The sequence below is a fragment of the Bifidobacterium amazonense genome, assembly GCF_018555435.2.
GTDB classification, from domain to species: Bacteria; Actinomycetota; Actinomycetes; order Actinomycetales; family Bifidobacteriaceae; genus Bifidobacterium; species Bifidobacterium amazonense.
In genome coordinates, this window is record NZ_JAFEJT020000013.1 from 1 (window position 1) to 57671 (window position 57671).

Consider the following 57671-nt stretch of genomic DNA (forward strand, 5'->3'; position numbering starts at 1 on the left):
CGCCGTGCGCGGCGTACTCGTTGTACTTGGCGCGCCCCTCCTCGGCGATCGTCTCGGCCACGCGCTTGAGCTCGGCATCGTCGAACATGGCGGCCATGCCGATCGCCTGCGGGAACACGGTGGCCACCCCCGCACGCGCCACGCCGTGCAGCGCCTCGTTCCAATAGTTGTATTCGGGGATGCCGAGCCGCTCGATGGCGGGGGCCGCGTAGTTGAGCTGGCCGATCTTCTCGTCCAACGTCATCTGCGCGACGATGCGCCTGGCCTGTTCGAGCGCTTCGGCATGGGTCATCTGGGGCATGATGTCGGCTCCTTCTTGGGACTCTCTGTAGACTCTTGTGATTTGTCGGCGGGTTCCGCGGCGGGGGGGGCGGATCGCGCGGGTAGGTTGTCGCGGCTCAGCGGTGGATCACGCGTCCGTGAGCGTCGTCGACGCCGCTCATCCGGTGGAAGTACGTGTTGATCTGGTCCCTCCACGCGATCGCGTTCTCTCGCTGCCGCTGCAATCGTTCGCGCACGTTCTCGTACGCGGTGTCGTCGATGCGTCCGGCGAGCGTCTCCCATTGCGCGATGTAGTCGTCGACCGCGGCGGCTCCGGCGAAATGCGTGTCGTAGATGTGCTGGATCACGCTCGTGCCGTCGTGCAGCACGTGCGAGTACGGCACGTGGTGGAAGAACAGCAGCAGCTCGTCGGGGCAGGTCGCGAGGTTCTCGTACGTCGCGGCGACGCGCGGCGAGTACTGGCCGGTGTAGCCGGTACCGGTCGCGACCGTGCGGTCCACGCCGACGCCGTCGCGGTCGGCGTAGTGGTAGGTGCCCCAGCGGTCGTACTCGTAGTCGTTGACGCCCGGTCCGTAGTGGCCGTTGCGGTTGACCATGAATCCGACGCCGAGCGGCGCGGTGTAGCGTTCGTACGTCGCGTTCGACGTGCCGAGGATGCGCTCGATCGTCGCGCGGGCGTCGCCGTCGGCCTCCGGGAACGTCAGCCGTGTCCATTCGCGTGCGATCTCTCCGGCGCTCAGCGACCCGTCCCAGCACATGCGTCCGTAGCCGTACAGGTTGGACTGCGCGAGCTTGTGCCCGGTCCAGTTGTCGTCCATGCCGACGTTGCCGACGGCCGCGTAGCCGACGCGCGACGGGTCGACCGCGACGTCTCGCAGATAGTCGGCCGTCTCCAGCGGGCGTCCGTCCGCGTCGTCGCGGCCGGTGTCCGCGTGGATCATCGACAGCCACTGCGGCACCGCGTAGTTCACGTCGATCTGATGGCCGAGATACTCGGCGGTGATCTCGAACTCGACGATCAGGTTCGTGCGCGACATGCCGCCGATGAGCGGGCTCAGCGGTTCGCGCGTCTGGAAGTCGATCGGGCCGAACTTGACCTGCAGCACGGCGTTCTTGGCGAAGCGGCCGTCGAGCTCGCGGAAGTGGTCGTAGGCGGCGCGTGCGCGGTCGAGCGTGCGGTCGCGCCAGTCCTGCCGACAGTTGTAGACGAACGCGCGCCAGATCACGGTGCCGCCGTGCGGGGCTAGCGCCTCGGCGAACATGTTCGCGCCGTCCGCGTGGGTGCGTCCGTAGGCGAACGGCCCGGGCTCGCCTTCGGAGTCGGCCTTGACGACGAACCCGCCGAAGTCGGGGATCCGCTCGTAGATGCGGTCCGCCACGCCGGCCCACCATGCGCGCACGGCCGGGTCGAGCGGGTCGGAGGTGCCGAGGCCGCCGATGCGCATGGGCGCCGCGAAGTTGACCGACAGGAACGTGGAGACGCCGAACGACGAGAACACGCGGGCTATGCCGGCCACGCGCCCGAGCCACGGGTCCGCGATCAGGTTCGTCGCGAGCCCCCTCACGTTCACGTTGTTCAGGCACACCGCGTTGATGCCGACGGAGGCGAGGAAGCGCGCGTACGCCTCGACGCGGTCCATGTCGCCGCGGAACGCGTCGGTCTCGTCGCGCTGCGGGAAGCCGGTGAACTCGGCGTGCACGTTGCTGCCGGGGCGGCCGAAGAAGATCGACTCGCCGGCGTAGCCGCGTTCGACGGAACCGTCGATCTGGTCCCAGTGGTCGATCATGCGGATCGGCTGGTCAGGGGCGCTCACGATGCGTCCATCGGTCGGCGTCCCACCGAGCGTGCGGCGACGCAGCCAGCCGTACAGGCCGTACATCAGCGCGGCCGTCGTGTTGCCGGCGATCACGGTGACGCCGTCGTGCGATTCGATCGAGAACGCCTCGTCCGAATCGAACGACGTGACGCCCGCGACCAGCCGCACGTTCGCGCGGCCCGCTTCCGAGACGATCGGACGGCCCAGCCGGCGCACGATCTCGTCGCGCAGCCGCAGCGACCGCGCGTCCTCGCCGACGCGGTCCACGTCGACCGAGAACGTGCAGCCGCTCGCCGCGCGTCGCGCGACGCTCTCGGACAGCCACATTGCGTCTGCCATGATGCTCCTTTGCCTGTGAACGCTGTGAAAGGGTGCGCGGGGCCTCCCGTTCCCCCGGAAGGAAGGAAATTGTCAGGAGAACGGGGGAACGGGAGGTCCCGCAGGTATTCCAGTCAGCCCTTGACCGCTCCGATCATCACGCCCTTGTTGAAGTACTTCTGGAGGAAGGGGTAGATGATGAGCAGCGGGAGGGTTGAGACGATGATCACGCCGTACTTGATCTGGTCGGCGGCCTGGTTGATCTCGCTCGTGGTGCCGATGTTCGACGTGTTCGTCTTGTTCGACTGGTTGGCGAGCAGGATCTCCTGGAGCACGACCTGCAGCGGTTTCTTGTCTGCGGTGCGGATGTAGACGAGGCCGGTGAAGTAGTCGTTCCAGTGGCCCACGAAGTAGTACAGGGCGATGACCGCGATGATCGCGCCGCTCAGCGGCAGGACGATCTTCATGAAGTAGCCGAGGTAGTTCACGCCGTCGATCTGGGCCGCGTCGTGCAGGTCCTCCGGGATGCTCGTCTCGAAGAACGAACGGGCGATGATCACGTTCCACACCGAGACCGCGCCCGGAATGATGAACACGAGCATCGAGTTGAGCAGGCCGAGGTCCTTGTACAGCAGGTAGGTCGGGATCAGGCCGCCGGAGAAGAACATCGTCACGGTGAACATGAACATGATGAACCGGCGTGCGCGGAACTCGCGGCGGGACAGCGCGAAGGCGAGCGGCATGGTGACGATCATGTTGAGCGCGGTGCCGAACACCGAGTAGATGATCGTGTTGCGGTAGCCGGTCCAGATGCGCGAGTCGGTGAACACCTGCTTGTAGCCGGCGAACGTGACGTCCTTGGGCAGGAACGTGATCTCGCCGTTGGCCACGGCCGACGGGTTGGAGAACGAGGCGATGATGATGAACCACAGCGGGTAGACGACCGCGGCCACCACCAGCACCAGCAGGGCGGCGATGCCGATGTCGACGGCCCAGTCGGCGGGGGTCTTCTTCTGGCGGACCTTCGGGTTGAGCGGGATGGCGGCGCTTTCCTCACGGGCTTTCACAGCCGTGGCGTCGTGCATGTCGTAGGTCATGGAGGCGTTGCTCATGATGTCATGCTCCTTAGAAGATGCTCGTGTCGGAGGCTTTGCGGGCCACCTGGTTGGCGATCATCAGGAAGACGAAGTTGATGACCGTGTTGAACAGGCCGATGGCGGTCGAGTAGCTGAACTGGTTGCCGACGATGCCGATCTTGTAGGTGAACGTCGAGATGACCTCGGAGGCGGGCTGGTTGAGCGTGTTCTGCATCAGCCAGATCTTCTCGAAGCCGACGTTGAGCACGTTGCCCATGTTCAGGATGAGCAGGATGCCGCAGGTGGGCAGGATGGTCGGGATGTCGACGTAGCGGATGAGCTGGAGCCGGCCGGCGCCGTCGATCTTGGCGGCCTCGTACAGGGCCGTGTCCACGCTGGAGAGGGCCGCGAGGTAGATGATGCAGTTCCATCCGCAGTGCTGCCAGACCTCGGTGATCCAGTAGATCGGGGTGAAGGCGTTCGGCTGGCCCATCAGGTTCGCGTTGCCGAACAGCTTGGAGACCATGCCGGTGTCGGGCGAGAGGAAGATGTTGATCATCGTCACGATGACGACGGTGGAGATGAAGTGCGGCATGTAGGTGATGGTCTGCACGAAGCCCTTCACCCGGGTCGAGCCGATCTGGTTGATGAGCAGCGCGAGGATGATCGGGAAGATGAAGCCCATGACCAGCGTCCACAGCGAGATGCGGAACGTGTTGATGAGCAGGTTGGAGAACTGCGGGGCGTTGAAGAACTGCCTGAAGTACATGAAGCCGACCCACCGGCCGCCGGTCAGACCCTTGGTCGGGTCGTACTGGCGGAAGGCCAGCTGGATGCCGTACATCGGCACGTAGGAGAACAGTGCCACGAAGCACACGCCGGGCAGGGCCATCAGCCACAGCTGCCAGTAGCGTTTGCAGTAGTCGGCGATTCGCACCGGGAGGGGGCGCTGCCGAAGCAGCGTGCGGTTGTCCGGGACCAGCGCCGATGCCGTGCCGGCTTCGGTGCCGGCCGCGTTCGCATTGCGGTTTGTCGCGCGCATGATATGCATTTCCTTTCTTCGGGGGTGGCCGGGCGGGCGGGAGTCGGGTTCCCGCTCGCCCGGCGGTCCACGTCATTGACGGGTCCGGGCGCCGTCACTCGGTGCGGTTCTTGACCTGCTTGTCGTAGATGTCCTGCCAGATCTCGATGATGCGCGGCAGGCCGGCATTGTTGACCTTCTTGACGTAGTCGTCCCATTCCTTGTCGATGCCGCCGTTCTGGATCCAGTTGCCGGTGGTCTGCATCACGTAGGTCATCACGTTGGTGTACAGGCTGCCGAGCTCGGTGTCCTGGGAGCCGGAGGCGTTGGCGTAGTACGGCATGTAGCTCTTGTCGTTCACGTTGGCGCGTGCCGCCTTGAACGCCTCGGACGCCTCCTCGGTGCGTTCCTTCTCGACGTCGCCGTTGATGACGGTGTCCTCGGGGATGTAGGTGGACATGTTCAGCGTGTACGTGTTCTTGTCCTCCTTGCTCGAGTCGTACTTGGACGGGTCGATGGTGTAGCTGCCGTCGGAGTTCTTGGTGACGAACTTGGAGCCGTACTTGATCTGGACCGCGAAGTCGGTGGAGTACATGGTGTCGATGATCTTCCAGATCGTCGCCTTGTTCGGGGCGTCCTTGGCGACCTGCACCGCGCCGGAGCCGTAGCGCGACGACGAGGTGTCCCACACCGGGTGGTCGACGGTGTCGTCGAAGGCGAACGGGGTCAGCGAGGTGTACTGGTCGGCCAGCTTGTCGGTGTACCAGTAGCGGGTGCCCTCGAAGGAGACGCCCACGGTGGCGGCGCCGGTCTTCTGGTCGCCCTCGCGCTCGGTGGAGTAGGTGCTGTCGTCATGGGTGAGCGCGTCCTTGGGCAGCAGGCCCTCCTGCATGGCGGTGTTGTAGAACTTGACGACCTTCTTGAACTCGTCGGAGACGACCCAGTCCTTGACGGTGCCGTTGTCCACGTAGATGCCCTGCGGGCCCGGCCAGCCCTGCAGACGGGTGGGGATGCCGGTCATGTTCATCATCAGGAACATGTCCCACCAGGCGAAGTTGTCGGTGGCGAGCTTGCGCACGTCCATCGGGATCTCGTCGGCCTTGCCGTTGCCGTTCGGGTCCTGCGTCTTGAAGGCGCGCAGCACGTCGAGCAGCTCCTCGGCGGAGGTCGGCATCTTCAGGCCGAGCTTGTCGAGCCACTGCTTGTTGATGAACATGCGCTGCGAGGAGTTGTCGTTCCATTCGCCGCTGTCCTGCGGCAGCGAATAGATGCCGCCGTCCTCGTTGTTCTGGACCATGAGCTTCGCGTCGGGCTCGTTCTCGAGGAACTTCTTGACGTTCGGCATGTCGTCGAGGTGCTTGGAGAAGTCCTCGAAGATCGGGTAGGAGTTCTCCTGGCCGGCGTAGAACAGGCCGGCGAGCGAGATGTCGGCGATGTCGTTGGAGGCCAGCGTCGTGTTCTTCTGCTGGTTCCACGAGGTGGAGGTCACCTCCTGCCATTCGATGTGGCAGTCGCACGCCTTCTCCAGTTCGGTGGTCCAGACCATGTCCTTGGCGGGGATGTCGGTATCCTGCTTGAGCGCCATGATCTTGACCAGCGGCTTGCCGTCGCTGGAAAGCCGCGTATCGCTGCTCTTCGAGTCGCCGCCGCAACCGGCCAGCGTGGTCGCCATCGCACACACCGCCGCGATGCCGGCGATCACCTTCTTCTTGCCTCGCCCGTTGTTCTGCTTCATCGCACTCTCCTTGTACGAAACTTTTAACTCAAGTCCTCGAAACTTTGAGAACAATTCATGTTATACACCAGCATCTAATCCTTGTCAAAACGGTTTCGAAACTCTTGTTATCGCTAACTATCGATCATCGGAGAGCCTTTAACGACGTGGAAATGCTGATTTTTCAACAATTTTCTCGATGTGCCCCGCGACCGTGTCGGCGAAATCCGCGACACGCCGTTTCGAAAGTTATATACTTAATTTCATCGAATACTTTCGGAAACGTTGACGAAAGGACAGCAACCATGAGCTCATCCAACGCAACGCAAGTCACGTCGACGAGGCCGGCGCAACGCGACGCCGGCACGGCCCGCCGCGTCCGGCTCTCCGACATCGCGCGCGACCTCGGCGTATCCACGGCGACCATATCCAAGGTCGTCAACGACCGCACGGACGTCGCCGAAGACACGCGCCGCCGCGTCAAGGACGCGCTCGCGGCGGCCGGCTACCGCAAGCCGAACGCCGGGCAGACGACCGATTCCGCACCGCTGATCGACGTGATCTTCGAACGGCTGGACAACGTCTGGGGGCTCGAGGTCATGATCGGCGTGGAGCAGGAGGTGCGCGAACGCCGGCTCGGCGTGGTCATCACGGAGAGCGGCGATCGCGGCGGCTCCCCCGCCGCCTGGCTGGACGCCGTCATCGCGCGCAACCCGCTGGGCGCGATCATCGTGACCTCCGACCTGTCCGAAGCGGACACCGAACGGCTGGCCGCGCACGGCATCCCCATCGTGCTGCTCGACCCATCCGGCGACCCGAACCCGTCCGCGGCGTCCATCCGCGCCGACAACTGGAGCGGCGGACTGACCGCCACGCGCCACCTGATCACTCTCGGCCACCGCAAGATCGGCATCATCACCGGCCCGATGGACATGATGTGCTCGCGCGCCCGGCTCGACGGCTACCGCGCGGCGATCGAGGAGGCGAACATCCCGTTCGACCCCTCGCTGTGCATCGAAGGCGAGTTCAAAATGGCCTCCGGGCTCGAATGCGCCAAGCAGCTGCTTGATCGGCCCGACCAGCCGACCGCGATCTTCGCCTGCAACGACCTGATGGCGATGGGCGTCTACGAGGCCGCGCGCGTGCTGCGGCTGCGCATCCCCGAAGACCTGTCCGTGGTCGGGTTCGACGACGTGCAGACCGCCGCGCTGATGGGCCCGCCGCTGACCACCGTGCACCAGCCGATCCGCGAGATGTCGGTGGAGGCGGTGCGCATGCTGCTGGCCATGCGCGAAGGCCGCCATCGGCCCGGCGGCACGATCATACCCACCTCGTTCATCGTGCGCGGCAGCACCGCCGCTCCGGGCGCGGAGTGAGCGCGGGTGAGTCAGCCCACGATCCGACGGACTCCCCCGCATCCTCCGGCACATCCTCCGATCCCGTCCATGCACCCCATCGCACACGCCGTGGTCGCCCTCTTCGGCGCGATGCGATAGACTGTTTCGAGAAATTTCGAAACTTGTCGAAAACGCCGCGCCACGACGCACGGCGTGCACGACCCACAGGCAACGGGAGCGATCATGGCGCGTACGGCGAAGAAGGTATCGGCCAGCGACATCGCAAAGCAGGACGGCGTCTCGCTGGCCACCGTATCCAAGGTGATCAACGGCCGACCGGACGTGGCCGACGACACGCGCCGCCGCATCGAGGAGATCATCCGGCAGACCGGATACACGAAACGCGGCTACGCACCCGCGCAGTCGCGCATCGTCGAGGTTGTGCTGCCGCCGAACCTGCCGTCCGGCGCGGACTCGCTGATCAACGAGGCGGCCGCGCGCTCCAACGACGTCGACCTGGTCTTCTCCATCCGGCAGATCGCCAAAACCGACGAAAGCCGCGAGCATCTGCTCAAACGCATCGCCGAGGACGACCCGGCCGGCATCATCCTCATCCTCGACGACACGAAACCGAACGAACTCGACGCGTTCTCGTCGTGGAACATCCCGCTCGTGCTCATCGACCTGCCCGGCGTGGTCGCGCAAAGCCGGCTGTCGGCGGGCGTCGACAACTGGACCGGCGGTCTGATGGCCGGCCGGTATCTCGTCGAACGCGGCCACACGCGCGTCGCCACCATCCAGGGCCGCGCCACGTCGCTGGCGTCCAGCGCGCGACTGTCGGGCTTCGTCGGCGCGCTCACCGAAGCGGGGCTCGCGCTGCCCGACCAATACAATCTGCGCGGCGACTTCCTCCCCGAAAGCGGCCGCAAGGCCACGCTCGAGCTGTTCGAGCTGGACGAGCCGCCCACCGCGATCTTCGCGTTCAACGACCTGATGGCGATGGGCGTCTATCAGGCCGCCTCCCAGCTGGGCCTGCGCATTCCGGACGACCTGTCCGTGCTCGGCTTCGACAACGTGTTCCCCTCGATGTACCTGCATCCGGCATTGAGCACGATCGCGCAGCCGTTCCGCGATCTCATGGACGCTGCGATCGACATGATCGAGGACAATCTCGACGGCCGTCTCGGCGAGGGCGTACATCGCGTCGTCCTGCCCCCGCGCCTTGTCGAACGCGGCTCCGTCGCCGCTCCCCGCGCGCGCTGAACGGACGACCTGCAGGGCACGCTCAAGACCGCCCCGGCCTCCCGCTGAACGGCGGTGTGATGGTTGCGCTGGCGGGCATTTCCCGTTCCCGGCATCTGTTTTATTGTCATACTTTGCCCGGGAACAGGTGGCTGGCTGAAGTGTGCCCTGATTTGCTGTCACGCCTCCATGCGAACAGGGATTTTTCGCGAAGCGTGACATGGGGTACACCGGCGCCGTCGGGACGGATACCGGCCAATCGCTGGTATTACTTGGACTCTGCGGGACATCGCCTGTCACACTTGCCCGATATCGCCGACCGGCTGCAGAGTATGACACGGACTCTGTCACACCTTGCCGATATGGGTACTTTCCGTGATTGCGTGACAGCCGATCACACCACAGACCACGCAAAACGACCTGAATCGACCGGGTGTGACACCGGGGGTGACAAGCCACCATGGAAACCGACATGGGAATCGGCGGGAATCGTCCGAATGTGGGGAAACCGGAACGTTTGCATGCGCCCGTATCCGAAAGTGGGGAAGAAGCGACGCGACACGCCGATTATTGATCCCGTTCATACTGTCGATTTCCCCACATTCGGAACGTCACGCCGAATGTGGGGAAACCGACATCACGAACACCCGTCGTGAGCGGTGCCGGTACTGCTTGTTTCCCCACTTTCGAAAACGGTCGATGCCGACCGTCCTATCGGAGTCCGTTCATGCTGTCGATTTCACCACATTCACCACCGCCAGACACCTCGCCGGCGTTCCTGCGGGCCGGCCGAAGGGGAAAGTGGGGAAATGGAGACGATAACGCCGACCGAAGCCGCGTCCGAAGCCATGGGCATCGTTTGTCTAGTCCGAGCGGATGGTTGACATCTGTCTTGGGGCATGGTTGACGGGGCATCCCGTTCCCCATCCGTTCATCCATTACACGAACGGCCACCCGGTCACGTGGGTGTGTGGTTCAGGTGGATGCCGCTGCGCGCGTCGAACGCACGGCCGCCCGGTCACGTGGGTGCGTGACCGGGCGGCCGTTGGGAACACGCCAGCTGCACGACTGCGATGTGCGTGCAGACGGCGTGCGACGATGGTTTGCGGAATGCCTACATCCAGCCGTTGCGGCGCAGACGGTCGCGCAGGGCGATGCCGACGAGGGAGAGGACGAAGGCGGTGAGGGCTGCGATGGTCATGTCGATCGGTCCTTTCGTGCGAAGTGATGGACAACCCGACGGTTACGGATTGTAGACGGGCGATGTTGCGGGCGATGGCGAGGGCATGTTGCGTGCGCCTGCCGCGCGGGCGGGCATCGTAGAAGGGTATCGTAATGGGTCCGGACGCCGTTGTCCGGAAGCGGTAGGAAGAATATCGGCAAATGTAGGGAATGTCACAAACGGCATTGCCCCGGGCACGGCCGAGTCCGCGTCGCACCCCGAACAGGATACGCACCGCGGGCTCGGCCGGCGGGAAGGGGAAAGGAAACAGGAACAGAGGAAACGGAACCCGCCGGCATGGCCGCCGGCAGATTTCCGGCGATCCGTCCGGCCGTCGCATCAGCCGAAGCCGTAATACAGCGGCCAGTCGGATTATCGGTCGGCGCACGCCTCGTCCCGCAACCGCGGAGTGCTGCGTGCGCCCGGCATTCGCTCGGTATCGGCTATCGCCTCAACCTCGCCTGAAGCTACTCCGAAAGCCCATCGGGCTTTCGACTCACGCCTCAGCCAGCGCGTCGACGATGTAGTTGTTGATCGTCGCCTTGACGGACTCGAGGTGATCGGACTTGGTCGCGGCGATGAGCTCGGACTGCGGCTTGTCGATCGCGTACTCCTCGAGGGAGGCCAGCGTGGCGGTGCCGTTCTCGATGGTCGCGCCGATGCCGGAATCGTAGGAGCTGTAGCGCTCGGCCATGAGGTCCTGGATGAAGCCGTCGCGGTTCATCTTGTCGGCGACCAGCAGGCCGGCGGCGTAGGAGTCCATGCCGGCGACGTGCGAACGGAACAGGTCCTCGGCGTAGAAGGAGGTGCGGCGCGGCTTGGCGTCGAAGTTCAGGCCACCGTGGGGGCCGATGGAGCCAGCCTGCAGGACCTCCCACATGACGGCGACGGTCTCGTACAGATCGGTCGGGAACTCGTCCATGTCCCAGCCGATGAGCTTGTCGCCCTGGTTGGCGTCGAGGGAGCCGAGGAAGCCGTTTTCGCGGGCCACGCGGATCTCGTGCTGGTAGGTGTGGCCGGCCAGGTTGGCGTGGTTGCCTTCGAGGTTGAGCTTGAAGACGTCGGTCAGGTCGTGGCTGCGCAGGAACTCGATGGCGGTGGCCGCATCGAAGTCGTACTGGTGCAGCGTCGGCTCCTTCGGCTTCGGCTCGATGAGGAACTGGGCGTCGAAGCCGATCTCCTTGGCATAGTCGGCGCACATGTGGAAGAACTTGGCGATGTGGTCGGTCTCGCGCTTCATCTCGGTGTTCCACAGGTTCTCGTAGCCTTCACGGCCGCCCCAGAACACGTAGTTCTCGGCGCCGAGGCGCTTGCCGATCTCGAGGCTCTTCTTGAGCTGGCCGGCGGCGTAGGCGTAGATGTCGGCGAACGGCGAGGTGGCGGCGCCGGACACGAAGCGCGGGTTGGTGAACAGGGAGGAGGTGTTCCACAGCAGCTTGACGCCGGTGGCCTTCATGTTCTCCTCGATCTTGTCGACGACCTTGTCGAGGTTGGCGTTGGTCTCGCGCAGGGTGTCGCCCTCCGGGGCGATGTCGCGGTCGTGGAAGCAGAAGTACTCGACGCCGAGCTTGGTGAACAGCTCGAAGGCGTAGTCGACCTTGGCGAGCGCCTGGTCCATCGGATCGCTGTACTTGTAGTACGGGCGGTGCGCGGTGCCGGTGCCGAACGGATCGACGAGCTCCTGGTTGAAGGTGTGCCACCAGGCGACGCCGAAGCGCAGCCAGTCCTTCATCTTCTTGCCGGCGACGACGCGGTCGGCGTCGTAGTAGTGGAACGCGAGGCCCTCCTGCGGTCCCTTGGTGCGGCCGACGTACTCGATCTTGTCAACATCCCACAGACCCATCATGGTCTCCTTTTCGGTGCGGTTGGTGTATGTACTTCTTCGTTCCGGCTTCGCGGTCTTTGCGTTCCGCCGGCTGACATGAATAAATATAAAACCATTTAACTATCTTTGTCAAATCAATGAACTTAATCGGGCGCGATACGGCGAGTCGCCAATAATATCAACGGTTTATGGCAGCCGCACAGCCGGCGCAACGATCGGCACAGCCGACACGACGCCCGGCTCAGTCGACCGACATGAATCCCATCGGGTTGTCGAACAGCCGGCGCAGGCCCATCACGGCCGCGCCGTGCATCGCCGGATGCTCGGTGACCGGCGGGAACATGAGCCGCACCCGCGCCGCGTCGCGCGCGAGGATCTGCGCCTGCACGCGCCGCTCCAGATCGGCGCGCAGCCCGTCGCCGAACCCGCTCCACAGGCCGCCGAGCACGATGTTCTCCATATCGATCATGTTCACCGTGGACGCGAGCGCCGCGGCCAGCGCGGACAGGGCGTTCTCCACGGCGAGCGCGGCCTTCGTGTCGCCGCCGCGCCACGCCGCGTACAGGTCGGGCAGCAGTTCGGTGCGCACCGCCGCGTCGCCGTCGCCCAGTCCGGCGGCCACTGCCAGCGCGCGGCGTCCGGCGATCGTCTCGAGGCAGCCGTGCCGGCCGCAGCGGCACAGCGTTCCGCGCAGGTCGACGCAGATGTGTCCGATCTCGCCGGCGAAGCCATGGTCGCCGCGTACGATCTGCCCTTCGCGCACGTACGCGCCGCCGATGCCGATGTCGGTGGACACGTAGACGAACGAGTCGAGCGGTCCGAGCGGCCAGTCGCGGTCGGCTCGCTGCGACGCGTAGCCGGGGATCTGCGCGATCGCGGCCAGCGTGGCCTCGTTGTCGGCGGTGGCGGAAAGCCGGGAGAAGACCGGATAGCGGTTCAGGTCGATGTCGTGCCAGCCGAAGTTGCGTGCGACGAGCAGGCGGTCGCCGTTCGTCACCAGGCCGGGCAGCGCGAGGCTTGACCCGGCGACGCGATAGCCGCGTTCCGCCAGCTCGCGTTCGACCGGACGCATCATGTCGTCGAGTTCGGCGAACGCCGTGGCCGGGTTGACGTTGACCATCGTGCGTTCGTGCCAGTCGCTGAGCACGACCCCGCCGCTGATGTCGAGCGCCAGATAGCCGACGCCGTCGGTGTTGATCTGCATGCCGATGCCGGCCCAGCGGCCCGATTCGAACGCCAGCGGCGTGGCCGGTCGGCCGTACGAGGATTCGGAGACGGGCGCGAGTTCCCGCAGCACGCCGTTTTTGAGGAGAATGTCGGTCAGCAGCGACATGGTCGCCTTCGTCAGGCCGATGCTTTTGGCGAGCGCCGCGCGGCTCATCGGCGTGCGCGAGCGCGCGACGGTCGACAGCACCACCGACATGTTGTGGTTGCGCAGGTCGTCCTGTCCGATTCGTCTCGCCGCCGGCATCGCCGTTTCCCTTCCGCTTCGCGCGCACCGTCGCCGCCGCCGGAACCGCCGTCATCGGCGGTGTCCGTGCCGGCCCGGGCCCCGCCGGACCCGACTTAGGACAACGGTTTACCTAATATCCTTCCTGTCACTATAGCGGCCTGACGCCCGCGCCGGGCCGGGCCGCCACGCCGGGGCGCGGGACGGACGGCGAGAGGATAAGCTGTTGTCGGCTTTCGTTCCGGCCGAAAGGATGAACGGTCGGACGAACGGACAACGTTCACGAGAAGGAGCTCAAGGGCAATGCCGCGCAAGTTCACGCTCTCCCCCACCGTCGGCAAGGTCATGCTGCTGGCATGCGCGATGCTGTGGGGAGGCAGCTATCCGACCGCGAAGGTCGCGATGAGCGTCGTCACGCCGCAGTATCTGATGGCGATCCGACTGCTCGCCGCGTCGGCGATCATGCTCGTGCTGTTCCGCAGGCAGATCGTGCCGTATCTCAACCGTCGGATCATCGTGCCTGGCCTGCTCGTCGGCGCGACGTACTGGGGCACGATGGTCAGCCAGATGACCGGCCTGACGATGATCGAGCCGGGACGCAGCGCGTTTCTGACGGCCGCGTACTGCGTGATCGTGCCGTTCACGTCGTGGCTGCTCATGCACCAGCGGCCGACCGCACGCAATCTGGTCGCGGCCGCGCTGTGCCTGACCGGCGTCGGCTTCGTCTCGCTCAGCTCCGGGCTCGGGGGGTTCTCGATCGGGCTCGGCGACCTGCTCACGCTGCTGTGCGCGTGCGTGTTCTCGTTCAATCTGGTCTGGCTGGGCAAGTTCGGCCAGACGATCCACCCGGTCGCGCTCACGTTCGCGCAGTTCGTGGTCGCCGGCGTCGCGTGCCTGATCGGAGGGATCCTGACCGAGCCGGCGCCGAGCGCGGCTTGGCTCGAGCCGAACGTGCTCGCGTGCCTCGTCTATCTGTTCTTCGGCGCGACGATGTGCGCGCAGATCATGCAGAACGTCGGTCTCAAGGTCACGCCGCCCTCGCAGGCGTCGCTCATCATGTGCCTGGAGACGGTGTTCAGCCTGCTGTTTTCGGTGCTGTTCTACGGCGAGCGCGTCCAGCCGGCGGCCGGCGTGGGCTTCGTGCTGATCTTCTCGGCTATCCTGTGCTCGCAGATCCACCTGAACGGGCGGATGCTGGAGCGGCTGAGGAAGTAGCCCCGGATGCGACCCGGCATCCCGACATACCGACGTCCAAGACATGTTCCGCCGCATGGCTCCAAGCGATCAACGTGATCTGTCGCACGTTTCGCCGCCAACCATCCCGTGAACCGAGCCGTCCCATGCCCTCGGCGAAACCGAGCGTCTAGGATGGGAACCATGAGTGAAACCACAACCTCCGCTTGGGTCAATCCCCTGCGCGACCCGCGCGATCTGCGCCTGCCGCGCATCGCCGGCCCGTGCAGCATCGTGATCTTCGGCGTGACGGGCGACCTGTCGCGCAAAAAGCTGCTGCCCGCCATCTACGACCTCGCCAACCGTGGCCTGCTGCCGCCGAGCTTCGGCCTGACCGGCTTCGCGCGCCGCGACTGGACCGAGGACCAGTTCAAGGATTTCGTGCGCGAGAACGTGATCGCGCACTGCCGCACCCCGTTCAAGGAGTCCACCTGGAAGCAGCTGGCCTCCGGCATCCGCTTCGTGCAGGGCACGTTCGAGGACAAGAAGGCGTTCGAGCGCCTGTCGGACACAGTCGCCGAGCTTGACCGCGACCGCGGCACGCGCGGCAACCACGCGTTCTACATGTCCGTGCCGCCGCGCGACTTCCCGATCGTCGCCCGCCAGCTGGCCGACTGCGGCCTGTCGCGCTCCACCGAGGGCGCGTGGAGGCGCGTGATCATCGAGAAGCCGTTCGGCCACGATCTGGCGAGCGCGAACGATCTCAACCGCGTCGTCTCCGAGGTCTTCGACCCGTCGAGCGTGTTCCGCATCGACCACTACCTCGGCAAGGAGACCGTGCAGAACATCCTCGCACTGCGCTTCGCGAACGCGATGTACGAGCCGATCTGGAACGCGAACTACGTCGACCACGTGCAGATCACGATGGCCGAGGACATCGGCGTGGCCGGTCGCGCCGGCTACTACGACGGCATCGGCGCGGCACGCGACGTGATCCAGAACCATCTGCTGCAGCTGCTCGCGCTGACCGCGATGGAGGAGCCGGTCTCGTTCTCCGCGGCCGATCTGATCGCCGAGAAGACGAAGATCCTGTCCGCCGTGCGCATTCCGCGCGATCTGGCGGCGCATACGGCCCGCGGCCAGTACGCGGCCGGCTGGCAGGGTTCGCACGAGGTCGTCGGCTATCTGGACGAGAAGGGCATCGACCCGCAGTCCACGACCGAGACGTACGCGGCGATCCGGCTCGATCTGGATACGCGCCGCTGGGCCGGCGTGCCGTTCTATCTGCGCACCGGCAAGCGTCTGGGCAAGCGCGTCACCGAGATCGCGGTCGTCTTCAAGCGCGCCCCGCACCTGCCGTTCGAGTCGACGGCGACGCGTGAGCTCGGCAAGAACGCGATCGTGATTCGCGTGCAGCCCGACGAGGGCGTGACGATGCGGTTCGGCGCGAAGGTGCCGGGCGGCTCGTCGATGGAGGTGCGCGATGTGTCGATGGACTTCAGCTACGGCCGTTCGTTTACCGAAAGCTCGCCGGAAGCCTATGAACGCCTGATTCTGGACGTGCTGCTCGGCGAGCCGCCGCTGTTCCCGACCACGCGCGAGGTGGAGCTGAGCTGGGAGATCCTCGATCCGATCGAGGAGTTCTGGTCGACGCTCGGCCAGCCGCAGCCGTACCGTTCCGGCACGTGGGGGCCGGAGGAGGCCGATGAGATGCTCGCCCGCGACGGACGCCATTGGAGGATGCCATGATCATTGATATGCCGAATACCCGGACCCGCGAGATCTCGAGCAAGATCGACGAACTGCACGAGGAGCGCGGCGAGTCCGCGACCGGCCGCGTGCTCACGCTGCTGATCTCGACGAACGAGGACGAACTGGAGCATGCGCTGGAGCTCGCGAACGCGGCCAGCCGCGAGCATCCGTGCCGCGTGATCGCGATCAGCCCGAAGCGTGGCGCGGCAGCCGCGCAGACGAAGGCCGAGCCGGAGGATGATGCGGCCGCCGACGACGAGACGTCGAATCTGGACGCCCAGGTGCGTTTCGGCGCGGACGCGGGCGCGGGCGAGATCATCGTGCTGCATCCGCGCGGCGGACTGGTGCATCATCAGGACACGTTGGTGATCCCGCTGCTCGTGCCGGACGCGCCGGTCGTGGCCTGGTGGCCGACCGAGGCGCCGGCGAACCCGTCGAAGGACCTGCTCGGCGCGATGGCCCGCAGCCGCATCACCGACGCGATGCGCTCGTCGAACCCGTACCGCACGATCAGCGACCTGCGCCGCAACTGGTCGCCGAAGAACGTGGACATGTCGTGGACGCGTCTGACGGTCTGGCGTGCGATGCTGGCGACGATGCTCGACCAGCCGCCGCACCTGCCGATCAGCACCGTGCGCGTGACCGGACCGAAGGGCTTCCTGCCGATGGACCTGCTCGCCGCCTGGCTGCGCCTGCGGCTCAACGTGCCGGTCGTGGTCGAGGACGTGCCGGGCGCGACCGCCGTGACCGGCGTGTACCTGACCCGTGCCGACGGCGTGCTCAGCCTTGAGCGCCCGGACGCGGAGGAGGGCGTGGCCGTGATCAGCATGCCCGGCCAGTCGCCGCAGACCATCAGCGTACCCGCGCGCACGCTCGAGGAGTGCCTGAGCGAGGAGCTGCGCCGCATGTACCCCGACGAGATCTACGCCGAGGTCATCACCCGCGGCTGGGACCTCATCCACACCACCGACTGATATCGGTATTGCGCCATGCGCAATGCCATATTCCCGACTCGCTCCGCCAATATCCGCGTAACACCGCCGATGCTGGCGGAGCCTCGGCTCCCTCGGCTGAGGGAGCTGTCAGCCGTAGGCTGACTGAGGGAGCGTCGCGAGCGTAGCGAGCCAACAATATCGCATCGGCCGTAGGCCGATTCCAGGCAAAGGAACGTCATGACCAATCGCAAGACCATCATCTATCCGAATCCGACCGTGCTGGCGCAGGCCGTGGCCGCGCGCACGCTGCTGACCATCGGCGACCTGCTCGCCGAGCCGGGCCGCACGCGCGTCGACATCGCCGTGACCGGCGGCACCGACGGCAACCGCGTCTTCCACGAGCTGCTCGCCAGCCCGCTCGCCGAGGCGACCGACTGGTCGCGCGTGCACATCTGGTGGGGCGACGAACGGTTCGTCGCCGCGGACGACGACGATCGTAACGCCAAGCAGGCGCGCGGCGAATTCCTGACCCGCATGATCGACGGCGGCCTGCTGCCGGAGTCGAACATCCACGAGATGCCGGCCGACGTGCGTCCGGCCGACGAGATCGCGTCCGCTTCCGCCGAGGAGACCGACGCTGTGCTGGCCCGGGCCGCCGCCGACTATCAGCGCGAGCTCGAGTCCGAGCTGGGCGACGATCCCGCGCTCGACATCGCGATGTTCGGCGTCGGGCCGGACGCGCATTTCGCGTCGCTGTTCCCCGGACTGCCGCAGGTGCGTCTCGACGATCCGCATGTGCTCGTCGCCGGCGTGCGCGACTCGCCGAAGCCGCCGCCGCTGCGCCTGACGCTCACCGTGCCGATGATCGCGCGCTCGCGTCACACGTGGGTGTTCACGTCCGAGGCGCGCAAGGCCGACGCGGTGGCGAAGGCGTTCGCCGCGCCGCGCAACCCGATGGCCCCCAGCTCGTACGCCGACGGGCAGGAGCTGCTGTGGATGATCGACGAGGGCGCGGCCTCGAAGCTGTGACGTACGGATGTCTGATTGCGCCGGCCGATTACGCTGTCCGGCTGTGATATTCGATTGCGCCGGGTCGCCGATCTTACCGATCGGCGGCCCGGCGCTTTGTTGTGTCGTTCGTTACGCGGAGCTGCGGCATGCAGGACCGTCGGCGCGCGGCACGATCAGTACACGGAGTAGCCGCCGTCGACCTGCAGGTTCGTGCCGGTGACGTAGCTGGACGCGTCGCTGGCCAGGAACAGCACCGCCGAGGCGATCTCCTCGTTGGTGCCGAACCGGCGCATCGGCACGGGCGCGGTCATCAGATCATGGCCGTCGGGCGTGATGCGCCCCTCGAAGATACCCGACCACACGTAGCCGGGCGAGATCGCGTTCGACCGGATGCCGTACGGAGCGAGCGCGGCCGCCAGATACCGGGCGTACTCGTAGATGCCGGCCTTGGTCGCGCCGTACGCGGCCACCGGAGAGGGACCACCGGCGATGAAGTTCGCGTTGTGCGCGGACAACGACGACGTAAAGATCAGCGAACCGCCGTGCTTGTGCTCGCGCATGATGTGCTGCGCGGCCTGCGCGGTCAGATACGCGCCCGTCAGATTGATGTCGAGCGTCCTCTGCCAGACCTCGTACGGCTCGTCGGCATCGTCGCCGGGCACGTTCACGCCCGCGTTGATGAACGCGACGTCGACCGTGCCGAGTTCGTCGACCAGCGACGACTTGAGCGCGGCGACCTGCCCGCGATCCGACACGTCGCAGTACAGCGGCACGACATGCGTGCCGTACCGTTCGGACATCTCCTTCGCCAGCGGTTCGAGCGTCTCCCTCGTGCGCGGCAGATCGACGATCGCCACGTCGGCGCCGGCCTCCGCCCACGCTGCCGCGGCGTTGCGACCCAGGCCGCCCGCTCCGCCGGTCACGAATCCCTTCTTGCCGGCGAGCGAGAACCGGTCCATGATCCGGTGACCGGGATCCTTCCAACTGTCGAGCGGGTACTGATCGAATATCGCGTCGTCCACCATGACGGCCTCCGTTTCCATGCGTTGCACGCGTCTGCGGCCTCTTCACCGCGGCCGCTATGCCGAGCCTAGCACGGCGGCCGTCGGGCGGCCATCGACACGCGCGGCGGGTGTGGACGTTGAGCGTTGAGAGTGGCTTGTATCACGCTGTTAAAGAAAAACGGGGGCTGTCCGTTGGGAACGACCCCCGTGGTTACGGACCTTGGGGACGGTCCGACGGACTGTCCCCTCGTTCTGGAATCACAGAGTGATTTCAGAACAACCCGGCTCGCCTCCGGCCCCTGCAATTATGGACTCGCGCTACGCGCGAGACTCAATGCTGCCTCGCGGCTGTCGCCGCTCGGCTGAGGACTGGGGACAGTCCACCGGACTGTCCCCTCGTCCTCGCCTCCGGCCCCTGCAATTAAGGACCTCGCTACGCTCGGGCTCAATACTGCCTTCGCTCGCCTATCGGCTCGCTCAGGCCGAGCCTAAGCACAGCCCACTGGGCTGTGCTTGCCGTAAGGAAATCACAAAGTGATTTCCTTACGGCCCGGCTCGGCCCACAAAGTATGGAACGTGCCCGGCTCGTCGACGCGCTGGTAGGTGTGGGCGCCGAAGAAGTCGCGCTGGCCCTGGATGAGGGCGGCGGGCAGGCGCTTGGAACGCAGGCCGTCGAAGTAGGCCAGCGAGGAGGAGAACACCGGCACCGGGATGCCGAAGGTGACCGCGCGGGCCACGACGCGGCGCCACGAACGCTCGGCCGTTTCGATCGCGTCCTTGAAGTACGGGGCGAACAGCAGGGAGACGTTCGCGTCGCCGGCCTCGAACGCGTCGGAGATGCGGTTGAGGAACTTCGCGCGGATGATGCAGCCGCCGCGCCAGATGCGGGCCACCGCGGCCAGATCGATGTTCCAGTCGTATTCCTTCGCGGCGGCGGTGATCTCGTTGAAGCCCTGCGCGTAGGCGACGATCTTGGACGCGTACAGCGCCTCGCGGATGTCGTTGACGAACGCCTGACGCTCCTCGAGCGGCATCTCGACCGAGCCGGTCGGGCCTTCGAAGTTCTGGCGCTGGGCCTCCTCGCGCAGCTCGCCCTGCGAGGACAGGCCACGGGCAAACACGGCCTCGCCGATGCCGGTGACCGGCACGGCCAGCTCGAGCGCCGTCTGCACGGTCCACGTGCCGGTGCCCTTCATGCCCGCATGATCCACGATCACGTCCACGAGCGGCTTGCCGGTCTTCTTGTCGACCTCGTGCAGCACCTCGGAGGTGATCTCGATCAGGTAGGAGTCCAGCTCGGTCTTGTTCCACTCCTCGAACACGTCGCCGATCTCGCCCGGCTCCATGCCCAGGCCGCGACGCATCAGATCGTAGCTTTCGGCGATCAGCTGCATATCGGAGTATTCGATGCCGTTGTGCACCATCTTGACGAAGTGGCCGGCGCCATCCGAACCGATGTGCGTCACGCACGGCTCACCCTCCGCCTTCGCGGAGATGGACTCGAGGATCGGCTTCAGGGTCTTCCACGACTCCTCGGTGCCGCCGGGCATCATGGACGGACCGAGCAGCGCGCCCTCCTCGCCGCCGGAGACGCCGCAGCCGACGAAGTGCAGGCCGCGGGCGCGGATCGCCTTCTCGCGCTTGATCGTGTCCTTGAAGTAGGAGTTGCCGGCGTCGACGATGATATCGCCCGGCTCCATGAGATCGGCGAGATCGTTGATCATCTCGTCGGTCGGCGCGCCGGCCTTGACCATGATGATCGCGGTGCGCGGCTTGCTCAGCGAGTCGACGAACTCCTTGAGCGTCTTGGCCGGGAAGAACTGGCCCTCGTCGCCGTGCTCGGCGATGAGCTTCTCGGTACGCGAGTAATGACGGTTGAACACGGCGACCTTGTTGCCGTGACGGGCGAGATTGCGCGACAGGCTGGCGCCCATGGCAGCAAGACCGACGACTCCGACGTTCGCTTCAGCGGACATAATAATCCTTCCGATAATGGCATACATATCCGCACCTCAGTCTATAACCCCACCCTCCCGTACGCCACGGTCATTTCCCTCCGCGGAATCGACGACCGCCCGACAGCTATTCAACAGCCAACCGACAGCCAACCGACAGCTGATCGACGGCAACGTTTCCGAACATCATCCGCATCGTTAACGGTCACAACGTGAGACGACATCTCCGTATCCGGACACCGGTCCCTAGCATGTCGGGTAATCCGCAAAACGGAACGCAACCGTCCGGCCGGGGCCACGCCTGTGCCGGGCGCACAACTCAGGTATTACGCAAGGTTATAGAGAGAAGTCTTTCTCGTGGAAAACGTGAAGAAATTCGCCGATTGGCTGACCAAGTGGTTCACGCTGATCGTGATCGTATGGGCCGTGTTCAACTATTTCGTGCCGCAGACCTCGCTGTGGGGCAAGAGCTACACCGGCTATCTGCTGGGCATCGTGCTGTTCGGCATGGGCCTGACGCTGACGCTTGACGACTTCAAGCGCATCCTCACCCAGCCGCTCATGGTCATCGTCGGCACCGTCGCGCACTTCGTGATCATGCCGCTCATCGCCGTGCTGCTGTGCACGATCTTCCACCTGTCCGGCCCGCTGGCCGTGGGCGTGATCCTCGTCGGCTGCTGCCCGTCCGGCACGTCGTCGAACGTGATGAGCTACCTGTCGCGCGGCGACGTGGCGCTCGACGTGTCGATCGGCATCCTGTCGACCCTGTGCGCGCCGTTCATGATCCCGCTGCTGATGCAGCTGCTGGCCTCGCAGTACGTGGCCGTGCCGGTCGCGTCGCTGTTCCTCAACGCCGTCAAGGTCGTGCTGTTCCCGATCGCGCTCGGCGTGATCTGCCACATGATCTTCGGCAAGAAGATCGAGACCGTCACCGTCGCGCTGCCGATCGTCTCGCAGGTCGCCATCCTGCTCATCATCGGCGTGGTCGTCGCGGCCAACGGCCCGAAGCTGTTCGTGGCCTCCTCGCTCATGGCCATCCCGGTCGTCATCCTGCACAACCTCTCCGGCTACGCACTGGGCTTCGGCTTCTCCAAGCTCATGTACAAGGTGTATCCGAAGGGCTTCCGCTACGCGCAGCAGAAGGCCATCACCTTCGAAGTGGGCATGCAGGACTCCGCTCTGGGCGCGACGCTGGCGCTGACCTCGTTCGCCTCCAACCCGATCGCAGCCGTGCCGTCCACGTTCTTCTCCGTGTGGCACAACATCTCCGGCTCGATCCTGTCGAGCTGGTGGCGCAACCACGATGACCGCCACGAGATCCACTGGGATTCCGACAACGGCGAGAAGGGTTCCGCCAAGGGCGCGGATGCGGCCAACGAGCATGCGTTCGACGCCGACAAGAAGGCCAAGGCCGCCGCGGCCGCCAAGTGACGCCATCCGGCTTCGTCAGTCCGCTGGCTGATCAGAAAAGGCCGTAACTCAATCCCCTGTGCACATTGGGATTGACTTACGGCCTTTTTCATGCCCGTATACGACCGTAACTCAATGACGGACACGGCATAATGTTGAGTTACGGTCGTTCGCACGGTGCCCGTCTTAGTTTTCCTTGGCTCCCTTTGTCAGGGAAGCCGCGAAAAAGCCATCACAGCGTCTTGACGAACTCGCCCAGCCGGCGCAGGCCCTCGGCGAGCGCCTCGCGCGACGCCGCGTACGAGAGCCTCACATGCGTGTCGGCGGTGGCCGGGCCGAAATCGCGTCCCGGGGTCAGCGCCACATGCGCCTCGTTCAGCGCACGTTCGCAGAACGTCCACGCATCCAGTCCGGTCGAGGAGACGTTGAAGTACGCGTAGAACGCGCCGTTCGGCTCCACTTCGAGCGGCAGGCCGATCGCGCGCAGTCCGTCGACCACGATGCGCCGGCGGGCCAGCAGCTCCTGCCGACGCTCCTCGCATACGGCAAGGCTTTCGGGCGTGAAGCAGGCCACGGCCGCGTGCTGGGTGGGCGTGTGCGCGCACAGGTAGAAGTTGGTGGCCAGATCGTCCACCGCCTCGATCGTGTATTCGGGAATCACCGCCCAGCCGAGTCGCCAGCCGGTCATGCCGAAGAACTTCGAGAAGCTGTTGCATACGATCGCGTCCGGGTCGGCGAGCAGCACCGAACGCACCTCGCTGCCGTCCGGCTCGCGGTCGGCCAGATCGAGATACGTCTCGTCGACGATGCGCCACGCGCCGCGTTCACGTGCCAGATCACACACGGCCTTGAGCGTATCGAATTCGATCGTCGTGCCGGTCGGGTTCGACGGCGACGTGATCATCACGGCCTTGGTATGCTCGCTCCACGCACCGTCGACCAGTTCCGGCGTCAGATGGAACCGGGTCGCCGCGCTGGTCGGCACGTCCACGACAGAACCGCCGAACGAGCGCACGAGTTCGCGGTTGCACGGATACGACGGGTCGGCGATGATCACCTCGTCGCCCGGGTCGACGGTGAGCGCGGTCGCCAGCAGCAGCGCCGCCGAGCCGCCCGACGTGATCACGATGCGCTTCGGGTCGATGTCGACGCCGTGCTTGGTGCGGTAGAAGTCGGCGATCGCACGGCGCAGCTCGGGCAGGCCGAACGCGGCGGTGTACGGCAGCGGACGACCGTCGTACTGTTCGCGCATCGCCTCGCGCACGGCCGGCGGCGCGCCGAAGTCGGGCTCCCCCAGGCTCAGCTTGACCACATCGATGCCGCTCGCGATCATATTGTCGGCCTTCTCGCCGAACACCATCGCACGGAACGGCTGCGCCTCGCGCGCACGCTGCGCCATCACCGGATGCCTGTCTGCCATATCATGCTTCCTTCATCGTCACGCAGGTTCATCGCCGCGCGGTGCGGCTCCCCTGGTCCGTCGTTCGTTTCCGTTCCCGATTCTAGTGTTCCGGGCATCAATCGCAGCCGTTTTGCCCGTTTCCCGCGCAAATTCGTCCTGTACGACGTTCTGCGCGTCATCTTGCGCGTCGTCGTCCTGCGCGGCATCCTGCGTGACGATCTGCGCATCGCCCTGCACATCGCCCCGCGCGTCGACCGTGCCGTCCGCCGTCGTCGACGCGACGATCTCGTCGTACAGCCGCGCCAGCCGCTCGTCGCGCACGGCCTTCGCCAATTCGCACTCCCACACGACGATCACGCGCCAGCCGGCCGCGCGCAGCTCGGCATGCTGTCGTACGTCGCGATCATGATTACGCAGCAGTTTCGTGCTCCAGAACTCCACGTTCGACTTGGGCATCGCATGCTTCGAGCAGCCCTCGTGCATGTGCCAGAAGCAGCCGTTGACGAATACGATCGCATGATATTTCGGCAGCACCACGTCCGGGTGCCCGGGGTACCGTTTGTCGTTCTTGCGGAACCGCAGTCCGCGACGGAACAGGTAGCTGCGCACGAGCACCTCGATCGTCGTGTCCTTGCCGCGGATGTGCGACATGGTGTAGCTGCGCGTGCCACGCTCGTATCGTTCGGGCGATGCCGTGTGTTTGCCGACCATGGGGCACCATGGTAGTTCATCGCCGGTAGTTTACGACCGCCAGTTCGCCACTGGCAACTCAGCACCGACGGCTCACCACCGACAGCACGACACCGGCGGTCCGCGGCCGAGAGCTCCCCACCGGCGTTCACCGCCGGATCCTAGAATGAGAATGCTGTCATATCCGTTTTTCGATCGACGATCGTTCGATCGACGATTGCTCGATCAATGATTCAAGGAGGAACGATGGGAGTCACCGGCAACGCAACAGGCAGACTCAACGGACGTCAGGCCGAAGCCGAAGCGCAGGGCCTGAAGGTGAACGTGGCGATCCTCGGCGCGGGCCGCATCGCCATCCACATGGCCGAGACGCTCACGAAAATGGCCGCCGACGAACGCTACCGCGATCTGATCACGCCGTACGCGGTCGCCGCGCGCGACGCCGACCGTGCGGCCGCGTTCGCCGCGCAGCACGGATTCCCCGTCTCCTACGGCTCGTACGAAGAGCTGCTGGCCGATCCGAACGTGGATCTGGTGTACATCGCGACTCCGCACAGCCTGCACGCCGAACAGGGCATCGCCTGCCTGGAGGCCGGCAAGAACATTCTGGTCGAAAAGTCGTTCACGGCGAACGCCGCGCAGGCGCGGTCGCTGCTCGATGCGGCCGATCGCACCGGCCTGCTGTGCACGGAGGCGATCTGGACACGCTACATGCCGTCGCGCGCGCTGATCGACGACGTCGTCGCGTCCGGCCGTATCGGCGAGGTGCGTGCGATCAACGCGAACCTGTGCTATCCGGTGACCGGCAAGCCGCGCATGACCGATCCGGCGCTGGCCGGCGGCGCACTGCTCGACGTCGGCGTGTATCCGCTCAACTTCATCGACATGGTGATGGGCGGCGACGGCTCGGTGCCGGTCGAGCGCATCGCGACGTCGATGATGCCGTACGAAACCGGCGTGGACGCACAGAATTCAGCGACGCTGTACTATGCCGGCGGCGCGGGCGGCGTGATGGCCACGGCCGTCTCGTCGATGCTGTGCGCGTCGGACCGCGACGGCGTGATCTGGGGCACGGACGGCTACGTCGTGTGCCGCAACATCAACAACGTCGAGGCGATCGACGTGTACGGGCCGGACCATGCGCTGCGCGAACGCATCGATGTGCCCGCGCAGCTGACCGGCTACGAGTACGAGGTCGCCGCGGCCGCGAATGCGATCCTCGACGGCCGCGGCGAATGCGCGGAAATGCCCCATGCGGACACGCTGCGCATCATGGAGCTCATGGATGCGCTGCGCGACCGCTGGGGTCTGCGCTACCCGTTCGAGTGACGGCCGATCAGCCTTCGGCCACGGCCTGGATCGCGACCGCGCCGACGAAGTTGACCGGCTGACTGAAGTTCGGCTGGAAGAACAGGTCCGCGCCGGCCAGATCGTCGATCGTGAACCCGGCCTGAATCGCCACGGACACGACGTTCGCGGCCTGCGAGATGTCGTGCTTGGACAGGAACTGCGCGCCAAGGATGCGCCGCGTGTCCGGATCCCACACGAGCGTGGCCGTCACCGGCGTGGTGGTGAGCATGAAGTCCGGGCGATAGTCCTGCACGAGCGTGGTGGAGCGTGCGGTCAGGCCGCGGCGTTCCACACCGCCCAGAGTGAGTCCGGTCGCGGACATGGCCAGATCATACAGCTGCACCGCGCTGGTCGCCTGCGTGCCGAGGTAACGCTTGGTCGGCGCGACGATGTTCTCGCCGACGAGCAGGCCCTGACGCACGGCGTTCGTGGCGAGCGGAATGTAGTCGTCCTTGCCGGTCGGATTGTAGTGCACGGTCGCGCTGTCGCCGGCCGCGAACACGTCGTTGAGCACCGTGCCGTCCGTCAGCGAGGCGCGCATGTAGTCGTCGACGATGATCGCGCCGTTGCCGATCGTGGCGAGCTGGTCGGCGAACAGCGCGGTGTTCGGGCGGAATCCCGCGCCGAGAATCGCCACGTCGGCCGTGTATTCGCCCCGCTCGGTGACGACGGTCACGCCGGAACCGTCCGCGCCGTCCGAACCGGAGGCCGGGCGGAACGCGACGACCTTCTGTCCGAGCGCAAGCGTCACGCCGTGATCGGAGAACGCCTGCTCGACCTGATCGCTGATCGCCGCGTCGAAATTGTTCGCGAGCACGCGCGGCAGAGCGTCGACCAACGTGGTCTTGACGCCGATGTCGCTGAACTGTTCCGCCAGTTCCGCGCCGATGTAGCCGGCGCCGATCACGACCGCCGTCTTCGCGCTCTTGGCGCGCTCCTTGATCGCGAGCGCGTGACCCCAGTTCTTGCACAGCATGACCGTGCCGTTTTCGAGCGCCGCGTCAAGACCGTCGATCGGCGGGATCACGGGCGCGGAGCCAGTGGTGACGACCAGCTTGTCGAACACGTAGTCCGTGGTTTCGCCGGTTTCCAGGTCTTTGGCGGTGAGCGTCTTGCCGGTGACGTCGACGCCCAGCACATCGTGGCGCATGTGCATGGTGGCACCGGCTTCGGCGAGCGCGGCGGGCGACGAGTAGAACATGCGCTTGGGATCGGAGACGTGGTCGCCGACCCACAGCGCGATGCCGCACGAGAGGAACGACAGCGAATCGTTGCGCTCGAAGACGTGCACGGTCCAATCGGGATGATGCTGGAGGATGGACGTGGCGGCGAACGTGCCGGCGTGCGTGCAGCCGACGATGGCGACGGTGGTCATGGGAAGCGCTCCTTTGCTTCGGTTCAGTCAGTTTAGGCGACATTGTCAATCCACCATTGTGCCATTGATCCGCGGATGGGCCTGCATGCGGCGGTTCACGGCGAGTCGGCATGTTCGTTTTCATCAAGCCAAACCCCTCATCCCGCCGACTCTTTGCTATTAAATGTGCAGAGTAAATAGCTCTTCGCGTTTTGGTGTGTAAAGGGCTGTTGGTTGATGGTGTGTGGCTGGGGGTGTGTGCATGGACGGTATATGTGCGCGGTTTATGACCGTGTTTAATGAGCCGTCTATGTCCACGCTCCTCGTAATGGACTGGGTATGCCCACGATTATCAGATTAAATGATCCGCTTCCACCCACGCTTGGCACGGGTTCGGTCTTTGAACCGGTTTCCTGTTGTGGATAATGATCCGTCTATGCCCACACTCGGTCTTGGATGACGCTGATTCACCGTGCCCGTCGGACGTGGTGTGGGTGGAAATGGTACATTACGGGGTTTTCGTATTGTTGCTGCGTGTAGGCGTCCTCTGGTGGTGTCGGAATCACGCTGTCGCGTGATGCAGTGTTGTCATGGGATTACGCGGTAGCGCAATCCCGGCATCGCGCTGCCGCGCCCGCATGTGTTCAACGCACTATGATGCTGGCGGAGCCTCGGCCCCCTCGGATAGGCCGAGCTGTGAAGAAAACAGTCCAGTGGACTGTTTTTAGGCGAGGAGCGAGCGATAGCGAGCCAGCAATAACGCTCGCGAAGCGAGTCCATAATTGCAGGACGCTGTCAGCCGCAGGCTGACTGGGGGAGCGTCGCGGCGCCACACGCCGCCAACAAGCACAGCATCGCACGACAGCGCGATTCCAATACTTCGGACCGCACCCGGAACGCATAACTCATACATGGTAAACACTCACGCCGGCGGTAGATCGAAAAGTATTTGTAAGTAAATGTGGTGAGTTTATGGTGAGTCAGGTGGTTTATGGTGAGTCGGCTCGGAATGCAAGAAACCCCGCATGCCTTGGAAACATTGGCTTGCGGGGTTATCCGTGGTGGCTCCGAGCGGCATCGATCCGCTGACCTAACGATTTTCAGTCGTTCGCTCTACCAACTGAGCTACAGAGCCAGAGAACAGTTGAAAAAGCCCGGAAAACCGGGCAGCTTCACCATTCCAGCGACCCCGGCCGGACTTGAACCGGTGACCTCCGCCGTGACAGGGCGGCGCTCTAACCAACTGAGCTACGGGGCCGTGTTGTTCTCGCTTGCGTGAGGCAACGAGTAGATATATTACATGATCTCAGGCCTTGCGCAAGTTACGGCGTGTCGCGCTATTTTCCAACGTTTTGAGGGTCATCAAGCGGTCAGGCGCCAACCGGAAAAATCGTCCGCTTCACCCGACCATCGCCGCCGTACTGTAATCGCCAACGTTCCCATAGCCGTCGATGCTCGGGCGCGTGCCGTACTTGCGCAGATAGTCCTCCATGTAGTCGTCCAGATCATCCCACTCGTAGCACTGCCCATCCAGCTCGGCCGCGCAGTCGGTCGTCACGTCTCCATAGTCGCCGTAGCCACCGTTGTCATCGGAGTAGCCGTAACCGTCGCGATCGTAGACGGCGTAGTCCATGGCCTGTCCAAACGCGAAGACCGCGATCATGATGACCGCCGTCAGCAGCGCCGTGGAGATCGCGCCCACGACGATGCCGGCGATTGCGAGTCCCTTACTTTTTTCGCGGCTTTTGTTGATCTGCACGAGCGCGATGATCGACAGCACGAGTCCGACGGGTGGGATCGGAAACGCCAGCACGAACCCGACGATGCTCAGAATGTTCCAACGCTGGTACGACGGCTCGTCATACGCCGGATACCAGCCCGGCGCCGGCTGGCCGTATGGCGACCGTCCGTACGGCTGTTGCCCGTATGCCGACTGCCCGTATGACGGTCCATATTGTTGTCCGTATTGCGACGACTGACTGTACGCCTGCTCGCCGTATTGCGACGACTGACCGTACGCCTGCTCGCCGTATTGCGACGACGGACCATACGCCTGCCCGTATGGCGATTGGTCGTTCTGCGGCTGACCATAAGGCTGCTGTTCGTACGATGATGCCGCGGACTGCTGCCCGTATGCTTGGCCGTATTGCGACGACTGACCGTACGCCTGCTGTCCCGACGCCTGTCCGTATGCCGCCTGTCCGTATGGCGACTGCTGCCCGCCGGACTGCGGCTGAGACGACTGAGACGACTGTGACGGCGACTGATACGACGGCTGGGCCGACGCTGGCGTCTGGAAATAGCCGTTCGAATGGTCGTTGTTGCCGGAGTCGTCGGTTCCGTTGCCGTATGGCGTTTGCGGCGATGCATTGTTCTCACTCATGGTTTCAGCTTAAACGCCACCGCCACCATTCCGACCCGGCAGATCTCCCGGCGGATCTCCCGGCGAACATCCCAGCACACATCTCGACAGACCCCGGCAGACCGCATGACCACTATCCCCCACCCAAAAGCGCGTCAGTCGGACGCCCGAAGCCCATCCCCCGACTCGTGAAGGATGCGCCAGCAATAGCCGAAAGCAGGATTCCCGGCCCGTGCCGCGGCGCGGATCCTCGCCGCCACGGTCACTACGGACAGTCCGACGTCGAGGCTGCGCGCCGCGGCCTGCGCGGACCGGTGTATGGCGATCCGCTCGCCGGTGTGTTCGTCGCACTGTTCGAGCCGCATGAGCTTCAACCGCTTGTCGCGCAGTACGGGCGTGCGCTTGTCGGCGTATTTCCACCAGTAGCCGCCGACCGGCCGGCCCGCGTCGATCGCCTGGATGATGGAGTTCGGATATGCGATTCCTACGGCTTGTGCGGCGTCTTTGACGGATTCGTAGCGTTGGAGCACGGTGCCGTCGCGGTCGAGCCGGCAGATGCCGCGCTCGTGCCCGATGCGCTTGGTCCATTTGCGTAATGGCCGTTCGTCGCCGCGCCGCCGCCATAGCCAGCCGCCTGCCGGGATTTGCCGCGAACATGCGGTGCCGATCGATTCGGGCAGTACGCCGACGGCTCGCGCGGCGGCCGGATACCCGTCGTATACGGCTTCGACCTTGAGTGTTTTGGGGTCGATTTGTTCGACGATAATGCCCGCGCCGCCTGTGTCGTCGGGGTTTTTGAGCGTGGTCCATGTGCGGCCGCAGTATGCGGTGCCGTCGCGCAGCGCCTGTTGCAGGTTTGCGAAGGTGGCGTCGGGGTGTCCGTGTTCGGCGAGCCATGCGACGGCTTTGCGTATGCCGCGGAATTGGCCGATGGTGCCGTCGGGGTCGTGCATGTACAGCATTGCGCTCCCCTGCCGTTTACCGCGGTTCGTCGAAGAACGACGTCCAGTCGTCTTCGATGTTGGCGTTGGTCGTGTTGCGTTGCGTGATGTTGGGGTTGGTGCTGTCTGCGGCGATGTTGGGATCGTCGTATTGCATGATGTCGGCGCTAGTGTTGGCGCTGGTGTTGATGTTGCCGGTCGTGGCGTTGGCTGCGTTGGATTTGGCTGGTTTGCCGGTGATGCCGGTGGAGTGTCCTCCGTGTGGGCGGCGGCGACGTACGACCAACCAACGAACGATGATGATGCCGAGGATGAATACGGTTGCCGCGACCGAGACGATTGCCGTCGTGTACGTGCGCACCGGCGTATCGTAATCCGTAGTATCCGGCACCTTCGGGTTCGGAATACGATGACCACGCACCAGAAGCCTGTGCGTATTCACCCCGTACGGCGTACAGGTGACCACGGTCGCATAATCCTTACCGTCCTCGATATTCAAATTATCGAGCTCGTTCGGGAGCACCACGCTGATCTTGTCAACCTGATACGTGTACGTCTCATCCAACACGTGAAACGCAAACGTATCCCCTTTGACGAGGGTATCGAGGCCGGTCAGCAGCTTCGCACTCGGCAAACCAGTATGACCCGACACGACAGCATGCGTGGTCACACCACCAACGGGAAGCGAACTGCCTTCCAAGTGGCCGATGGCAATCTGCAGCACACCCTCATCCGTACCGTGATAGACAGGGAAACGCACCTTCAACTTCGGGATCGTGACATACCCCATAATGCCGGTACCCGATACGTCCAATATCGACTCGTACTCTTTCTTCTGCTCATCAGTCAGACGCCACCGGTCAGCAATCGACGGCAGTTTCGCATTGTATTCGCGCGCGGCTTTAAGCATCTCCTGCTTCTTCGCCTTGCTCAGGTCTTCCGTCTGCTCGATATACGTGGCCACCGCACGGGACTGGTGCATACGATTCCACCAATCCGCCACCGACGGATACGCGAGAAGACCAATACCAACCACGAGGACCACTGCGAAGAACACGGAAATGATCGTGGAAATTATGTCAATCGGCCTACGCTTCCGACCACGAGCAGCCATAACCGGTTCCTTTCCACGAGAGAGCGAGCATGAGATACGAGAGAAGACCTTCCCCGACCGTCGGAATAGGAGTAACGAACGATCGGAGAAGGTCTGTTTTGTGTTATACGGGCGATGGGATGGATAGGAGAACATGAGCACTCACGAGGTGAAGAGAGGTGAGGAATGTGAGCCCCCACGCCCATTCATGCCATCAAGTCTTTGGTTATTCGTTCCCGACTCACGTCTAGAACGGGAACTTCCACCACGGTGGAAGTAGTCCCGCGGTTTGGTCGAAAATCAGTTTCCGGCGCACGATTCCGAAAACCAATCCCAACCATCACCGCGGGAAGCATTACATTGAGCTAATTCGGGTAATAGGAGTAGCGGCTTCGCTCGTGGAATCGCACTGCGTGCGATCCTGTGTTGTCAGCGGCCGTTGGCCGCAACCGCTCCGCGCAACAGCATCGCGCTCACGCGCGATACAGCGTACTCAGCGGCCTATGGCCGCAAACGCTCGCATCGCTCGCGTTATGGAATCACGCTGTCGCGTGATGCATGGTCATCGGCAACGCCGTCACGTTGCAAACACTCCTCTTGCGCTCCGTGTACCGGAATCACGCTAACGCGTGATACTGCGCTGTTGGCAGTACTAGCGTGCTGCGACGCTCCCTCAGTCCGCCTACGGCGGCCAGCTCCCTCAGCCGAGGGGGCCCGCCAGGCCACCACAACCACTGTGGTTATTGAAGCTCAACCTCCAACCCCAGAAATCCTTCCGAAGCTGGCGGAGCCTCGGCTCCCTCGGCTGAGGGAGCTGGCCGCCGCAGGCGGACTGAGGGAGCGTCGCAGCACGCTAGTACTGCCAACAGCGCAGTATCACGCGTTAGCGTGATTCCGGTACACGGAGCGCAAGAGGAGTGTTTGCAACGTGACGGCGTTGCCGATGACCATGCATCACGCGACAGCGTGATTCCATAACGCGAGCGATGCGAGCGTTTGCGGCCATAGGCCGCTGAGTACGCTGTATCGCGCGTGAGCGCGATGCTGTTGCGCGGAGCGGTTGCGGCCAACGGCCGCTGACAACACAGGATCGCACGCAGTGCGATTCCACGAGCGAAGCCGCTACTCCTATTACCCGAATTAGCTCAATGTAATGCTTCCCGCGGTGATGGTTGGGATTGGTTTTCGGAATCGTGCGCCGGAAACTGATTTTCGACCAAACCGCGGGACTACTTCCACCGTGGTGGAAGTTCCCGTTCTAGACGTGAGTCGGGAACGAATAACCAAAGACTTGATGGCATGAATGGGCGTGGGGGCTCACATTCCTCACCTCTCTTCACCTCGTGAGTGCTCATGTTCTCCTATCCATCCCATCGCCCGTATAACACAAAACAGACCTTCTCCGATCGTTCGTTACTCCTATTCCGACGGTCGGGGAAGGTCTTCTCTCGTATCTCATGCTCGCTCTCTCGTGGAAAGGAACCGGTTATGGCTGCTCGTGGTCGGAAGCGTAGGCCGATTGACATAATTTCCACGATCATTTCCGTGTTCTTCGCAGTGGTCCTCGTGGTTGGTATTGGTCTTCTCGCGTATCCGTCGGTGGCGGATTGGTGGAATCGTATGCACCAGTCCCGTGCGGTGGCCACGTATATCGAGCAGACGGAAGACCTGAGCAAGGCGAAGAAGCAGGAGATGCTTAAAGCCGCGCGCGAATACAATGCGAAACTGCCGTCGATTGCTGACCGGTGGCGTCTGACTGATGAGCAGAAGAAAGAGTACGAGTCGATATTGGACGTATCGGGTACCGGCATTATGGGGTATGTCACGATCCCGAAGTTGAAGGTGCGTTTCCCTGTCTATCACGGTACGGATGAGGGTGTGCTGCAGATTGCCATCGGCCACTTGGAAGGCAGTTCGCTTCCCGTTGGTGGTGTGACCACGCATGCTGTCGTGTCGGGTCATACTGGTTTGCCGAGTGCGAAGCTGCTGACCGGCCTCGATACCCTCGTCAAAGGGGATACGTTTGCGTTTCACGTGTTGGATGAGACGTACACGTATCAGGTTGACAAGATCAGCGTGGTGCTCCCGAACGAGCTCGATAATTTGAATATCGAGGACGGTAAGGATTATGCGACCGTGGTCACCTGTACGCCGTACGGGGTGAATACGCACAGGCTTCTGGTGCGTGGTCATCGTATTCCGAACCCGAAGGTGCCGGATACTACGGATTACGATACGCCGGTGCGCACGTACACGACGGCAATCGTCTCGGTCGCGGCAACCGTATTCATCCTCGGCATCATCATCGTTCGTTGGTTGGTCGTACGTCGCCGCCGCCCACACGGAGGACACTCCACCGGCATCACCGGCAAACCAGCCAAATCCAACGCAGCCAACGCCACGACCGGCAACATCAACACCAGCGCCAACACTAGCGCCGACATCATGCAATACGACGATCCCAACATCGCCGCAGACAGCACCAACCCCAACATCACGCAACGCAACACGACCAACGCCAACATCGAAGACGACTGGACGTCGTTCTTCGACGAACCGCGGTAAACGGCAGGGGAGCGCAATGCTGTACATGCACGACCCCGACGGCACCATCGGCCAATTCCGCGGCATACGCAAAGCCGTCGCATGGCTCGCCGAACACGGACACCCCGACGCCACCTTCGCAAACCTGCAACAGGCGCTGCGCGACGGCACCGCATACTGCGGCCGCACATGGACCACGCTCAAAAACCCCGACGACACAGGCGGCGCGGGCATTATCGTCGAACAAATCGACCCCAAAACACTCAAGGTCGAAGCCGTATACGACGGGTATCCGGCCGCCGCGCGAGCCGTCGGCGTACTGCCCGAATCGATCGGCACCGCATGTTCGCGGCAAATCCCGGCAGGCGGCTGGCTATGGCGGCGGCGCGGCGACGAACGGCCATTACGCAAATGGACCAAGCGCATCGGGCACGAGCGCGGCATCTGCCGGCTCGACCGCGACGGCACCGTGCTCCAACGCTACGAATCCGTCAAAGACGCCGCACAAGCCGTAGGAATCGCATATCCGAACTCCATCATCCAGGCGATCGACGCGGGCCGGCCGGTCGGCGGCTACTGGTGGAAATACGCCGACAAGCGCACGCCCGTACTGCGCGACAAGCGGTTGAAGCTCATGCGGCTCGAACAGTGCGACGAACACACCGGCGAGCGGATCGCCATACACCGGTCCGCGCAGGCCGCGGCGCGCAGCCTCGACGTCGGACTGTCCGTAGTGACCGTGGCGGCGAGGATCCGCGCCGCGGCACGGGCCGGGAATCCTGCTTTCGGCTATTGCTGGCGCATCCTTCACGAGTCGGGGGATGGGCTTCGGGCGTCCGACTGACGCGCTTTTGGGTGGGGGATAGTGGTCATGCGGTCTGCCGGGGTCTGTCGAGATGTGTGCTGGGATGTTCGCCGGGAGATCCGCCGGGAGATCTGCCGGGTCGGAATGGTGGCGGTGGCGTTTAAGCTGAAACCATGAGTGAGAACAATGCATCGCCGCAAACGCCATACGGCAACGGAACCGACGACTCCGGCAACAACGACCATTCGAACGGCTATTTCCAGACGCCAGCGTCGGCCCAGCCGTCGTATCAGTCGCCGTCACAGTCGTCTCAGTCGTCTCAGCCGCAGTCCGGCGGGCAGCAGTCGCCATACGGACAGGCGGCATACGGACAGGCGTCGGGACAGCAGGCGTACGGTCAGTCGTCGCAATACGGCCAAGCATACGGGCAGCAGTCCGCGGCATCATCGTACGAACAGCAGCCTTATGGTCAGCCGCAGAACGACCAATCGCCATACGGGCAGGCGTATGGTCCGTCGTCGCAATACGGCGAGCAGGCGTACGGTCAGTCGTCGCAATACGGCGAGCAGGCGTACAGTCAGTCGTCGCAATACGGACAACAATATGGACCGTCATACGGGCAGTCGGCATACGGGCAACAGCCGTACGGACGGTCGCCATACGGCCAGCCGGCGCCGGGCTGGTATCCGGCGTATGACGAGCCGTCGTACCAGCGTTGGAACATTCTGAGCATCGTCGGGTTCGTGCTGGCGTTTCCGATCCCACCCGTCGGACTCGTGCTGTCGATCATCGCGCTCGTGCAGATCAACAAAAGCCGCGAAAAAAGTAAGGGACTCGCAATCGCCGGCATCGTCGTGGGCGCGATCTCCACGGCGCTGCTGACGGCGGTCATCATGATCGCGGTCTTCGCGTTTGGACAGGCCATGGACTACGCCGTCTACGATCGCGACGGTTACGGCTACTCCGATGACAACGGTGGCTACGGCGACTATGGAGACGTGACGACCGACTGCGCGGCCGAGCTGGATGGGCAGTGCTACGAGTGGGATGATCTGGACGACTACATGGAGGACTATCTGCGCAAGTACGGCACGCGCCCGAGCATCGACGGCTATGGGAACGTTGGCGATTACAGTACGGCGGCGATGGTCGGGTGAAGCGGACGATTTTTCCGGTTGGCGCCTGACCGCTTGATGACCCTCAAAACGTTGGAAAATAGCGCGACACGCCGTAACTTGCGCAAGGCCTGAGATCATGTAATATATCTACTCGTTGCCTCACGCAAGCGAGAACAACACGGCCCCGTAGCTCAGTTGGTTAGAGCGCCGCCCTGTCACGGCGGAGGTCACCGGTTCAAGTCCGGCCGGGGTCGCTGGAATGGTGAAGCTGCCCGGTTTTCCGGGCTTTTTCAACTGTTCTCTGGCTCTGTAGCTCAGTTGGTAGAGCGAACGACTGAAAATCGTTAGGTCAGCGGATCGATGCCGCTCGGAGCCACCACGGATAACCCCGCAAGCCAATGTTTCCAAGGCATGCGGGGTTTCTTGCATTCCGAGCCGACTCACCATAAACCACCTGACTCACCATAAACTCACCACATTTACTTACAAATACTTTTCGATCTACCGCCGGCGTGAGTGTTTACCATGTATGAGTTATGCGTTCCGGGTGCGGTCCGAAGTATTGGAATCGCGCTGTCGTGCGATGCTGTGCTTGTTGGCGGCGTGTGGCGCCGCGACGCTCCCCCAGTCAGCCTGCGGCTGACAGCGTCCTGCAATTATGGACTCGCTTCGCGAGCGTTATTGCTGGCTCGCTATCGCTCGCTCCTCGCCTAAAAACAGTCCACTGGACTGTTTTCTTCACAGCTCGGCCTATCCGAGGGGGCCGAGGCTCCGCCAGCATCATAGTGCGTTGAACACATGCGGGCGCGGCAGCGCGATGCCGGGATTGCGCTACCGCGTAATCCCATGACAACACTGCATCACGCGACAGCGTGATTCCGACACCACCAGAGGACGCCTACACGCAGCAACAATACGAAAACCCCGTAATGTACCATTTCCACCCACACCACGTCCGACGGGCACGGTGAATCAGCGTCATCCAAGACCGAGTGTGGGCATAGACGGATCATTATCCACAACAGGAAACCGGTTCAAAGACCGAACCCGTGCCAAGCGTGGGTGGAAGCGGATCATTTAATCTGATAATCGTGGGCATACCCAGTCCATTACGAGGAGCGTGGACATAGACGGCTCATTAAACACGGTCATAAACCGCGCACATATACCGTCCATGCACACACCCCCAGCCACACACCATCAACCAACAGCCCTTTACACACCAAAACGCGAAGAGCTATTTACTCTGCACATTTAATAGCAAAGAGTCGGCGGGATGAGGGGTTTGGCTTGATGAAAACGAACATGCCGACTCGCCGTGAACCGCCGCATGCAGGCCCATCCGCGGATCAATGGCACAATGGTGGATTGACAATGTCGCCTAAACTGACTGAACCGAAGCAAAGGAGCGCTTCCCATGACCACCGTCGCCATCGTCGGCTGCACGCACGCCGGCACGTTCGCCGCCACGTCCATCCTCCAGCATCATCCCGATTGGACCGTGCACGTCTTCGAGCGCAACGATTCGCTGTCGTTCCTCTCGTGCGGCATCGCGCTGTGGGTCGGCGACCACGTCTCCGATCCCAAGCGCATGTTCTACTCGTCGCCCGCCGCGCTCGCCGAAGCCGGTGCCACCATGCACATGCGCCACGATGTGCTGGGCGTCGACGTCACCGGCAAGACGCTCACCGCCAAAGACCTGGAAACCGGCGAAACCACGGACTACGTGTTCGACAAGCTGGTCGTCACCACTGGCTCCGCGCCCGTGATCCCGCCGATCGACGGTCTTGACGCGGCGCTCGAAAACGGCACGGTCATGCTGTGCAAGAACTGGGGTCACGCGCTCGCGATCAAGGAGCGCGCCAAGAGCGCGAAGACGGCGGTCGTGATCGGCGCCGGCTACATCGGCGCGGAACTGGCGGAACAGTTCAGCGACATCGGCGTCAAGACCACGTTGGTCGACGCTCTGCCGCGCGTGCTCGCGAACAATTTCGACGCGGCGATCAGCGATCAGGTCGAGCAGGCGTTCTCCGATCACGGCGTGACGCTTGCGCTCGGACAGAAGGTCGTCGCGTTCCGCCCGGCCTCCGGTTCGGACGGCGCGGACGGTTCCGGCGTGACCGTCGTCACCGAGCGGGGCGAATACACGGCCGACGTGGCGATTCTCGGCGCGGGATTCCGCCCGAACACCGCGCTGTTCGCCGACCAGCTCGCCACGATCGGCAACGGCGCGATCATCGTCGACGACTACATGCGCGCCTCGCTGACGGACGGCACGGTGCTCAACGACGTGTTCGCGGCCGGCGACAGCGCGACCGTGCACTACAATCCGACCGGCAAGGACGACTACATTCCGCTCGCCACGAACGCCGTGCGTCAGGGCCTGCTCGTCGGCGAGAACATCGTCGCGCCGACCAAGCGTTACCTCGGCACGCAGGCGACCAGCGCGGTGCAGCTGTATGATCTGGCCATGTCCGCGACCGGACTCACTCTGGGCGGTGTGGAACGCCGCGGCCTGACCGCACGCTCCACCACGCTCGTGCAGGACTATCGCCCGGACTTCATGCTCACCACCACGCCGGTGACGGCCACGCTCGTGTGGGATCCGGACACGCGGCGCATCCTTGGCGCGCAGTTCCTGTCCAAGCACGACATCTCGCAGGCCGCGAACGTCGTGTCCGTGGCGATTCAGGCCGGGTTCACGATCGACGATCTGGCCGGCGCGGACCTGTTCTTCCAGCCGAACTTCAGTCAGCCGGTCAACTTCGTCGGCGCGGTCGCGATCCAGGCCGTGGCCGAAGGCTGATCGGCCGTCACTCGAACGGGTAGCGCAGACCCCAGCGGTCGCGCAGCGCATCCATGAGCTCCATGATGCGCAGCGTGTCCGCATGGGGCATTTCCGCGCATTCGCCGCGGCCGTCGAGGATCGCATTCGCGGCCGCGGCGACCTCGTACTCGTAGCCGGTCAGCTGCGCGGGCACATCGATGCGTTCGCGCAGCGCATGGTCCGGCCCGTACACGTCGATCGCCTCGACGTTGTTGATGTTGCGGCACACGACGTAGCCGTCCGTGCCCCAGATCACGCCGTCGCGGTCCGACGCGCACAGCATCGACGAGACGGCCGTGGCCATCACGCCGCCCGCGCCGCCGGCATAGTACAGCGTCGCTGAATTCTGTGCGTCCACGCCGGTTTCGTACGGCATCATCGACGTCGCGATGCGCTCGACCGGCACCGAGCCGTCGCCGCCCATCACCATGTCGATGAAGTTGAGCGGATACACGCCGACGTCGAGCAGTGCGCCGCCGGCCAGCGCCGGATCGGTCATGCGCGGCTTGCCGGTCACCGGATAGCACAGGTTCGCGTTGATCGCACGCACCTCGCCGATACGGCCGGACGCGACGACGTCGTCGATCAGCGCGCGCGACGGCATGTAGCGTGTCCAGATCGCCTCCGTGCACAGCAGGCCGGTGCGATCGGCCGCATCGAGCAGCGACCGCGCCTGCGCGGCGTTCGCCGTGAACGACTTTTCGACCAGAATGTTCTTGCCGGCCTCCAGGCAGGCGATGCCCTGTTCGGCGTGCAGGCTGTGCGGAGTCGCGATGTACACCAGATCCACGTTCGGATCGGCCAGCAGCTCTTCGTACGAGCCGTAGGAGACGGGGAATCCGTGCTGCGCGGCGAACGCGGCCGCACGGTCGGCGTCGCGCGCGGCGACCGCGTACGGCGTGATCAGATCGCGGTAGCGTTCGTCGGCGGCCATTTTCGTGAGCGTCTCGGCCATGTGGATGGCGATGCGGCCCGCGCCGAGGATCGCCACGTTCACCTTCAGGCCCTGCGCTTCGGCTTCGGCCTGACGTCCGTTGAGTCTGCCTGTTGCGTTGCCGGTGACTCCCATCGTTCCTCCTTGAATCATTGATCGAGCAATCGTCGATCGAACGATCGTCGATCGAAAAACGGATATGACAGCATTCTCATTCTAGGATCCGGCGGTGAACGCCGGTGGGGAGCTCTCGGCCGCGGACCGCCGGTGTCGTGCTGTCGGTGGTGAGCCGTCGGTGCTGAGTTGCCAGTGGCGAACTGGCGGTCGTAAACTACCGGCGATGAACTACCATGGTGCCCCATGGTCGGCAAACACACGGCATCGCCCGAACGATACGAGCGTGGCACGCGCAGCTACACCATGTCGCACATCCGCGGCAAGGACACGACGATCGAGGTGCTCGTGCGCAGCTACCTGTTCCGTCGCGGACTGCGGTTCCGCAAGAACGACAAACGGTACCCCGGGCACCCGGACGTGGTGCTGCCGAAATATCATGCGATCGTATTCGTCAACGGCTGCTTCTGGCACATGCACGAGGGCTGCTCGAAGCATGCGATGCCCAAGTCGAACGTGGAGTTCTGGAGCACGAAACTGCTGCGTAATCATGATCGCGACGTACGACAGCATGCCGAGCTGCGCGCGGCCGGCTGGCGCGTGATCGTCGTGTGGGAGTGCGAATTGGCGAAGGCCGTGCGCGACGAGCGGCTGGCGCGGCTGTACGACGAGATCGTCGCGTCGACGACGGCGGACGGCACGGTCGACGCGCGGGGCGATGTGCAGGGCGATGCGCAGATCGTCACGCAGGATGCCGCGCAGGACGACGACGCGCAAGATGACGCGCAGAACGTCGTACAGGACGAATTTGCGCGGGAAACGGGCAAAACGGCTGCGATTGATGCCCGGAACACTAGAATCGGGAACGGAAACGAACGACGGACCAGGGGAGCCGCACCGCGCGGCGATGAACCTGCGTGACGATGAAGGAAGCATGATATGGCAGACAGGCATCCGGTGATGGCGCAGCGTGCGCGCGAGGCGCAGCCGTTCCGTGCGATGGTGTTCGGCGAGAAGGCCGACAATATGATCGCGAGCGGCATCGATGTGGTCAAGCTGAGCCTGGGGGAGCCCGACTTCGGCGCGCCGCCGGCCGTGCGCGAGGCGATGCGCGAACAGTACGACGGTCGTCCGCTGCCGTACACCGCCGCGTTCGGCCTGCCCGAGCTGCGCCGTGCGATCGCCGACTTCTACCGCACCAAGCACGGCGTCGACATCGACCCGAAGCGCATCGTGATCACGTCGGGCGGCTCGGCGGCGCTGCTGCTGGCGACCGCGCTCACCGTCGACCCGGGCGACGAGGTGATCATCGCCGACCCGTCGTATCCGTGCAACCGCGAACTCGTGCGCTCGTTCGGCGGTTCTGTCGTGGACGTGCCGACCAGCGCGGCGACCCGGTTCCATCTGACGCCGGAACTGGTCGACGGTGCGTGGAGCGAGCATACCAAGGCCGTGATGATCACGTCGCCGTCGAACCCGACCGGCACGACGATCGAATTCGATACGCTCAAGGCCGTGTGTGATCTGGCACGTGAACGCGGCGCGTGGCGCATCGTCGACGAGACGTATCTCGATCTGGCCGACCGCGAGCCGGACGGCAGCGAGGTGCGTTCGGTGCTGCTCGCCGACCCGGACGCGATCGTATGCAACAGCTTCTCGAAGTTCTTCGGCATGACCGGCTGGCGACTCGGCTGGGCGGTGATTCCCGAATACACGATCGAGGCGGTGGACGATCTGGCCACCAACTTCTACCTGTGCGCGCACACGCCCACCCAGCACGCGGCCGTGGCCTGCTTCACGCCCGAAAGCCTTGCCGTATGCGAGGAGCGTCGGCAGGAGCTGCTGGCCCGCCGGCGCATCGTGGTCGACGGACTGCGCGCGATCGGCCTGCCGCTCGAAGTGGAGCCGAACGGCGCGTTCTACGCGTACTTCAACGTCTCCTCGACCGGACTGGATGCGTGGACGTTCTGCGAACGTGCGCTGAACGAGGCGCATGTGGCGCTGACCCCGGGACGCGATTTCGGCCCGGCCACCGCCGACACGCATGTGAGGCTCTCGTACGCGGCGTCGCGCGAGGCGCTCGCCGAGGGCCTGCGCCGGCTGGGCGAGTTCGTCAAGACGCTGTGATGGCTTTTTCGCGGCTTCCCTGACAAAGGGAGCCAAGGAAAACTAAGACGGGCACCGTGCGAACGACCGTAACTCAACATTATGCCGTGTCCGTCATTGAGTTACGGTCGTATACGGGCATGAAAAAGGCCGTAAGTCAATCCCAATGTGCACAGGGGATTGAGTTACGGCCTTTTCTGATCAGCCAGCGGACTGACGAAGCCGGATGGCGTCACTTGGCGGCCGCGGCGGCCTTGGCCTTCTTGTCGGCGTCGAACGCATGCTCGTTGGCCGCATCCGCGCCCTTGGCGGAACCCTTCTCGCCGTTGTCGGAATCCCAGTGGATCTCGTGGCGGTCATCGTGGTTGCGCCACCAGCTCGACAGGATCGAGCCGGAGATGTTGTGCCACACGGAGAAGAACGTGGACGGCACGGCTGCGATCGGGTTGGAGGCGAACGAGGTCAGCGCCAGCGTCGCGCCCAGAGCGGAGTCCTGCATGCCCACTTCGAAGGTGATGGCCTTCTGCTGCGCGTAGCGGAAGCCCTTCGGATACACCTTGTACATGAGCTTGGAGAAGCCGAAGCCCAGTGCGTAGCCGGAGAGGTTGTGCAGGATGACGACCGGGATGGCCATGAGCGAGGAGGCCACGAACAGCTTCGGGCCGTTGGCCGCGACGACCACGCCGATGATGAGCAGGATGGCGACCTGCGAGACGATCGGCAGCGCGACGGTGACGGTCTCGATCTTCTTGCCGAAGATCATGTGGCAGATCACGCCGAGCGCGATCGGGAACAGCACGACCTTGACGGCGTTGAGGAACAGCGACGCGACCGGCACGGCCACGTACTGCGAGGCCAGCAGCTGCATCAGCAGCGGGATCATGAACGGCGCGCACAGGGTCGACAGGATGCCGATCGACACGTCGAGCGCCACGTCGCCGCGCGACAGGTAGCTCATCACGTTCGACGACGTGCCGGACGGGCAGCAGCCGACGAGGATCACGCCCACGGCCAGCGGGCCGGACAGGTGGAAGATCGTGCACAGCAGCACGGCGATGAGCGGCATGATCACGAAGTGCGCGACGGTGCCGACGATGACCATGAGCGGCTGGGTGAGGATGCGCTTGAAGTCGTCAAGCGTCAGCGTCAGGCCCATGCCGAACAGCACGATGCCCAGCAGATAGCCGGTGTAGCTCTTGCCCCACAGCGAGGTCTGCGGCACGAAATAGTTGAACACGGCCCATACGATCACGATCAGCGTGAACCACTTGGTCAGCCAATCGGCGAATTTCTTCACGTTTTCCACGAGAAAGACTTCTCTCTATAACCTTGCGTAATACCTGAGTTGTGCGCCCGGCACAGGCGTGGCCCCGGCCGGACGGTTGCGTTCCGTTTTGCGGATTACCCGACATGCTAGGGACCGGTGTCCGGATACGGAGATGTCGTCTCACGTTGTGACCGTTAACGATGCGGATGATGTTCGGAAACGTTGCCGTCGATCAGCTGTCGGTTGGCTGTCGGTTGGCTGTTGAATAGCTGTCGGGCGGTCGTCGATTCCGCGGAGGGAAATGACCGTGGCGTACGGGAGGGTGGGGTTATAGACTGAGGTGCGGATATGTATGCCATTATCGGAAGGATTATTATGTCCGCTGAAGCGAACGTCGGAGTCGTCGGTCTTGCTGCCATGGGCGCCAGCCTGTCGCGCAATCTCGCCCGTCACGGCAACAAGGTCGCCGTGTTCAACCGTCATTACTCGCGTACCGAGAAGCTCATCGCCGAGCACGGCGACGAGGGCCAGTTCTTCCCGGCCAAGACGCTCAAGGAGTTCGTCGACTCGCTGAGCAAGCCGCGCACCGCGATCATCATGGTCAAGGCCGGCGCGCCGACCGACGAGATGATCAACGATCTCGCCGATCTCATGGAGCCGGGCGATATCATCGTCGACGCCGGCAACTCCTACTTCAAGGACACGATCAAGCGCGAGAAGGCGATCCGCGCCCGCGGCCTGCACTTCGTCGGCTGCGGCGTCTCCGGCGGCGAGGAGGGCGCGCTGCTCGGTCCGTCCATGATGCCCGGCGGCACCGAGGAGTCGTGGAAGACCCTGAAGCCGATCCTCGAGTCCATCTCCGCGAAGGCGGAGGGTGAGCCGTGCGTGACGCACATCGGTTCGGATGGCGCCGGCCACTTCGTCAAGATGGTGCACAACGGCATCGAATACTCCGATATGCAGCTGATCGCCGAAAGCTACGATCTGATGCGTCGCGGCCTGGGCATGGAGCCGGGCGAGATCGGCGACGTGTTCGAGGAGTGGAACAAGACCGAGCTGGACTCCTACCTGATCGAGATCACCTCCGAGGTGCTGCACGAGGTCGACAAGAAGACCGGCAAGCCGCTCGTGGACGTGATCGTGGATCATGCGGGCATGAAGGGCACCGGCACGTGGACCGTGCAGACGGCGCTCGAGCTGGCCGTGCCGGTCACCGGCATCGGCGAGGCCGTGTTTGCCCGTGGCCTGTCCTCGCAGGGCGAGCTGCGCGAGGAGGCCCAGCGCCAGAACTTCGAAGGCCCGACCGGCTCGGTCGAGATGCCGCTCGAGGAGCGTCAGGCGTTCGTCAACGACATCCGCGAGGCGCTGTACGCGTCCAAGATCGTCGCCTACGCGCAGGGCTTCAACGAGATCACCGCCGCCGCGAAGGAATACGACTGGAACATCGATCTGGCCGCGGTGGCCCGCATCTGGCGCGGCGGCTGCATCATCCGCGCGAAGTTCCTCAACCGCATCTCCGACGCGTTCGAGGCCGGCGACGCGAACGTCTCCCTGCTGTTCGCCCCGTACTTCAAGGACGCGATCGAAACGGCCGAGCGTTCGTGGCGCCGCGTCGTGGCCCGCGCGGTCACCTTCGGCATCCCGGTGCCGGTGTTCTCCTCCTCGCTGGCCTACTTCGACGGCCTGCGTTCCAAGCGCCTGCCCGCCGCCCTCATCCAGGGCCAGCGCGACTTCTTCGGCGCCCACACCTACCAGCGCGTCGACGAGCCGGGCACGTTCCATACTTTGTGGGCCGAGCCGGGCCGTAAGGAAATCACTTTGTGATTTCCTTACGGCAAGCACAGCCCAGTGGGCTGTGCTTAGGCTCGGCCTGAGCGAGCCGATAGGCGAGCGAAGGCAGTATTGAGCCCGAGCGTAGCGAGGTCCTTAATTGCAGGGGCCGGAGGCGAGGACGAGGGGACAGTCCGGTGGACTGTCCCCAGTCCTCAGCCGAGCGGCGACAGCCGCGAGGCAGCATTGAGTCTCGCGCGTAGCGCGAGTCCATAATTGCAGGGGCCGGAGGCGAGCCGGGTTGTTCTGAAATCACTCTGTGATTCCAGAACGAGGGGACAGTCCGTCGGACCGTCCCCAAGGTCCGTAACCACGGGGGTCGTTCCCAACGGACAGCCCCCGTTTTTCTTTAACAGCGTGATACAAGCCACTCTCAACGCTCAACGTCCACACCCGCCGCGCGTGTCGATGGCCGCCCGACGGCCGCCGTGCTAGGCTCGGCATAGCGGCCGCGGTGAAGAGGCCGCAGACGCGTGCAACGCATGGAAACGGAGGCCGTCATGGTGGACGACGCGATATTCGATCAGTACCCGCTCGACAGTTGGAAGGATCCCGGTCACCGGATCATGGACCGGTTCTCGCTCGCCGGCAAGAAGGGATTCGTGACCGGCGGAGCGGGCGGCCTGGGTCGCAACGCCGCGGCAGCGTGGGCGGAGGCCGGCGCCGACGTGGCGATCGTCGATCTGCCGCGCACGAGGGAGACGCTCGAACCGCTGGCGAAGGAGATGTCCGAACGGTACGGCACGCATGTCGTGCCGCTGTACTGCGACGTGTCGGATCGCGGGCAGGTCGCCGCGCTCAAGTCGTCGCTGGTCGACGAACTCGGCACGGTCGACGTCGCGTTCATCAACGCGGGCGTGAACGTGCCCGGCGACGATGCCGACGAGCCGTACGAGGTCTGGCAGAGGACGCTCGACATCAATCTGACGGGCGCGTATCTGACCGCGCAGGCCGCGCAGCACATCATGCGCGAGCACAAGCACGGCGGTTCGCTGATCTTTACGTCGTCGTTGTCCGCGCACAACGCGAACTTCATCGCCGGTGGTCCCTCTCCGGTGGCCGCGTACGGCGCGACCAAGGCCGGCATCTACGAGTACGCCCGGTATCTGGCGGCCGCGCTCGCTCCGTACGGCATCCGGTCGAACGCGATCTCGCCCGGCTACGTGTGGTCGGGTATCTTCGAGGGGCGCATCACGCCCGACGGCCATGATCTGATGACCGCGCCCGTGCCGATGCGCCGGTTCGGCACCAACGAGGAGATCGCCTCGGCGGTGCTGTTCCTGGCCAGCGACGCGTCCAGCTACGTCACCGGCACGAACCTGCAGGTCGACGGCGGCTACTCCGTGTACTGATCGTGCCGCGCGCCGACGGTCCTGCATGCCGCAGCTCCGCGTAACGAACGACACAACAAAGCGCCGGGCCGCCGATCGGTAAGATCGGCGACCCGGCGCAATCGAATATCACAGCCGGACAGCGTAATCGGCCGGCGCAATCAGACATCCGTACGTCACAGCTTCGAGGCCGCGCCCTCGTCGATCATCCACAGCAGCTCCTGCCCGTCGGCGTACGAGCTGGGGGCCATCGGGTTGCGCGGCGCGGCGAACGCCTTCGCCACCGCGTCGGCCTTGCGCGCCTCGGACGTGAACACCCACGTGTGACGCGAGCGCGCGATCATCGGCACGGTGAGCGTCAGGCGCAGCGGCGGCGGCTTCGGCGAGTCGCGCACGCCGGCGACGAGCACATGCGGATCGTCGAGACGCACCTGCGGCAGTCCGGGGAACAGCGACGCGAAATGCGCGTCCGGCCCGACGCCGAACATCGCGATGTCGAGCGCGGGATCGTCGCCCAGCTCGGACTCGAGCTCGCGCTGATAGTCGGCGGCGGCCCGGGCCAGCACAGCGTCGGTCTCCTCGGCGGAAGCGGACGCGATCTCGTCGGCCGGACGCACGTCGGCCGGCATCTCGTGGATGTTCGACTCCGGCAGCAGGCCGCCGTCGATCATGCGGGTCAGGAATTCGCCGCGCGCCTGCTTGGCGTTACGATCGTCGTCGTCCGCGGCGACGAACCGTTCGTCGCCCCACCAGATGTGCACGCGCGACCAGTCGGTCGCCTCGGCGAGCGGGCTGGCGAGCAGCTCGTGGAAGACGCGGTTGCCGTCGGTGCCGCCGGTCACGGCGATGTCGACGCGCGTGCGGCCCGGCTCGGCGAGCAGGTCGCCGATGGTCAGCAGCGTGCGCGCGGCCACGGCCTGCGCCAGCACGGTCGGATTCGGATAGATGATGGTCTTGCGATTGGTCATGACGTTCCTTTGCCTGGAATCGGCCTACGGCCGATGCGATATTGTTGGCTCGCTACGCTCGCGACGCTCCCTCAGTCAGCCTACGGCTGACAGCTCCCTCAGCCGAGGGAGCCGAGGCTCCGCCAGCATCGGCGGTGTTACGCGGATATTGGCGGAGCGAGTCGGGAATATGGCATTGCGCATGGCGCAATACCGATATCAGTCGGTGGTGTGGATGAGGTCCCAGCCGCGGGTGATGACCTCGGCGTAGATCTCGTCGGGGTACATGCGGCGCAGCTCCTCGCTCAGGCACTCCTCGAGCGTGCGCGCGGGTACGCTGATGGTCTGCGGCGACTGGCCGGGCATGCTGATCACGGCCACGCCCTCCTCCGCGTCCGGGCGCTCAAGGCTGAGCACGCCGTCGGCACGGGTCAGGTACACGCCGGTCACGGCGGTCGCGCCCGGCACGTCCTCGACCACGACCGGCACGTTGAGCCGCAGGCGCAGCCAGGCGGCGAGCAGGTCCATCGGCAGGAAGCCCTTCGGTCCGGTCACGCGCACGGTGCTGATCGGCAGGTGCGGCGGCTGGTCGAGCATCGTCGCCAGCATCGCACGCCAGACCGTCAGACGCGTCCACGACATGTCCACGTTCTTCGGCGACCAGTTGCGGCGCAGGTCGCTGATCGTGCGGTACGGGTTCGACGAGCGCATCGCGTCGGTGATGCGGCTGCGGGCCATCGCGCCGAGCAGGTCCTTCGACGGGTTCGCCGGCGCCTCGGTCGGCCACCAGGCCACGACCGGCGCGTCCGGCACGAGCAGCGGGATCACCAACGTGTCCTGATGATGCACCAGTCCGCCGCGCGGATGCAGCACGATGATCTCGCCCGCGCCCGCGTCCGCGCCGAAACGCACCTGGGCGTCCAGATTCGACGTCTCGTCGTCGGCGGCCGCATCATCCTCCGGCTCGGCCTTCGTCTGCGCGGCTGCCGCGCCACGCTTCGGGCTGATCGCGATCACGCGGCACGGATGCTCGCGGCTGGCCGCGTTCGCGAGCTCCAGCGCATGCTCCAGTTCGTCCTCGTTCGTCGAGATCAGCAGCGTGAGCACGCGGCCGGTCGCGGACTCGCCGCGCTCCTCGTGCAGTTCGTCGATCTTGCTCGAGATCTCGCGGGTCCGGGTATTCGGCATATCAATGATCATGGCATCCTCCAATGGCGTCCGTCGCGGGCGAGCATCTCATCGGCCTCCTCCGGCCCCCACGTGCCGGAACGGTACGGCTGCGGCTGGCCGAGCGTCGACCAGAACTCCTCGATCGGATCGAGGATCTCCCAGCTCAGCTCCACCTCGCGCGTGGTCGGGAACAGCGGCGGCTCGCCGAGCAGCACGTCCAGAATCAGGCGTTCATAGGCTTCCGGCGAGCTTTCGGTAAACGAACGGCCGTAGCTGAAGTCCATCGACACATCGCGCACCTCCATCGACGAGCCGCCCGGCACCTTCGCGCCGAACCGCATCGTCACGCCCTCGTCGGGCTGCACGCGAATCACGATCGCGTTCTTGCCGAGCTCACGCGTCGCCGTCGACTCGAACGGCAGGTGCGGGGCGCGCTTGAAGACGACCGCGATCTCGGTGACGCGCTTGCCCAGACGCTTGCCGGTGCGCAGATAGAACGGCACGCCGGCCCAGCGGCGCGTATCCAGATCGAGCCGGATCGCCGCGTACGTCTCGGTCGTGGACTGCGGGTCGATGCCCTTCTCGTCCAGATAGCCGACGACCTCGTGCGAACCCTGCCAGCCGGCCGCGTACTGGCCGCGGGCCGTATGCGCCGCCAGATCGCGCGGAATGCGCACGGCGGACAGGATCTTCGTCTTCTCGGCGATCAGATCGGCCGCGGAGAACGAGACCGGCTCCTCCATCGCGGTCAGCGCGAGCAGCTGCAGCAGATGGTTCTGGATCACGTCGCGTGCCGCGCCGATGCCGTCGTAGTAGCCGGCGCGACCGGCCACGCCGATGTCCTCGGCCATCGTGATCTGCACGTGGTCGACGTAGTTCGCGTTCCAGATCGGCTCGTACATCGCGTTCGCGAAGCGCAGTGCGAGGATGTTCTGCACGGTCTCCTTGCCGAGGTAGTGGTCGATGCGGAACACGCTCGACGGGTCGAAGACCTCGGAGACGACGCGGTTGAGATCGTTCGCGCTCGCCAGATCGTGGCCGAACGGCTTCTCGATGATCACGCGCCTCCACGCGCCCTCGGTGGAGCGCGACAGGCCGCAGTCGGCCAGCTGGCGGGCGACGATCGGGAAGTCGCGCGGCGGCACGGACATGTAGAACGCGTGGTTGCCGCGCGTGCCGCGGTCGCGGTCAAGCTCGGCGACTGTGTCCGACAGGCGCTCGAACGCCTTCTTGTCCTCGAACGTGCCCTGCACGAAGCGGATGCCGGAGGCCAGCTGCTTCCAGGTGGACTCCTTGAACGGGGTGCGGCAGTGCGCGATCACGTTCTCGCGCACGAAATCCTTGAACTGGTCCTCGGTCCAGTCGCGGCGCGCGAAGCCGGTCAGGCCGAAGCTCGGCGGCAGCAGGCCACGGTTGGCGAGGTCGTAGATGGCGGGCAGCAGCTTTTTGCGCGACAGGTCGCCCGTCACGCCGAAGATCACGATGCTGCACGGGCCGGCGATGCGCGGCAGGCGCAGATCGCGCGGGTCGCGCAGGGGATTGACCCAAGCGGAGGTTGTGGTTTCACTCATGGTTCCCATCCTAGACGCTCGGTTTCGCCGAGGGCATGGGACGGCTCGGTTCACGGGATGGTTGGCGGCGAAACGTGCGACAGATCACGTTGATCGCTTGGAGCCATGCGGCGGAACATGTCTTGGACGTCGGTATGTCGGGATGCCGGGTCGCATCCGGGGCTACTTCCTCAGCCGCTCCAGCATCCGCCCGTTCAGGTGGATCTGCGAGCACAGGATAGCCGAGAAGATCAGCACGAAGCCCACGCCGGCCGCCGGCTGGACGCGCTCGCCGTAGAACAGCACCGAAAACAGCAGGCTGAACACCGTCTCCAGGCACATGATGAGCGACGCCTGCGAGGGCGGCGTGACCTTGAGACCGACGTTCTGCATGATCTGCGCGCACATCGTCGCGCCGAAGAACAGATAGACGAGGCACGCGAGCACGTTCGGCTCGAGCCAAGCCGCGCTCGGCGCCGGCTCGGTCAGGATCCCTCCGATCAGGCACGCGACGCCGGCGACCACGAACTGCGCGAACGTGAGCGCGACCGGGTGGATCGTCTGGCCGAACTTGCCCAGCCAGACCAGATTGAACGAGAACACGCACGCGCACAGCAGCGTGAGCAGGTCGCCGAGCCCGATCGAGAACCCCCCGAGCCCGGAGCTGAGCGAGACGAAGCCGACGCCGGTCAGGCACAGCGCGGCCGCGACCAGATTGCGTGCGGTCGGCCGCTGGTGCATGAGCAGCCACGACGTGAACGGCACGATCACGCAGTACGCGGCCGTCAGAAACGCGCTGCGTCCCGGCTCGATCATCGTCAGGCCGGTCATCTGGCTGACCATCGTGCCCCAGTACGTCGCGCCGACGAGCAGGCCAGGCACGATGATCCGACGGTTGAGATACGGCACGATCTGCCTGCGGAACAGCACGAGCATGATCGCCGACGCGGCGAGCAGTCGGATCGCCATCAGATACTGCGGCGTGACGACGCTCATCGCGACCTTCGCGGTCGGATAGCTGCCTCCCCACAGCATCGCGCATGCCAGCAGCATGACCTTGCCGACGGTGGGGGAGAGCGTGAACTTGCGCGGCATTGCCCTTGAGCTCCTTCTCGTGAACGTTGTCCGTTCGTCCGACCGTTCATCCTTTCGGCCGGAACGAAAGCCGACAACAGCTTATCCTCTCGCCGTCCGTCCCGCGCCCCGGCGTGGCGGCCCGGCCCGGCGCGGGCGTCAGGCCGCTATAGTGACAGGAAGGATATTAGGTAAACCGTTGTCCTAAGTCGGGTCCGGCGGGGCCCGGGCCGGCACGGACACCGCCGATGACGGCGGTTCCGGCGGCGGCGACGGTGCGCGCGAAGCGGAAGGGAAACGGCGATGCCGGCGGCGAGACGAATCGGACAGGACGACCTGCGCAACCACAACATGTCGGTGGTGCTGTCGACCGTCGCGCGCTCGCGCACGCCGATGAGCCGCGCGGCGCTCGCCAAAAGCATCGGCCTGACGAAGGCGACCATGTCGCTGCTGACCGACATTCTCCTCAAAAACGGCGTGCTGCGGGAACTCGCGCCCGTCTCCGAATCCTCGTACGGCCGACCGGCCACGCCGCTGGCGTTCGAATCGGGCCGCTGGGCCGGCATCGGCATGCAGATCAACACCGACGGCGTCGGCTATCTGGCGCTCGACATCAGCGGCGGGGTCGTGCTCAGCGACTGGCACGAACGCACGATGGTCAACGTCAACCCGGCCACGGCGTTCGCCGAACTCGACGACATGATGCGTCCGGTCGAACGCGAGCTGGCGGAACGCGGCTATCGCGTCGCCGGGTCAAGCCTCGCGCTGCCCGGCCTGGTGACGAACGGCGACCGCCTGCTCGTCGCACGCAACTTCGGCTGGCACGACATCGACCTGAACCGCTATCCGGTCTTCTCCCGGCTTTCCGCCACCGCCGACAACGAGGCCACGCTGGCCGCGATCGCGCAGATCCCCGGCTACGCGTCGCAGCGAGCCGACCGCGACTGGCCGCTCGGACCGCTCGACTCGTTCGTCTACGTGTCCACCGACATCGGCATCGGCGGCGCGTACGTGCGCGAAGGGCAGATCGTACGCGGCGACCATGGCTTCGCCGGCGAGATCGGACACATCTGCGTCGACCTGCGCGGAACGCTGTGCCGCTGCGGCCGGCACGGCTGCCTCGAGACGATCGCCGGACGCCGCGCGCTGGCAGTGGCCGCCGGACTGGGCGACGGCGACGCGGCGGTGCGCACCGAACTGCTGCCCGACCTGTACGCGGCGTGGCGCGGCGGCGACACGAAGGCCGCGCTCGCCGTGGAGAACGCCCTGTCCGCGCTGGCCGCGGCGCTCGCGTCCACGGTGAACATGATCGATATGGAGAACATCGTGCTCGGCGGCCTGTGGAGCGGGTTCGGCGACGGGCTGCGCGCCGATCTGGAGCGGCGCGTGCAGGCGCAGATCCTCGCGCGCGACGCGGCGCGGGTGCGGCTCATGTTCCCGCCGGTCACCGAGCATCCGGCGATGCACGGCGCGGCCGTGATGGGCCTGCGCCGGCTGTTCGACAACCCGATGGGATTCATGTCGGTCGACTGAGCCGGGCGTCGTGTCGGCTGTGCCGATCGTTGCGCCGGCTGTGCGGCTGCCATAAACCGTTGATATTATTGGCGACTCGCCGTATCGCGCCCGATTAAGTTCATTGATTTGACAAAGATAGTTAAATGGTTTTATATTTATTCATGTCAGCCGGCGGAACGCAAAGACCGCGAAGCCGGAACGAAGAAGTACATACACCAACCGCACCGAAAAGGAGACCATGATGGGTCTGTGGGATGTTGACAAGATCGAGTACGTCGGCCGCACCAAGGGACCGCAGGAGGGCCTCGCGTTCCACTACTACGACGCCGACCGCGTCGTCGCCGGCAAGAAGATGAAGGACTGGCTGCGCTTCGGCGTCGCCTGGTGGCACACCTTCAACCAGGAGCTCGTCGATCCGTTCGGCACCGGCACCGCGCACCGCCCGTACTACAAGTACAGCGATCCGATGGACCAGGCGCTCGCCAAGGTCGACTACGCCTTCGAGCTGTTCACCAAGCTCGGCGTCGAGTACTTCTGCTTCCACGACCGCGACATCGCCCCGGAGGGCGACACCCTGCGCGAGACCAACGCCAACCTCGACAAGGTCGTCGACAAGATCGAGGAGAACATGAAGGCCACCGGCGTCAAGCTGCTGTGGAACACCTCCTCCCTGTTCACCAACCCGCGCTTCGTGTCCGGCGCCGCCACCTCGCCGTTCGCCGACATCTACGCCTACGCCGCCGGCCAGCTCAAGAAGAGCCTCGAGATCGGCAAGCGCCTCGGCGCCGAGAACTACGTGTTCTGGGGCGGCCGTGAAGGCTACGAGAACCTGTGGAACACCGAGATGAAGCGCGAGACCGACCACATCGCCAAGTTCTTCCACATGTGCGCCGACTATGCCAAGGAGATCGGCTTCGACGCCCAGTTCCTCATCGAGCCGAAGCCGAAGGAGCCGACGCTGCACCAGTACGACTTCGATGCGGCCACCGCCATCGAGTTCCTGCGCAGCCACGACCTGACCGACGTCTTCAAGCTCAACCTCGAAGGCAACCACGCCAACCTGGCCGGCCACACCTACCAGCACGAGATCCGCGTGGCCCGCGAAAACGGCTTCCTCGGCTCCCTCGACGCCAACCAGGGCGACAAGCTCATCGGCTGGGACATGGACGAGTTCCCGACCGATCTGTACGAGACCGTCGCCGTCATGTGGGAGGTCCTGCAGGCTGGCTCCATCGGCCCCCACGGTGGCCTGAACTTCGACGCCAAGCCGCGCCGCACCTCCTTCTACGCCGAGGACCTGTTCCGTTCGCACGTCGCCGGCATGGACTCCTACGCCGCCGGCCTGCTGGTCGCCGACAAGATGAACCGCGACGGCTTCATCCAGGACCTCATGGCCGAGCGCTACAGCTCCTACGATTCCGGCATCGGCGCGACCATCGAGAACGGCACCGCCACGCTGGCCTCCCTCGAGGAGTACGCGATCGACAAGCCGCAGTCCGAGCTCATCGCCGCGACCAAGTCCGATCACCTCGAGTCCGTCAAGGCGACGATCAACAACTACATCGTCGACGCGCTGGCTGAGGCGTGAGTCGAAAGCCCGATGGGCTTTCGGAGTAGCTTCAGGCGAGGTTGAGGCGATAGCCGATACCGAGCGAATGCCGGGCGCACGCAGCACTCCGCGGTTGCGGGACGAGGCGTGCGCCGACCGATAATCCGACTGGCCGCTGTATTACGGCTTCGGCTGATGCGACGGCCGGACGGATCGCCGGAAATCTGCCGGCGGCCATGCCGGCGGGTTCCGTTTCCTCTGTTCCTGTTTCCTTTCCCCTTCCCGCCGGCCGAGCCCGCGGTGCGTATCCTGTTCGGGGTGCGACGCGGACTCGGCCGTGCCCGGGGCAATGCCGTTTGTGACATTCCCTACATTTGCCGATATTCTTCCTACCGCTTCCGGACAACGGCGTCCGGACCCATTACGATACCCTTCTACGATGCCCGCCCGCGCGGCAGGCGCACGCAACATGCCCTCGCCATCGCCCGCAACATCGCCCGTCTACAATCCGTAACCGTCGGGTTGTCCATCACTTCGCACGAAAGGACCGATCGACATGACCATCGCAGCCCTCACCGCCTTCGTCCTCTCCCTCGTCGGCATCGCCCTGCGCGACCGTCTGCGCCGCAACGGCTGGATGTAGGCATTCCGCAAACCATCGTCGCACGCCGTCTGCACGCACATCGCAGTCGTGCAGCTGGCGTGTTCCCAACGGCCGCCCGGTCACGCACCCACGTGACCGGGCGGCCGTGCGTTCGACGCGCGCAGCGGCATCCACCTGAACCACACACCCACGTGACCGGGTGGCCGTTCGTGTAATGGATGAACGGATGGGGAACGGGATGCCCCGTCAACCATGCCCCAAGACAGATGTCAACCATCCGCTCGGACTAGACAAACGATGCCCATGGCTTCGGACGCGGCTTCGGTCGGCGTTATCGTCTCCATTTCCCCACTTTCCCCTTCGGCCGGCCCGCAGGAACGCCGGCGAGGTGTCTGGCGGTGGTGAATGTGGTGAAATCGACAGCATGAACGGACTCCGATAGGACGGTCGGCATCGACCGTTTTCGAAAGTGGGGAAACAAGCAGTACCGGCACCGCTCACGACGGGTGTTCGTGATGTCGGTTTCCCCACATTCGGCGTGACGTTCCGAATGTGGGGAAATCGACAGTATGAACGGGATCAATAATCGGCGTGTCGCGTCGCTTCTTCCCCACTTTCGGATACGGGCGCATGCAAACGTTCCGGTTTCCCCACATTCGGACGATTCCCGCCGATTCCCATGTCGGTTTCCATGGTGGCTTGTCACCCCCGGTGTCACACCCGGTCGATTCAGGTCGTTTTGCGTGGTCTGTGGTGTGATCGGCTGTCACGCAATCACGGAAAGTACCCATATCGGCAAGGTGTGACAGAGTCCGTGTCATACTCTGCAGCCGGTCGGCGATATCGGGCAAGTGTGACAGGCGATGTCCCGCAGAGTCCAAGTAATACCAGCGATTGGCCGGTATCCGTCCCGACGGCGCCGGTGTACCCCATGTCACGCTTCGCGAAAAATCCCTGTTCGCATGGAGGCGTGACAGCAAATCAGGGCACACTTCAGCCAGCCACCTGTTCCCGGGCAAAGTATGACAATAAAACAGATGCCGGGAACGGGAAATGCCCGCCAGCGCAACCATCACACCGCCGTTCAGCGGGAGGCCGGGGCGGTCTTGAGCGTGCCCTGCAGGTCGTCCGTTCAGCGCGCGCGGGGAGCGGCGACGGAGCCGCGTTCGACAAGGCGCGGGGGCAGGACGACGCGATGTACGCCCTCGCCGAGACGGCCGTCGAGATTGTCCTCGATCATGTCGATCGCAGCGTCCATGAGATCGCGGAACGGCTGCGCGATCGTGCTCAATGCCGGATGCAGGTACATCGAGGGGAACACGTTGTCGAAGCCGAGCACGGACAGGTCGTCCGGAATGCGCAGGCCCAGCTGGGAGGCGGCCTGATAGACGCCCATCGCCATCAGGTCGTTGAACGCGAAGATCGCGGTGGGCGGCTCGTCCAGCTCGAACAGCTCGAGCGTGGCCTTGCGGCCGCTTTCGGGGAGGAAGTCGCCGCGCAGATTGTATTGGTCGGGCAGCGCGAGCCCCGCTTCGGTGAGCGCGCCGACGAAGCCCGACAGTCGCGCGCTGGACGCCAGCGACGTGGCGCGGCCCTGGATGGTGGCGACGCGCGTGTGGCCGCGTTCGACGAGATACCGGCCGGCCATCAGACCGCCGGTCCAGTTGTCGACGCCCGCCGACAGCCGGCTTTGCGCGACCACGCCGGGCAGGTCGATGAGCACGAGCGGGATGTTCCACGACGAGAACGCGTCGAGTTCGTTCGGTTTCGTGTCGTCGAGGATGAGGATGATGCCGGCCGGGTCGTCCTCGGCGATGCGTTTGAGCAGATGCTCGCGGCTTTCGTCGGTTTTGGCGATCTGCCGGATGGAGAAGACCAGGTCGACGTCGTTGGAGCGCGCGGCCGCCTCGTTGATCAGCGAGTCCGCGCCGGACGGCAGGTTCGGCGGCAGCACAACCTCGACGATGCGCGACTGCGCGGGTGCGTAGCCGCGTTTCGTGTATCCGGTCTGCCGGATGATCTCCTCGATGCGGCGGCGCGTGTCGTCGGCCACGTCCGGTCGGCCGTTGATCACCTTGGATACGGTGGCCAGCGAGACGCCGTCCTGCTTTGCGATGTCGCTGGCCGATACCTTCTTCGCCGTACGCGCCATGATCGCTCCCGTTGCCTGTGGGTCGTGCACGCCGTGCGTCGTGGCGCGGCGTTTTCGACAAGTTTCGAAATTTCTCGAAACAGTCTATCGCATCGCGCCGAAGAGGGCGACCACGGCGTGTGCGATGGGGTGCATGGACGGGATCGGAGGATGTGCCGGAGGATGCGGGGGAGTCCGTCGGATCGTGGGCTGACTCACCCGCGCTCACTCCGCGCCCGGAGCGGCGGTGCTGCCGCGCACGATGAACGAGGTGGGTATGATCGTGCCGCCGGGCCGATGGCGGCCTTCGCGCATGGCCAGCAGCATGCGCACCGCCTCCACCGACATCTCGCGGATCGGCTGGTGCACGGTGGTCAGCGGCGGGCCCATCAGCGCGGCGGTCTGCACGTCGTCGAACCCGACCACGGACAGGTCTTCGGGGATGCGCAGCCGCAGCACGCGCGCGGCCTCGTAGACGCCCATCGCCATCAGGTCGTTGCAGGCGAAGATCGCGGTCGG

39 protein-coding genes, 4 tRNA genes and 2 pseudogenes (1 of these 45 running past the window's edge) are annotated in these 57671 nt (G+C 64.6%); 20 read left to right on the plus strand and 25 right to left on the minus strand.

What is annotated here, in order from left to right:
- From JS533_RS04515 to JS533_RS04535, 5 genes are all read right to left on the minus strand, one after another.
- The coding region (locus tag JS533_RS04515) for a hypothetical protein (protein ID WP_241513325.1) at positions 1-301 on the minus strand (301 nt) is incomplete at its 3' end.
- A 97-nt stretch (positions 302-398) separates the two neighbouring features.
- The gene (locus tag JS533_RS04520) at positions 399-2438 is read right to left on the minus strand and encodes an alpha-glucuronidase (RefSeq protein WP_241513326.1); all 2040 of its coding nucleotides are present in this window, start codon (positions 2436-2438) and stop codon (positions 399-401) included.
- A gap of 113 nt (positions 2439-2551) precedes the next feature.
- Positions 2552-3502 (minus strand): carbohydrate ABC transporter permease, encoded by a 951-nt coding sequence (locus JS533_RS04525; protein WP_241513345.1) that lies wholly within the window; start codon positions 3500-3502, stop codon positions 2552-2554.
- Between the two features lie 40 nt (positions 3503-3542).
- Positions 3543-4535 carry an ABC transporter permease gene (locus JS533_RS04530; RefSeq protein ID WP_241513327.1) on the minus strand — a complete coding sequence of 331 codons (993 nt, stop codon included), beginning with the start codon at positions 4533-4535 and terminating at the stop codon, positions 3543-3545.
- Positions 4536-4629: 94 nt separating this feature from the next.
- A complete protein-coding gene (locus JS533_RS04535) occupies positions 4630-6249 on the minus strand; it encodes a type 2 periplasmic-binding domain-containing protein (RefSeq protein WP_241513328.1) in 1620 nt (539 codons plus the stop codon).
- 284 nt (positions 6250-6533) lie between these two features.
- Here JS533_RS04535 and JS533_RS04540 point away from each other — a divergent pair, with 284 nt between their 5' ends.
- Together JS533_RS04540 and JS533_RS04545 are read left to right on the plus strand one after the other, a co-directional pair.
- The gene (locus JS533_RS04540) at positions 6534-7604 is read left to right on the plus strand and encodes a LacI family DNA-binding transcriptional regulator (RefSeq protein ID WP_241513329.1); all 1071 of its coding nucleotides are present in this window, start codon (positions 6534-6536) and stop codon (positions 7602-7604) included.
- Between the two features lie 204 nt (positions 7605-7808).
- Positions 7809-8828: a LacI family DNA-binding transcriptional regulator gene (locus JS533_RS04545; protein ID WP_241513330.1), complete on the plus strand. Its 1020-nt coding sequence runs from the start codon at positions 7809-7811 to the stop codon at positions 8826-8828.
- Between the two features lie 1697 nt (positions 8829-10525).
- Here the strand turns inward: JS533_RS04545 and xylA (JS533_RS04550) are convergent.
- Both xylA (JS533_RS04550) and JS533_RS04555 read right to left on the minus strand, forming a co-directional pair.
- Positions 10526-11872, minus strand: a complete 1347-nt coding sequence (xylA, locus tag JS533_RS04550; protein ID WP_241513346.1) for a xylose isomerase — start codon at positions 11870-11872, stop codon at positions 10526-10528.
- Positions 11873-12095: 223 nt separating this feature from the next.
- A complete protein-coding gene (locus JS533_RS04555) occupies positions 12096-13325 on the minus strand; it encodes an ROK family protein (RefSeq protein ID WP_241513331.1) in 1230 nt (409 codons plus the stop codon).
- A gap of 282 nt (positions 13326-13607) precedes the next feature.
- On the opposite strand from JS533_RS04555, the gene JS533_RS04560 reads away from it, so the two are divergent.
- The 4 genes from JS533_RS04560 (at position 13608) to pgl (JS533_RS04575) (ending at position 18193) form a co-directional block, all read left to right on the plus strand.
- The gene (locus tag JS533_RS04560; protein ID WP_241513332.1) at positions 13608-14519 is read left to right on the plus strand and encodes a DMT family transporter; all 912 of its coding nucleotides are present in this window, start codon (positions 13608-13610) and stop codon (positions 14517-14519) included.
- Between the two features lie 153 nt (positions 14520-14672).
- Positions 14673-16226 carry a glucose-6-phosphate dehydrogenase gene (gene zwf, locus JS533_RS04565; protein ID WP_241513333.1) on the plus strand — a complete coding sequence of 518 codons (1554 nt, stop codon included), beginning with the start codon at positions 14673-14675 and terminating at the stop codon, positions 16224-16226.
- Positions 16223-17203, plus strand: a complete 981-nt coding sequence (locus JS533_RS04570; RefSeq protein WP_241513334.1) for a glucose-6-phosphate dehydrogenase assembly protein OpcA — start codon at positions 16223-16225, stop codon at positions 17201-17203. Before zwf (JS533_RS04565) ends, JS533_RS04570 begins: the two co-directional genes overlap by 4 nt.
- Before the next feature lie 198 nt (positions 17204-17401).
- Positions 17402-18193, plus strand: a complete 792-nt coding sequence (gene pgl, locus JS533_RS04575) for a 6-phosphogluconolactonase (protein WP_241513335.1) — start codon at positions 17402-17404, stop codon at positions 18191-18193.
- A gap of 155 nt (positions 18194-18348) precedes the next feature.
- Here the strand turns inward: pgl (JS533_RS04575) and JS533_RS04580 are convergent, their stop codons facing one another.
- Complete coding sequence (locus JS533_RS04580) at positions 18349-19218, minus strand: SDR family oxidoreductase (RefSeq protein ID WP_241513336.1); 870 nt, start codon at positions 19216-19218, stop codon at positions 18349-18351.
- Positions 19219-19706: 488 nt separating this feature from the next.
- Positions 19707-21155, minus strand: coding sequence for an NADP-dependent phosphogluconate dehydrogenase (gndA, locus tag JS533_RS04585; protein WP_241513337.1), 1449 nt, complete (start codon positions 21153-21155; stop codon positions 19707-19709).
- A gap of 336 nt (positions 21156-21491) precedes the next feature.
- Between gndA (JS533_RS04585) and JS533_RS04590 the strand changes: the two genes are divergently transcribed.
- Positions 21492-22565, plus strand: coding sequence for a bile acid:sodium symporter family protein (locus JS533_RS04590; RefSeq protein WP_241513338.1), 1074 nt, complete (start codon positions 21492-21494; stop codon positions 22563-22565).
- 211 nt (positions 22566-22776) lie between these two features.
- On the opposite strand, the gene JS533_RS04595 is transcribed toward JS533_RS04590, so the two are convergent.
- Together JS533_RS04595 and JS533_RS04600 are read right to left on the minus strand one after the other, a co-directional pair.
- Positions 22777-23964 (minus strand): pyridoxal phosphate-dependent aminotransferase, encoded by a 1188-nt coding sequence (locus tag JS533_RS04595; RefSeq protein WP_241513339.1) that lies wholly within the window; start codon positions 23962-23964, stop codon positions 22777-22779.
- 261 nt (positions 23965-24225) lie between these two features.
- Positions 24226-24657 (minus strand): annotated as a pseudogene (locus JS533_RS04600) (very short patch repair endonuclease); the annotation flags it as partial.
- A gap of 225 nt (positions 24658-24882) precedes the next feature.
- On the opposite strand from JS533_RS04600, the gene JS533_RS04605 reads away from it, so the two are divergent.
- Positions 24883-25965 (plus strand): Gfo/Idh/MocA family protein, encoded by a 1083-nt coding sequence (locus tag JS533_RS04605; protein ID WP_241513340.1) that lies wholly within the window; start codon positions 24883-24885, stop codon positions 25963-25965.
- A 7-nt stretch (positions 25966-25972) separates the two neighbouring features.
- Here the strand turns inward: JS533_RS04605 and JS533_RS04610 are convergent, their stop codons facing one another.
- From JS533_RS04610 to JS533_RS04635, 6 genes are all read right to left on the minus strand, one after another.
- Positions 25973-27361, minus strand: coding sequence for an FAD-dependent oxidoreductase (locus JS533_RS04610; RefSeq protein WP_241513341.1), 1389 nt, complete (start codon positions 27359-27361; stop codon positions 25973-25975).
- 1038 nt (positions 27362-28399) lie between these two features.
- Positions 28400-28475: transfer RNA gene (locus JS533_RS04615), tRNA-Phe, on the minus strand.
- A 49-nt stretch (positions 28476-28524) separates the two neighbouring features.
- Positions 28525-28598: transfer RNA gene (locus JS533_RS04620), tRNA-Asp, on the minus strand.
- A 141-nt stretch (positions 28599-28739) separates the two neighbouring features.
- Complete coding sequence (locus JS533_RS04625; protein ID WP_241513342.1) at positions 28740-29723, minus strand: DUF4190 domain-containing protein; 984 nt, start codon at positions 29721-29723, stop codon at positions 28740-28742.
- Positions 29724-29857: 134 nt separating this feature from the next.
- Positions 29858-30664: an NUMOD1 domain-containing DNA-binding protein gene (locus tag JS533_RS04630; protein ID WP_241513343.1), complete on the minus strand. Its 807-nt coding sequence runs from the start codon at positions 30662-30664 to the stop codon at positions 29858-29860.
- Between the two features lie 16 nt (positions 30665-30680).
- On the minus strand, positions 30681-31757 hold the full coding sequence (locus JS533_RS04635; RefSeq protein WP_241513344.1) for a class C sortase: 1077 nt from the start codon (positions 31755-31757) through the stop codon (positions 30681-30683).
- 1467 nt (positions 31758-33224) lie between these two features.
- Between JS533_RS04635 and JS533_RS04640 the strand changes: the two genes are divergently transcribed.
- The 6 genes from JS533_RS04640 to JS533_RS04665 all read left to right on the plus strand — a co-directional run bounded on the left by JS533_RS04640 (position 33225) and on the right by JS533_RS04665 (position 39009).
- Positions 33225-34301 carry a class C sortase gene (locus JS533_RS04640; RefSeq protein WP_241513344.1) on the plus strand — a complete coding sequence of 359 codons (1077 nt, stop codon included), beginning with the start codon at positions 33225-33227 and terminating at the stop codon, positions 34299-34301.
- A gap of 16 nt (positions 34302-34317) precedes the next feature.
- The gene (locus tag JS533_RS04645) at positions 34318-35124 is read left to right on the plus strand and encodes an NUMOD1 domain-containing DNA-binding protein (RefSeq protein ID WP_241513343.1); all 807 of its coding nucleotides are present in this window, start codon (positions 34318-34320) and stop codon (positions 35122-35124) included.
- A gap of 134 nt (positions 35125-35258) precedes the next feature.
- A complete protein-coding gene (locus JS533_RS04650; RefSeq protein ID WP_241513342.1) occupies positions 35259-36242 on the plus strand; it encodes a DUF4190 domain-containing protein in 984 nt (327 codons plus the stop codon).
- A 141-nt stretch (positions 36243-36383) separates the two neighbouring features.
- Positions 36384-36457: transfer RNA gene (locus tag JS533_RS04655), tRNA-Asp, on the plus strand.
- Positions 36458-36506: 49 nt separating this feature from the next.
- Positions 36507-36582: transfer RNA gene (locus JS533_RS04660), tRNA-Phe, on the plus strand.
- Between the two features lie 1038 nt (positions 36583-37620).
- On the plus strand, positions 37621-39009 hold the full coding sequence (locus JS533_RS04665; RefSeq protein ID WP_241513341.1) for an FAD-dependent oxidoreductase: 1389 nt from the start codon (positions 37621-37623) through the stop codon (positions 39007-39009).
- A 7-nt stretch (positions 39010-39016) separates the two neighbouring features.
- Here the strand turns inward: JS533_RS04665 and JS533_RS04670 are convergent, their stop codons facing one another.
- On the minus strand, positions 39017-40099 hold the full coding sequence (locus tag JS533_RS04670) for a Gfo/Idh/MocA family protein (RefSeq protein WP_241513340.1): 1083 nt from the start codon (positions 40097-40099) through the stop codon (positions 39017-39019).
- A 225-nt stretch (positions 40100-40324) separates the two neighbouring features.
- Between JS533_RS04670 and JS533_RS04675 the strand changes: the two are divergent.
- Both JS533_RS04675 and JS533_RS04680 read left to right on the plus strand, forming a co-directional pair.
- Positions 40325-40756 (plus strand): annotated as a pseudogene (locus JS533_RS04675) (very short patch repair endonuclease); the annotation flags it as partial.
- 261 nt (positions 40757-41017) lie between these two features.
- On the plus strand, positions 41018-42205 hold the full coding sequence (locus JS533_RS04680; protein ID WP_241513339.1) for a pyridoxal phosphate-dependent aminotransferase: 1188 nt from the start codon (positions 41018-41020) through the stop codon (positions 42203-42205).
- 211 nt (positions 42206-42416) lie between these two features.
- On the opposite strand, the gene JS533_RS04685 is transcribed toward JS533_RS04680, so the two are convergent.
- Positions 42417-43490: a bile acid:sodium symporter family protein gene (locus tag JS533_RS04685; protein WP_241513338.1), complete on the minus strand. Its 1074-nt coding sequence runs from the start codon at positions 43488-43490 to the stop codon at positions 42417-42419.
- Positions 43491-43826: 336 nt separating this feature from the next.
- Between JS533_RS04685 and gndA (JS533_RS04690) the strand changes: the two genes are divergently transcribed.
- Together gndA (JS533_RS04690) and JS533_RS04695 are read left to right on the plus strand one after the other, a co-directional pair.
- Positions 43827-45275, plus strand: a complete 1449-nt coding sequence (gene gndA, locus JS533_RS04690; protein ID WP_241513337.1) for an NADP-dependent phosphogluconate dehydrogenase — start codon at positions 43827-43829, stop codon at positions 45273-45275.
- Positions 45276-45763: 488 nt separating this feature from the next.
- Complete coding sequence (locus tag JS533_RS04695; protein WP_241513336.1) at positions 45764-46633, plus strand: SDR family oxidoreductase; 870 nt, start codon at positions 45764-45766, stop codon at positions 46631-46633.
- 155 nt (positions 46634-46788) lie between these two features.
- Here JS533_RS04695 and pgl (JS533_RS04700) read toward each other — a convergent pair whose 3' ends face one another.
- From pgl (JS533_RS04700) to JS533_RS04715, 4 genes are all read right to left on the minus strand, one after another.
- On the minus strand, positions 46789-47580 hold the full coding sequence (pgl, locus tag JS533_RS04700) for a 6-phosphogluconolactonase (protein ID WP_241513335.1): 792 nt from the start codon (positions 47578-47580) through the stop codon (positions 46789-46791).
- A gap of 198 nt (positions 47581-47778) precedes the next feature.
- Positions 47779-48759, minus strand: a complete 981-nt coding sequence (locus tag JS533_RS04705; RefSeq protein ID WP_241513334.1) for a glucose-6-phosphate dehydrogenase assembly protein OpcA — start codon at positions 48757-48759, stop codon at positions 47779-47781.
- Positions 48756-50309, minus strand: coding sequence for a glucose-6-phosphate dehydrogenase (zwf, locus tag JS533_RS04710; protein ID WP_241513333.1), 1554 nt, complete (start codon positions 50307-50309; stop codon positions 48756-48758). The genes JS533_RS04705 and zwf (JS533_RS04710) overlap by 4 nt, the downstream gene beginning before the upstream one ends.
- A gap of 153 nt (positions 50310-50462) precedes the next feature.
- Positions 50463-51374 (minus strand): DMT family transporter, encoded by a 912-nt coding sequence (locus JS533_RS04715; RefSeq protein WP_241513332.1) that lies wholly within the window; start codon positions 51372-51374, stop codon positions 50463-50465.
- 282 nt (positions 51375-51656) lie between these two features.
- Here JS533_RS04715 and JS533_RS04720 point away from each other — a divergent pair, with 282 nt between their 5' ends.
- Positions 51657-52886 (plus strand): ROK family protein, encoded by a 1230-nt coding sequence (locus JS533_RS04720; RefSeq protein ID WP_241513331.1) that lies wholly within the window; start codon positions 51657-51659, stop codon positions 52884-52886.
- A 223-nt stretch (positions 52887-53109) separates the two neighbouring features.
- Entirely contained in the window at positions 53110-54456 is a 1347-nt protein-coding gene (gene xylA / locus JS533_RS04725) for a xylose isomerase (RefSeq protein WP_241513346.1), read from the plus strand.
- Between the two features lie 1697 nt (positions 54457-56153).
- Here the strand turns inward: xylA (JS533_RS04725) and JS533_RS04730 are convergent.
- Entirely contained in the window at positions 56154-57173 is a 1020-nt protein-coding gene (locus JS533_RS04730; protein WP_241513330.1) for a LacI family DNA-binding transcriptional regulator, read from the minus strand.
- Positions 57174-57377: 204 nt separating this feature from the next.
- Positions 57378-57671 carry the end of a LacI family DNA-binding transcriptional regulator gene (locus JS533_RS04735; RefSeq protein WP_241513329.1) on the minus strand. Its footprint extends 777 nt past the window's final position, so the window shows 294 of its 1071 coding nt (coding positions 778-1071); its start codon lies beyond the right edge, outside the window — the gene reads right to left on this strand; it ends in the stop codon at positions 57378-57380.

Coding starts and splice junctions, on each gene's coding strand:
- JS533_RS04520 (WP_241513326.1), bottom strand. CDS start 2,438: ATGGCAGACGCAATGTGGCTGTCCGAGAGCGTCGCGCGACGCGCGGCG.
- JS533_RS04525 (WP_241513345.1), bottom strand. CDS start 3,502: ATGCACGACGCCACGGCTGTGAAAGCCCGTGAGGAAAGCGCCGCCATC.
- JS533_RS04530 (WP_241513327.1), bottom strand. CDS start 4,535: ATGCGCGCGACAAACCGCAATGCGAACGCGGCCGGCACCGAAGCCGGC.
- JS533_RS04535 (WP_241513328.1), bottom strand. CDS start 6,249: ATGAAGCAGAACAACGGGCGAGGCAAGAAGAAGGTGATCGCCGGCATC.
- JS533_RS04540 (WP_241513329.1), top strand. CDS start 6,534: ATGAGCTCATCCAACGCAACGCAAGTCACGTCGACGAGGCCGGCGCAA.
- JS533_RS04545 (WP_241513330.1), top strand. CDS start 7,809: ATGGCGCGTACGGCGAAGAAGGTATCGGCCAGCGACATCGCAAAGCAG.
- xylA (WP_241513346.1), bottom strand. CDS start 11,872: ATGGGTCTGTGGGATGTTGACAAGATCGAGTACGTCGGCCGCACCAAG.
- JS533_RS04555 (WP_241513331.1), bottom strand. CDS start 13,325: ATGCCGGCGGCGAGACGAATCGGACAGGACGACCTGCGCAACCACAAC.
- JS533_RS04560 (WP_241513332.1), top strand. CDS start 13,608: ATGCCGCGCAAGTTCACGCTCTCCCCCACCGTCGGCAAGGTCATGCTG.
- zwf (WP_241513333.1), top strand. CDS start 14,673: ATGGGAACCATGAGTGAAACCACAACCTCCGCTTGGGTCAATCCCCTG.
- JS533_RS04570 (WP_241513334.1), top strand. CDS start 16,223: ATGATCATTGATATGCCGAATACCCGGACCCGCGAGATCTCGAGCAAG.
- pgl (WP_241513335.1), top strand. CDS start 17,402: ATGACCAATCGCAAGACCATCATCTATCCGAATCCGACCGTGCTGGCG.
- JS533_RS04580 (WP_241513336.1), bottom strand. CDS start 19,218: ATGGAAACGGAGGCCGTCATGGTGGACGACGCGATATTCGATCAGTAC.
- gndA (WP_241513337.1), bottom strand. CDS start 21,155: ATGTCCGCTGAAGCGAACGTCGGAGTCGTCGGTCTTGCTGCCATGGGC.
- JS533_RS04595 (WP_241513339.1), bottom strand. CDS start 23,964: ATGGCAGACAGGCATCCGGTGATGGCGCAGCGTGCGCGCGAGGCGCAG.
- JS533_RS04605 (WP_241513340.1), top strand. CDS start 24,883: ATGGGAGTCACCGGCAACGCAACAGGCAGACTCAACGGACGTCAGGCC.
- JS533_RS04610 (WP_241513341.1), bottom strand. CDS start 27,361: ATGACCACCGTCGCCATCGTCGGCTGCACGCACGCCGGCACGTTCGCC.
- JS533_RS04625 (WP_241513342.1), bottom strand. CDS start 29,723: ATGAGTGAGAACAATGCATCGCCGCAAACGCCATACGGCAACGGAACC.
- JS533_RS04630 (WP_241513343.1), bottom strand. CDS start 30,664: ATGCTGTACATGCACGACCCCGACGGCACCATCGGCCAATTCCGCGGC.
- JS533_RS04635 (WP_241513344.1), bottom strand. CDS start 31,757: ATGGCTGCTCGTGGTCGGAAGCGTAGGCCGATTGACATAATTTCCACG.
- JS533_RS04640 (WP_241513344.1), top strand. CDS start 33,225: ATGGCTGCTCGTGGTCGGAAGCGTAGGCCGATTGACATAATTTCCACG.
- JS533_RS04645 (WP_241513343.1), top strand. CDS start 34,318: ATGCTGTACATGCACGACCCCGACGGCACCATCGGCCAATTCCGCGGC.
- JS533_RS04650 (WP_241513342.1), top strand. CDS start 35,259: ATGAGTGAGAACAATGCATCGCCGCAAACGCCATACGGCAACGGAACC.
- JS533_RS04665 (WP_241513341.1), top strand. CDS start 37,621: ATGACCACCGTCGCCATCGTCGGCTGCACGCACGCCGGCACGTTCGCC.
- JS533_RS04670 (WP_241513340.1), bottom strand. CDS start 40,099: ATGGGAGTCACCGGCAACGCAACAGGCAGACTCAACGGACGTCAGGCC.
- JS533_RS04680 (WP_241513339.1), top strand. CDS start 41,018: ATGGCAGACAGGCATCCGGTGATGGCGCAGCGTGCGCGCGAGGCGCAG.
- gndA (WP_241513337.1), top strand. CDS start 43,827: ATGTCCGCTGAAGCGAACGTCGGAGTCGTCGGTCTTGCTGCCATGGGC.
- JS533_RS04695 (WP_241513336.1), top strand. CDS start 45,764: ATGGAAACGGAGGCCGTCATGGTGGACGACGCGATATTCGATCAGTAC.
- pgl (WP_241513335.1), bottom strand. CDS start 47,580: ATGACCAATCGCAAGACCATCATCTATCCGAATCCGACCGTGCTGGCG.
- JS533_RS04705 (WP_241513334.1), bottom strand. CDS start 48,759: ATGATCATTGATATGCCGAATACCCGGACCCGCGAGATCTCGAGCAAG.
- zwf (WP_241513333.1), bottom strand. CDS start 50,309: ATGGGAACCATGAGTGAAACCACAACCTCCGCTTGGGTCAATCCCCTG.
- JS533_RS04715 (WP_241513332.1), bottom strand. CDS start 51,374: ATGCCGCGCAAGTTCACGCTCTCCCCCACCGTCGGCAAGGTCATGCTG.
- JS533_RS04720 (WP_241513331.1), top strand. CDS start 51,657: ATGCCGGCGGCGAGACGAATCGGACAGGACGACCTGCGCAACCACAAC.
- xylA (WP_241513346.1), top strand. CDS start 53,110: ATGGGTCTGTGGGATGTTGACAAGATCGAGTACGTCGGCCGCACCAAG.
- JS533_RS04730 (WP_241513330.1), bottom strand. CDS start 57,173: ATGGCGCGTACGGCGAAGAAGGTATCGGCCAGCGACATCGCAAAGCAG.